This is a genomic window from Chryseosolibacter histidinae, from assembly GCF_018598225.1.
In the GTDB taxonomy this organism is placed as follows: domain Bacteria; phylum Bacteroidota; class Bacteroidia; order Cytophagales; family Cyclobacteriaceae; genus Chryseosolibacter; species Chryseosolibacter histidini.
Genome location: NZ_JAHESF010000017.1, coordinates 1 through 57671, shown reverse-complemented (window position 1 = coordinate 57671; position 57671 = coordinate 1). Strand labels below are relative to the sequence as shown.

Annotated in this window: 43 protein-coding genes and 2 pseudogenes (1 of these 45 running past the window's edge); 21 read left to right on the top strand and 24 right to left on the bottom strand. The window is 52.3% G+C overall.

Annotated elements, in window-relative coordinates:
* Positions 1-291, bottom strand: partial view of a hypothetical protein gene (locus KK083_RS17745; RefSeq protein WP_254165463.1) — the 5' end (the start) only. The gene continues 1077 nt to the left of window position 1, outside the view; only the first 291 of its 1368 coding nucleotides appear in the window; the start codon lies at positions 289-291; its stop codon lies off the left edge, out of view.
* Positions 292-394: 103 nt separating this feature from the next.
* The gene (locus tag KK083_RS17740; protein WP_254165461.1) at positions 395-1132 is read right to left on the bottom strand and encodes an outer membrane beta-barrel protein; all 738 of its coding nucleotides are present in this window, start codon (positions 1130-1132) and stop codon (positions 395-397) included.
* 368 nt (positions 1133-1500) lie between these two features.
* Between KK083_RS17740 and KK083_RS17735 the strand changes: the two genes are divergently transcribed.
* The 4 genes from KK083_RS17735 (at position 1501) to KK083_RS17720 (ending at position 8242) form a co-directional block, all read left to right on the top strand.
* Positions 1501-3918, top strand: coding sequence for an ABC transporter permease (locus KK083_RS17735; protein ID WP_254165459.1), 2418 nt, complete (start codon positions 1501-1503; stop codon positions 3916-3918).
* A 146-nt stretch (positions 3919-4064) separates the two neighbouring features.
* The gene (locus KK083_RS17730; protein WP_254165451.1) at positions 4065-5219 is read left to right on the top strand and encodes an alpha/beta hydrolase; all 1155 of its coding nucleotides are present in this window, start codon (positions 4065-4067) and stop codon (positions 5217-5219) included.
* Positions 5220-5607: 388 nt separating this feature from the next.
* Entirely contained in the window at positions 5608-6987 is a 1380-nt protein-coding gene (locus tag KK083_RS17725) for a TlpA family protein disulfide reductase (protein ID WP_254165442.1), read from the top strand.
* Positions 6988-7159: 172 nt separating this feature from the next.
* Positions 7160-8242, top strand: coding sequence for a 3-oxoacyl-[acyl-carrier-protein] synthase III C-terminal domain-containing protein (locus KK083_RS17720; protein WP_254165440.1), 1083 nt, complete (start codon positions 7160-7162; stop codon positions 8240-8242).
* A gap of 180 nt (positions 8243-8422) precedes the next feature.
* On the opposite strand, the gene KK083_RS17715 is transcribed toward KK083_RS17720, so the two are convergent.
* The 4 genes and pseudogenes from KK083_RS17715 to KK083_RS17700 form a co-directional block, all read right to left on the bottom strand.
* Positions 8423-9061, bottom strand: a complete 639-nt coding sequence (locus tag KK083_RS17715) for a M13-type metalloendopeptidase (protein ID WP_254165591.1) — start codon at positions 9059-9061, stop codon at positions 8423-8425.
* A 207-nt stretch (positions 9062-9268) separates the two neighbouring features.
* A pseudogene (locus KK083_RS17710) lies at positions 9269-10362 on the bottom strand (M13 family metallopeptidase); the annotation flags it as partial.
* A gap of 289 nt (positions 10363-10651) precedes the next feature.
* Positions 10652-11038 carry a DUF3037 domain-containing protein gene (locus KK083_RS17705; RefSeq protein WP_254165439.1) on the bottom strand — a complete coding sequence of 129 codons (387 nt, stop codon included), beginning with the start codon at positions 11036-11038 and terminating at the stop codon, positions 10652-10654.
* Positions 11016-11813: a HipA family kinase gene (locus tag KK083_RS17700; RefSeq protein WP_254165437.1), complete on the bottom strand. Its 798-nt coding sequence runs from the start codon at positions 11811-11813 to the stop codon at positions 11016-11018. The genes KK083_RS17705 and KK083_RS17700 overlap by 23 nt, the downstream gene beginning before the upstream one ends.
* 294 nt (positions 11814-12107) lie before the next feature.
* Between KK083_RS17700 and KK083_RS17695 the strand changes: the two genes are divergently transcribed.
* The 3 genes from KK083_RS17695 to KK083_RS17685 all read left to right on the top strand — a co-directional run bounded on the left by KK083_RS17695 (position 12108) and on the right by KK083_RS17685 (position 18397).
* Positions 12108-15512, top strand: a complete 3405-nt coding sequence (locus tag KK083_RS17695; protein WP_254165435.1) for a VCBS repeat-containing protein — start codon at positions 12108-12110, stop codon at positions 15510-15512.
* Between the two features lie 45 nt (positions 15513-15557).
* Complete coding sequence (locus KK083_RS17690; RefSeq protein WP_254165433.1) at positions 15558-17006, top strand: alpha-L-fucosidase; 1449 nt, start codon at positions 15558-15560, stop codon at positions 17004-17006.
* Between the two features lie 122 nt (positions 17007-17128).
* Complete coding sequence (locus KK083_RS17685) at positions 17129-18397, top strand: 7TM-DISM domain-containing protein (RefSeq protein WP_254165431.1); 1269 nt, start codon at positions 17129-17131, stop codon at positions 18395-18397.
* 21 nt (positions 18398-18418) lie between these two features.
* Here KK083_RS17685 and KK083_RS17680 read toward each other — a convergent pair whose 3' ends face one another.
* Both KK083_RS17680 and KK083_RS17675 read right to left on the bottom strand, forming a co-directional pair.
* The gene (locus KK083_RS17680) at positions 18419-19540 is read right to left on the bottom strand and encodes a T9SS type B sorting domain-containing protein (protein WP_254165429.1); all 1122 of its coding nucleotides are present in this window, start codon (positions 19538-19540) and stop codon (positions 18419-18421) included.
* A 185-nt stretch (positions 19541-19725) separates the two neighbouring features.
* On the bottom strand, positions 19726-20103 hold the full coding sequence (locus tag KK083_RS17675) for an SRPBCC domain-containing protein (protein WP_254165427.1): 378 nt from the start codon (positions 20101-20103) through the stop codon (positions 19726-19728).
* An 86-nt stretch (positions 20104-20189) separates the two neighbouring features.
* Between KK083_RS17675 and KK083_RS17670 the strand changes: the two genes are divergently transcribed.
* Positions 20190-20516 (top strand): hypothetical protein, encoded by a 327-nt coding sequence (locus tag KK083_RS17670; protein ID WP_254165426.1) that lies wholly within the window; start codon positions 20190-20192, stop codon positions 20514-20516.
* A gap of 15 nt (positions 20517-20531) precedes the next feature.
* On the opposite strand, the gene KK083_RS17665 is transcribed toward KK083_RS17670, so the two are convergent.
* Together KK083_RS17665 and KK083_RS17660 are read right to left on the bottom strand one after the other, a co-directional pair.
* On the bottom strand, positions 20532-21116 hold the full coding sequence (locus KK083_RS17665; protein WP_262899563.1) for an O-methyltransferase: 585 nt from the start codon (positions 21114-21116) through the stop codon (positions 20532-20534).
* 168 nt (positions 21117-21284) lie between these two features.
* Positions 21285-22160 (bottom strand): arginase family protein, encoded by an 876-nt coding sequence (locus tag KK083_RS17660; protein WP_254165422.1) that lies wholly within the window; start codon positions 22158-22160, stop codon positions 21285-21287.
* Between the two features lie 137 nt (positions 22161-22297).
* Here KK083_RS17660 and KK083_RS17655 point away from each other — a divergent pair, with 137 nt between their 5' ends.
* Both KK083_RS17655 and KK083_RS17650 read left to right on the top strand, forming a co-directional pair.
* A complete protein-coding gene (locus KK083_RS17655) occupies positions 22298-23737 on the top strand; it encodes a T9SS type A sorting domain-containing protein (protein ID WP_254165420.1) in 1440 nt (479 codons plus the stop codon).
* A 196-nt stretch (positions 23738-23933) separates the two neighbouring features.
* Positions 23934-25799, top strand: coding sequence for an outer membrane protein assembly factor BamB family protein (locus tag KK083_RS17650; RefSeq protein ID WP_254165418.1), 1866 nt, complete (start codon positions 23934-23936; stop codon positions 25797-25799).
* Between the two features lie 55 nt (positions 25800-25854).
* On the opposite strand, the gene KK083_RS17645 is transcribed toward KK083_RS17650, so the two are convergent.
* The 3 genes from KK083_RS17645 to KK083_RS17635 form a co-directional block, all read right to left on the bottom strand.
* Complete coding sequence (locus tag KK083_RS17645; RefSeq protein WP_254165416.1) at positions 25855-26469, bottom strand: hypothetical protein; 615 nt, start codon at positions 26467-26469, stop codon at positions 25855-25857.
* A gap of 211 nt (positions 26470-26680) precedes the next feature.
* The gene (locus tag KK083_RS17640; protein ID WP_254165414.1) at positions 26681-27205 is read right to left on the bottom strand and encodes a DinB family protein; all 525 of its coding nucleotides are present in this window, start codon (positions 27203-27205) and stop codon (positions 26681-26683) included.
* A gap of 238 nt (positions 27206-27443) precedes the next feature.
* Entirely contained in the window at positions 27444-28781 is a 1338-nt protein-coding gene (locus tag KK083_RS17635) for a vanadium-dependent haloperoxidase (protein WP_254165406.1), read from the bottom strand.
* A gap of 266 nt (positions 28782-29047) precedes the next feature.
* On the opposite strand from KK083_RS17635, the gene KK083_RS17630 reads away from it, so the two are divergent.
* From KK083_RS17630 to KK083_RS17610, 5 genes are all read left to right on the top strand, one after another.
* Complete coding sequence (locus KK083_RS17630) at positions 29048-30088, top strand: sensor histidine kinase (protein ID WP_254165404.1); 1041 nt, start codon at positions 29048-29050, stop codon at positions 30086-30088.
* Positions 30081-30854, top strand: coding sequence for a LytR/AlgR family response regulator transcription factor (locus KK083_RS17625; protein ID WP_254165396.1), 774 nt, complete (start codon positions 30081-30083; stop codon positions 30852-30854). The genes KK083_RS17630 and KK083_RS17625 overlap by 8 nt, the downstream gene beginning before the upstream one ends.
* A gap of 124 nt (positions 30855-30978) precedes the next feature.
* Entirely contained in the window at positions 30979-32961 is a 1983-nt protein-coding gene (locus tag KK083_RS17620) for a tetratricopeptide repeat protein (RefSeq protein WP_254165394.1), read from the top strand.
* Positions 32958-33590: a response regulator gene (locus KK083_RS17615; protein WP_254165392.1), complete on the top strand. Its 633-nt coding sequence runs from the start codon at positions 32958-32960 to the stop codon at positions 33588-33590. The genes KK083_RS17620 and KK083_RS17615 overlap by 4 nt, the downstream gene beginning before the upstream one ends.
* Positions 33591-33668: 78 nt before the next feature.
* Positions 33669-36944 (top strand): PKD domain-containing protein, encoded by a 3276-nt coding sequence (locus tag KK083_RS17610; RefSeq protein ID WP_254165390.1) that lies wholly within the window; start codon positions 33669-33671, stop codon positions 36942-36944.
* Positions 36945-37046: 102 nt separating this feature from the next.
* Here the strand turns inward: KK083_RS17610 and KK083_RS17605 are convergent, their stop codons facing one another.
* Positions 37047-37550 carry a YbhB/YbcL family Raf kinase inhibitor-like protein gene (locus tag KK083_RS17605; protein WP_254165388.1) on the bottom strand — a complete coding sequence of 168 codons (504 nt, stop codon included), beginning with the start codon at positions 37548-37550 and terminating at the stop codon, positions 37047-37049.
* A gap of 345 nt (positions 37551-37895) precedes the next feature.
* Between KK083_RS17605 and KK083_RS17600 the strand changes: the two genes are divergently transcribed.
* The gene (locus KK083_RS17600; RefSeq protein WP_254165386.1) at positions 37896-38222 is read left to right on the top strand and encodes a PadR family transcriptional regulator; all 327 of its coding nucleotides are present in this window, start codon (positions 37896-37898) and stop codon (positions 38220-38222) included.
* Positions 38222-40855: an ABC transporter permease gene (locus KK083_RS17595; RefSeq protein ID WP_254165384.1), complete on the top strand. Its 2634-nt coding sequence runs from the start codon at positions 38222-38224 to the stop codon at positions 40853-40855. Before KK083_RS17600 ends, KK083_RS17595 begins: the two co-directional genes overlap by 1 nt.
* A 184-nt stretch (positions 40856-41039) precedes the next feature.
* Here the strand turns inward: KK083_RS17595 and KK083_RS17590 are convergent, their stop codons facing one another.
* The 5 genes from KK083_RS17590 to KK083_RS17570 form a co-directional block, all read right to left on the bottom strand.
* Positions 41040-41438, bottom strand: coding sequence for a hypothetical protein (locus KK083_RS17590; protein WP_254165382.1), 399 nt, complete (start codon positions 41436-41438; stop codon positions 41040-41042).
* A 99-nt stretch (positions 41439-41537) separates the two neighbouring features.
* The gene (locus tag KK083_RS17585) at positions 41538-42974 is read right to left on the bottom strand and encodes a RagB/SusD family nutrient uptake outer membrane protein (protein ID WP_254165380.1); all 1437 of its coding nucleotides are present in this window, start codon (positions 42972-42974) and stop codon (positions 41538-41540) included.
* Positions 42975-42999: 25 nt separating this feature from the next.
* Complete coding sequence (locus KK083_RS17580) at positions 43000-46497, bottom strand: TonB-dependent receptor (RefSeq protein WP_254165378.1); 3498 nt, start codon at positions 46495-46497, stop codon at positions 43000-43002.
* 22 nt (positions 46498-46519) lie between these two features.
* The gene (locus KK083_RS17575; RefSeq protein WP_254165376.1) at positions 46520-47518 is read right to left on the bottom strand and encodes a FecR family protein; all 999 of its coding nucleotides are present in this window, start codon (positions 47516-47518) and stop codon (positions 46520-46522) included.
* 63 nt (positions 47519-47581) lie between these two features.
* Positions 47582-48157, bottom strand: a complete 576-nt coding sequence (locus KK083_RS17570; RefSeq protein WP_254165374.1) for an RNA polymerase sigma-70 factor — start codon at positions 48155-48157, stop codon at positions 47582-47584.
* Positions 48158-48472: 315 nt separating this feature from the next.
* Here KK083_RS17570 and KK083_RS17565 point away from each other — a divergent pair, with 315 nt between their 5' ends.
* From KK083_RS17565 to KK083_RS17555, 3 genes are all read left to right on the top strand, one after another.
* Complete coding sequence (locus KK083_RS17565; protein ID WP_254165372.1) at positions 48473-49894, top strand: alpha-L-fucosidase; 1422 nt, start codon at positions 48473-48475, stop codon at positions 49892-49894.
* A 229-nt stretch (positions 49895-50123) separates the two neighbouring features.
* Positions 50124-50474, top strand: a complete 351-nt coding sequence (locus KK083_RS17560; RefSeq protein WP_254165370.1) for a hypothetical protein — start codon at positions 50124-50126, stop codon at positions 50472-50474.
* Positions 50475-50532: 58 nt separating this feature from the next.
* A complete protein-coding gene (locus tag KK083_RS17555) occupies positions 50533-50967 on the top strand; it encodes an RDD family protein (RefSeq protein ID WP_254165368.1) in 435 nt (144 codons plus the stop codon).
* A gap of 188 nt (positions 50968-51155) precedes the next feature.
* Here KK083_RS17555 and KK083_RS17550 read toward each other — a convergent pair whose 3' ends face one another.
* From KK083_RS17550 to KK083_RS17530, 5 genes are read right to left on the bottom strand one after another with little or no spacing between them, the layout of a single operon-like run.
* Positions 51156-52478: a DUF58 domain-containing protein gene (locus KK083_RS17550; RefSeq protein ID WP_254165366.1), complete on the bottom strand. Its 1323-nt coding sequence runs from the start codon at positions 52476-52478 to the stop codon at positions 51156-51158.
* A 2-nt stretch (positions 52479-52480) separates the two neighbouring features.
* The gene (locus tag KK083_RS17545; RefSeq protein WP_254165364.1) at positions 52481-53470 is read right to left on the bottom strand and encodes an AAA family ATPase; all 990 of its coding nucleotides are present in this window, start codon (positions 53468-53470) and stop codon (positions 52481-52483) included.
* Positions 53471-53488: 18 nt separating this feature from the next.
* Positions 53489-54742, bottom strand: coding sequence for a DUF4350 family protein (locus KK083_RS17540; protein ID WP_254165362.1), 1254 nt, complete (start codon positions 54740-54742; stop codon positions 53489-53491).
* On the bottom strand, positions 54739-55626 hold the full coding sequence (locus tag KK083_RS17535; protein WP_254165360.1) for a DUF4129 domain-containing protein: 888 nt from the start codon (positions 55624-55626) through the stop codon (positions 54739-54741). Before KK083_RS17535 ends, KK083_RS17540 begins: the two co-directional genes overlap by 4 nt.
* Positions 55623-57455, bottom strand: a complete 1833-nt coding sequence (locus KK083_RS17530) for a stage II sporulation protein M (protein ID WP_254165358.1) — start codon at positions 57453-57455, stop codon at positions 55623-55625. Before KK083_RS17530 ends, KK083_RS17535 begins: the two co-directional genes overlap by 4 nt.
* A gap of 34 nt (positions 57456-57489) precedes the next feature.
* Between KK083_RS17530 and KK083_RS17525 the strand changes: the two are divergent.
* A pseudogene (locus KK083_RS17525) lies at positions 57490-57671 on the top strand (hypothetical protein); the annotation flags it as partial.

The window sequence follows — 57671 nt, the reverse complement described above, 5'->3', positions numbered from 1 at the left end:
CGTATAGAATTCTACGGAGAAGATCTCGTATTCGCCGGGTGCCAGCTCCAGGGCCGTGGTCTCGCTTTTGGTAACATACACGTGCATGGGCGCGCCGCGTAAATTCAGCTTTGAGATCTTCCTGTAGTTGAAAGCGATGCGGTGGTCGCTGTCATAAGAATCAGGGTCCCAGGAGAACTGAATGATGAAAAGCCCCTTGTCACCCTTCACGGTTCCGGCATTTTCCGGCCGAATAGGGGAGAATGCAAAAAGTGAGATAGCCACTAATAACGTGATGATTCTGAGGATCATAAGGTTAAAGTTTGAAGTTCAAAATTTAAGTTGGATTCAGCAACTGGCATACGCACGATTACTGAATACTGATCACCGTTTACCAGATCACTGATTACGATACCTAGCGGAGAATGATACCCATCCCGATGCTGATGGTATGCATGTTCACATTGAAATTTTCATAACCTGGCTCGGTGGTGTCATAGACGTTGCCGATGTTTTGGGTATAGCGCACGTATAGCATCAGCGGCCCGTTGCTCCATTCAGCACCCGTTACCGAGCTGAGCAGCAGGTCTTCGGCGCCCTTGAGCTTGTTTGCTTTCCACTTCTCTTCTTCGCCAGACTCGAACACATTGTAACGGAGCTTGGAGCCGATGTTGAGCCCTCCAGTCACGCCGCCGTAAAGATTCAGGTCAGCCGTTTCACTGCCGATGTTCAACGCCCTGAACAGGTTGAACTTCACCACCACGGGCAGCTCCAGGTACACGAGGCGGTACTTCAGGTAATTATAGGCGTCATCTGTTTTGCTGCCCGAGACCGAGTTCACGTAGATGAAGTCCGGGTTCTTGGTTTTGTAGCCACCACCTTTTTCGGCGTAGCGCAGCCCTGACGAGAGCGTAAAGACATTCGACAGCAGGTAATTGATGTTGCCACCCAGCTCCAGGCTTGCGCGGCTTGCCTTATCGAATGCTGCCACGGCCGACGGATCCGGATAAGGCGCTGTTTTTTTGTCGAAGAATGAAACGGTTACGCCCAGGTCTACGGTGTAATAAACCTTGCCCTGGGCGTTGACTTCAGAAGCCGTGCCACACCCGATGATCAGGCAGAGCATCAACCATAATTTAGTATTGATTTGCATGTGAGATTTTTTTTGCGAATTTTTGAAATTCCACGGTGCCCCTAACAGCCGGACAGCAATATTTCTTACACCAGTACCTTCCCCGTTGAGAAGCACTCAAACATCTCGTAAATAAAACAGGAGTAACCTTTTTGGCACCACAGCATGGTTGAAGAATTCCGGGTTAACAAAAGGTTAACAGCGCTTATTGACCCCGAAAGGTTATTGCTCGAAGCCCTTCTCCTCCTGGCTTCTGACTCCTGGCTCCTGACTTCTCGCCCCTTGCCGCCAAGGCTTCCGAAAGAAGTTGTTCTATTAACTTCCCCAAGTGTTTGCCTTAATGAAGCAGATGTGATAAATTTATTCACACCCACCTTATCCACATCCTTATGCTGCAAAATAACTTCAGGATTACACGGCGGAGCCTGTTCAGGAACAGGAGCCACGCTCTTATCAATTTATTCGGGTTGACTTTAGGACTGACGGTAAGCATGCTCATCTTCCTTTTTGTGCGGGATGAGCTGAGTTACGATAAGTACCTGTCCGGCTACGAACAGATCTTTCGTATTCAGCCCACAATTTTGGACGATGGTGCCGACCAGACATGGGCTACCTCCGAAGGTTTTCTCGTGCCTGCCCTCAGTACCCGCTATCCCGAGATCGAAGCGGGTACCCGTATTCTCCGCCACGATGGCGAAATATCGTTCAAAACAGATTCCGAGCATTTCGCCGAGTACGGTGCCATCATCGCCGACTCCACATTCTTCAAAGTGTTCCCGTTTCCGTTCGTTTACGGCGACCGGAATACGGCCCTGAACCACCCGGGAGGTATGGTGATCTCCAGAGACCTGGCAATAAAATACTTCGGTAACACAGATCCCGTCGGCAAGCTCTTGACCAACGGTGACGCCACCAGAACCATCACGGGTGTTTTTGAGAACGTGCCGGCAAACAGCCACCTCCATTTCAAGATCGTGTTTCCCATGAGGTCGTGGTGGCCAGACGCAGACGAGTCACGCAACATGTATGCGTTCTATTCATATGTACGCCTGAGGTCAGCGGAACAGGCAGCGCCTTTCTCGGAGAAACTGCGCGCCGACTGGTACCGGATCTATGGATACGTGGATGACCACGGCAACCCTGCACCGCCCAAGGATATCAAAAGGAGCTTCAGCGCCATGCCGGTTTCTGATATCTATCTGACCAGCCATGCCGAAAAGGAATTCGGCACCAACAGCAGCATGCAGCTCATCTACATTTTCATTGCTGTGGCCATCCTTGTGCTCGTCATCGCCGTCATCAACTACGTGAACCTCTCCAACGCCCTGGCGCTGAAGCGCGCCCGTGAGGTCGCCATCCGCAAAACCATCGGGGCCACCCGCAAAAAGCTGTTCCTGGGTTTCATCCTCGAAGCCTATGCCTTTAGCTTTATCGCCTTTGTGATCAGCGTGGTGCTGGTGGCATTGGTGTTGCCGTACTTCAATACCTTTACGGGCAAACAATTCTCTCCCGGATTGTTGCTCGACCTTCGTTTCATCGCCCCGGTGCTCGCCGTGTGGGCCGTGCTCGGTTTTCTCTCGGGATTGTACCCGGCAATGATCCTCTCATCCTTCAATCCCATCCAGACCCTGAAGTCGGGCATCAGCGCCGGCAAGTCGGGGCCGCTGGCGGTGTACCTCAGGCGTACGCTGCTGGTCTCCCAGTTTGCTATCGCGGCACTGATGATCGTAAGCGCCTTTACCATTCGCGATCAGCTGAATTTTATCGAACGCATGAACATCGGCTTCAACAAGCACAATATAGTGGTGGTGCCGGTTAAAGGAGATTTGTACAACAAACGCGAAGCTTTCAAGAACGAAGTGAACAGGTTGCCCGGTGTGGAGTCTTCCACCTTTTCTTCTGCAGTGCCTGGCAAACGTGTGGTGTTCCTCACCGTGCGGGTTCCGGACCTTGCCGGTAGCCGCGGTGGCGACGACAAGGGCATGCGCGACATGCGGGTAATGGCAGTAGACCATGACTTCATCAAAACGCTGAAGTTGGAGCTGATAGCGGGGCGCGACTTCTCTGTTGAGAATGCTTCCGATGCACAGTCAGCCTTTATCCTGAATGAAGCTGCCGTCAGGGAATTCGATCTGAAAGATCCCATAGGCCGGCCGTTCGAATACCAGTTCGGCGAACCTAAAACAGGACACATCATTGGTGTTGTCAGGGATTTCAATTTCGCCTCCGTTCATTCGCCGGTAGAGCCGCTGATGATGCACATTCTGCCCTGGCACGATGCGCTCAGCATCCGCCTCAAACCTGGAAGGGTACAGGAAACACTGGCGGGCATCGAGGCAGCCTGGAAACAAGTCTCCTCGTCACCGTTCGATTACAACTTTCTCGACTCAAGCTACGATGCCATGTACAAAGCTGAAAAGACGACGGGCAGGCTGATCACCCTGTTTACCGTTCTGGCGCTGGTCATCGCCTGCCTCGGCCTGTTCGGCGTGGTGTCGTTCTTCATCGCGCAACGCACCCGTGAGGTCAGCATCCGCAAAACACTCGGCGCTTCCCATGTCTCCCTGATGAAGGAGCTTTCAAAGGAATATGTGGTGATCGTGATCGTGGCCAACCTCGTGGCCCTTTACCCGGCGTGGCTCCTGATCGATCAATGGCTCCAGAAATTCCAGTACCGTGTCGAGCTCTCTTTGCTGCCTTTCATCATCGCCTTCGTGGCCAGCAGTGTATTGGCGTATTGTTCCATTATCTACGTAGTACTAAAAACGGCCGGCACCAATCCCGCTGTAGTTTTGAGAAATGAGTAAAAAGAAGTAAGGAGTAAGAATTAAGAATTAAGAATTAAGGAGTCAGGACACCTATGATCGAAGGATATATTTTCATAAGAAGGTTGCGCATTGAAGCGATAGGAGGCCGATCGTACCTCGTAGATCGTACCTCGTACCTTCACACTATGATTGTTTTGGTGCTGGCGATTGTGATAACAGCCTGCCGGGAAAAAAGCAGCGACAAGCCCGATATCGTTCTCGGAAAAAAAGAAAAGATCCACTCGGAGATCTTGCAGGAGGACCGGGAGATCTGGGTGCATGTGCCGGATGAGTACGATGAACAGGGAGATGGTTCAGGTAAGCAGTACCCGGTGTTGTATTTGCTGGATGGCGATGCACATTTTTATTCCGTGGTGGGACTGATGCATCAGATGAGCAGCGTGAATGGAAACGATGTGTGTCCGAAGATGATCGTGGTGGCCATTCCCAACACAAACCGCACCCGTGACCTGACGCCAACGCATGTTGAATCAAAGGGAGCCGACAGCACATTTTTTAAACCCAGTGGTGGTGGCGAGAAGTTTACAAGCTTCCTTGCAGAAGAGTTGATTCCCTACATTGAAAAACATTACCCGGCAACAGACAACCGCGTGCTGATCGGGCATTCATTGGGCGGCCTTATGGCGATCAACACGATGATGCACCACAGCGACCTGTTTAAAAAATACATTGCCATCGACCCCAGTCTTTGGTGGGATGATCACAAGTCGCTGGAAGGATACGAGCAGGCGTTGCGGCAGAAAGACCTCCATGGCAGATCGCTCTTCATCGGCGTTGCCAATACCATCTCGATGGACACAGTACAGGCGCTGAAAGACACCACTGAACGAACGGATCACTTCAGGTCCATCATCCGTTTCGCCAATGACTTACAGCAGGTTAAGAACCACGGGCTGGACTGGAGCTATAAATATTATGGTCAGGAGGGGCACGGTTCGGTTCCGCTGATCACAGAATACGATGCCTTCTATTTCATCTTCCGCAAGGTGCCCATCAAGATGGACCTCGCCCAGCTTAAGCGCTTTGAAGGCAAATACCGGTTTCAATTCACTGCGGGCCAGGACAGCTTTATCGAGATCAGGGCCGCCGCCGATGATCAATTGCTGATCAAGGAGTTATGGACGGGCCGTGAAAGAGAATTCAAACCACTGTCAGCAACCGAATTCTATTCTTTCGAAGATCGTTTCCCCCTGAAATTCATCATCGACGATGCCGGGGTACCGATGCAGGCGCTTGCTTTTAACAGCGATGTATGGAACAGGGTGGATGAGAAGGAGTAAGGAGTAAGGAGTAAGGAGTAAGAGAAGCCAGAAGTCAGAAGAGGAGGAGTGAAGTTTCGGAGTTGTGTTACAATTCATAAAGGGAAGTCATAGGAGAAGGGAACAACGGGGTCCTCTTAATGAAAGGCCTTTCAAGGACCACAGGTAAATTTAGATCGTGAGATGCAATTATTGGCACGTCACGCAAGCTCATATATCGGGGCTTTCATCGGACCCATGGTGATGAAGTCCGACCCCTTAAAACTTTTTCTGTGCGGAAGGCATCTTATCCCTGTACCAAACCTTTTATCGGATGAAAGACCTTCTAAAAAACGCATGGAAAATCTCGTTTCTATTAATAACTGTTTCAGCCTGTGCTCCAAAAGACCATCCTGACTCGGTTCGCATTATGATAACGAACACTGGCAGCGATGCTTCCGTTGTACGGATAATGATCACCAACAGTTTCAGCTTTGAGACGAGTACACTGGCCGAAGGGAAACCAGATTCAGCAGGACGCGTAACGTTTGAATTCCCGCTTTCAGAAGCGACGCTGGCAACGATCGAAACAGGAGTGAGCGTCGCCGAGGATAAGAGAATCCCAATATACCTGGCACCTGGTTATGATCTGGAGATCACCTTGAACGCATCCGGCCTGATAGCACACTGCGAAGGCAAAGGATCGGAACCCAACAACTACCTGGCAAAAGTTAACGACCTCATCCGCACCATTGTATGGGCTGGCGGAAAACATATCAACAAACGCGACTCCGCTTCTTTTTTCCATCAGCTCGACTCGCTGGACCTTCAATTAAGAGATTTCCATCACCATTACATCGACACCGTTGACCTGGCCATTGAGATCGCCGATCTGCTCTCCAAAAGAAATACGGTTTCAGTGCTGTACTTGAAACAGAATTATGAATGGAACGCAGGAGCGAGAAATGGTTTTAAAAACCGGAAACGGATTGAAGCGATCATGGATGAGATCCCATTCGATTCGACACTGCTGAGCTATCGCGTATTGGAATATGCCACGATGCTACACATGAATATGGTTCTAAAGTTTCACGTTTCGCCCCGAAAAGCATCGCAGGAAGAGCCATTCTCTGAAGCGCCGGCTCCCGAATTTGCTATTGACACTAAAATTGAAAACGGCGAATTTTCTCCGGAGCTCAAAACATTTCTGAAAGCGAAGAACATCGCTTTCTGGCTGACGGCCAAAGGCATTACACCGCCGGTAGACTCGTTATACAGGGAATTCAAGAAACGATACCCGAATTCGTCATACCTGCCATCGTTGAACAAACGATTCGACATGTGGTTTGCCATTGCACCGGGCCAGCCCGCACCCGACTTTTCAGGGAATACGCCGGATGGCAAAAAGATTTCCCTGAGTGACCTGAAAGGCAAGATCGTTTATGTAGACGTGTGGGCAACGTGGTGTGGTCCGTGTGTGGCAGAGATGCCGCACATGCGAAAGCTCCAGGACCGCTTTAGCAAGAACGAGGACGTCGCCTTTGTGCTGATCTCTGTTGACGAAAAGGAAGAGGCCTGGAAAAAAAAGATCGCTGGCGATATGAAAGGACTTGGAACTTACAGCATACGGGAGCAGAAACAGGATGGTGGCTCACCCTTTCAGAAGGTTTACCAGATCTCAGGCATACCCCGGTATATATTGATAGACCAGGCTGGAAAAATTGTCGCTGCCGAAGCAGAACGCCCTTCGTCCGGTGATGTTATTGCCGCCGAGATCAACAAGTTGTTGAATAAGAAGCAAGAAGGATAACGGAGAGCGCATGGCAGCATCCCCAATGTCGCGGGAGGTTCATTCCTTCAGCAATCGTTCGCGTAAAAAATTGTATTGAGAATTTGTCACACCTGTACAAAACCCGATCTAACGGCTTGAGCAGGGGAGAAGAGCCCGGCGTTTAGACAAATTTAACAACTACTAATTTTTTATGAACGAAATCAATTTAGCGATCACGGGCGTGTCGTCTTTTGTGGCAGAGCCCATCACCATCGATGACTGGGCAAATCTTTATCAGGTTCCTGATCGCCAGAAAACCGGGAAGTATCTTGACGGTGGCATGATCGAAAAAATTCTTGGTATCAAATCAAAGAGCTGGGCACCGGAAGTGTTCAAGGATCCTGCCGTGGTGGTGAATACGGCGAAGGCAGCGATGGCAAAAGCGCAGGTGACGGCCGATGAGATCGACGCTGCTATTATCGTTACCTGCTCACCTTTCCAGGTTCAGCTCGACCAGGATGCCTTCCACCTATACAAGAACCTCGGACTGCCCGATCATGTGGTGCCCGTATTACTGGGTGCCGGATGTGCAGGCATGGCGCGGGCCATTGCGCTCGCATCACAGATGGCTGGAAAAACTTTCCTCATCATCTCGTACAGCCTCAGCAGCCTCTATACACAAACACCTGTTTACAAGAACAACGCGGTGCATCCGCTGGGAAAATCGCTGTGGATGTCGGCAGCGCTCTTTTCCGATGGCGCCTCCGCAGTAGTGCTGCGCAGAACCGAGCAACCTACAGGCTATTCTTTCTACTCACGTGATTCGCTTGCCTTCGGGCAGGAAGATGGCTTCGAAGATCCGTTGATCCACTACTATGGCAGCGGCGCGTGGGCACCTCCCGGCACACAGGAATGCGAAGCGCTTTCTTGTTTTGCCATGTCGGGCAACTCCATCAAAGAATATTATATCAAGGGTATGACGCTGAATCACCAGCAGCTGGAACGCCACCAGCCAGGCTACCTGGATCAGGTAAGAAAACTATACACACACCAGGCAAGTCCCATGCTCACCAACGCGTTTCTCGACACGTTGATCAAGGAACATACCATCGATCGTTCGAAGATCGGTATCAACGTTGTGAAATACGGGAACCTGGTAACCACCAGCACCATCAAGCTGCTCGACGACGATCTCAAAGCGGGTGTGATTGAAGCCGGTGATAAGATATGCATCTCCGTGGTAGGCGCCGGCCCCGAACGGGGAGCGTTTATTATTCCGGTGTACCAATTATAATAGTAGGCAGTAGGCAAGGAACAATAAACAATTGACAATGGGCAGTAGACAACAGTACGTCTGACATACACTGGTCTGTGTGCTTCTCTCGAATCCAATAATTCAGAGCAAAGCACGAATCGTGAATCTCAACGCCCACCCATTGTCTACTGCCATCTTGCCTACTGTCAACCATCTTCCCTACCAGATCTTCACCCGCTCAGACTCAGGTCTGAACATCTTATCGCCTTCCTTCACGTTGAACGCCTCGTAAAACGCCGCGAAGTTGGTGAGCGGTCCGTTGCTTCGGTACATGCCGGGCGAGTGCGGGTCGGTCTGCACCTGTGTGCGCAGGGTCTCGTCTTTATACTTCGAACGCCAGATGGTGCCCCATGAAATAAAGAAACGTTGCTCTGGTGTGTATCCTTCGATGAGGCCCGGGTTTCCGTTCGCTTTCAGGTGGCGTTGCAGGCCATCGTACGCTACAGTGACGCCACCGAGGTCGCCGATGTTCTCGCCCAGGGTGAACTGACCCTGAACAAAGACGCCGGGAAGGGGCTCATACTTGTTGAACTGTTCAGCGTACGCTTTTCCTTTTTCCTGGAAGCGCCGGAGGTCTTCGGCCGACCACCAGTTCTTCAGGTTGCCTTCTGCATCGAACTTGCTGCCCTGGTCGTCGAAGCCATGCGATATCTCGTGCCCGATCACTGCGCCGATGCCGCCATAGTTCACGGCTTCGTCAGCACGGTAATCATAGAAAGGTGGCTGAAGGATGGCAGCGGGGAAAACGATCTCATTGAAAGTAGGATTGTAATACGCGTTGACTGTCTGCGGGGTCATGCGCCACTCCTTGCGGTCTACCGGCTTGCCTAGTTTGGAAACCTGGCGGTTGAAATTGAATTGCTGCGCATTCATGACGTTCTGTGCATAAGAACCTTTCTCGGGATTTTTCTCCACCACGAGCTTTGAATAATCGCGCCACTCATCAGGGTAGGCGATCTTCACCGAGAAGGTAGACAACTTCTTCAGCGCTTTCTCTTTTGTAGAGTCAGACATCCAGTCCAGGTTTTTGATGCGGTCAGCGAAAGCGAGCCTGATGTTCTCCACCATCTGCATTGCTTTGGCCTTGGCTTCGGGCGGAAAGTTTTTCTCCACGTACAGCTTGCCGATGGCTTCACCCACAGCGCCGTTGGTGGCGTCCAGCACCCGTTTCCAGCGTGGACGAAGGGCGTCGATGCCACGCAGGTATTGGGTGTTGAACTCGAAGTCGGCCCGAACGAGGTCGTAGTTTAGGTAAGGAGCGGTGCGGTCCAGCAGTCTCCAGCGCAGGTATGCCTTGATATCAGTCAGCGAACTTTTGCTCAGCACATTTTCAAGCGCGCTCATGTAACCCACGTCACTCACGATCACCGAGTCGATGCCGCTGATGCCGAGGTACGAGAGGTACTGCTTCCAGTCGATAGAAGGTACCATCTTGCTCATGTCGGCAACGGCGCGTTTGTTATAACGTTTATCAGGATTTCTCCGCTCTTCCTTGGTCATGGTTCCGTTGGCGAGGGTGGTCTCTATTGCCATGATATTTTTTGCGGCAGCGCCTTTGGCAGGATCTTCGCCCAGCGTCAGCATCCTGGTGATGTGCGCTACATATTTCTCACGCGTTTCCTTCGATTTATCATCTGTCTTGGTATAGTAGTCGCGTTCCGGAAGTCCAAGTCCCCGGCGTTGAGGTAGAGTGCCACCTCGTTGCTTTTCTTCAGGTCCGTATTCACACCCAGGCCGAAGAAAGCGCCTCCGTCCACACGCTGCTGTTCGGCGAGGTATTGCTGCAGATCTTTTTTACTGGCGATGGCGTTGATCTTTTCCAGGTAGGGCTCGATGGGTTTCAGCCTCATGTTCTCAGCTTGCGTGGAATCCATTCCGATGACAAAGAAATCGGCGGCCTTCCGCTGATCGGAGCCATCTTTGTAGAGATTGCCGGAGCCGGCGTCTTTCAATACTGACAGCACGGCGTTGCGGGTGTTCTCCCCCAGCTCATTGAAAGAGCCCCAGCGTCCCTGGTCGGAAGGGATTTGGGTCTGTGATACCCAGTTGCCATTCACGAAGGTAAAGAAGTCGTCCGCGGGGTTCACGGTAGTATCCATGTAGGCGGTGTTGATGCCCACACCTTTTTCGAGTTTTACTTCCTTATTGTTGGCACACGAGGCCAGCAATAGAATGCCCGGAAGCAGGGCAGGTAGTCGTCTGAACATAGGTTAATGGTTATAGGCGGAAGATAAGGGAAAATTGGTTACCGGTTGCCAGTTACCGGATAGCCGGTTTAGGCGTTGTGTGAACTCGAAGTTTCGTTTATTGATCAGGAGATTGGATCAGAACACGCTGGAAAAATTTACACGGAACTGAACTGGCCGCCCGGCAACTGGTAACTGGCAACTATCTCTGAACCAGTTGCTCAAACAGTCTCCCCAGCATCTCCTCCGCATCCGTGCAGAGTCCGGGATGTACTTTCGACGTTTGCAGCATGGTGCTGCGGGTGGCGGTGAGCCAGCGGAAGCGTTCGGGCATGGAGAGTTTCCCGATAGGGCCGGCGTCTTTGCCTCCCGCACAGATGCGCTCGAAGGAAGTGATGTGTTGCCTGAGCTCCTGCAGGTCGAGCTTTTCGCACAACGCCAGCAATCTTTTTTCGTCCAGCGCGAAGCGGGTCTTTAAAAAATTCTGTGGCTTGCAGTACAGCACGATGCCTACGTTGAGAAACTCTTCACGCTCAACATGCGGTACCACACGGATAACAGCGTACTCAAACAAGTGATTCCCTTGCATGTTGTGCTTCTTTTATAAAAAGGTCCGAATTTACGATTCTGGTTTCAAGGAATGAAACGTAGGCTTGCCGGTGCGCGTCCGGCGACTCAAAGGGCGCGTCTGCCGTGAGCCACGCGTCAGGCACCAACGATACGATAGCACGAATGCGCTCCGGGGTGAGCTTTGCGCGGAAGTCCTGGTCTACGTCATTCAACACCGTGGCATGCTGCAGCAGCACATGGTCTTTTACCATGGGAAAAGCCTTGGTGGCGGCCTTCTGCCAATCCTGCCACGAATGGTGAAAGTACAACGCGGCGCCATGGTCGATGAGCCAGAGCTCCTTGTGCCACCACAACATGTTTGTGTTGCGGGTGGTGCGGTCGACATTCATCAGCAAACAATCCAGCCACACGATCTGCGACGCTAGCTTCGGGGAGACCGGTATGGCGAGGGGATCAAAGGTGATGGACCCTGAAAGATAATGCAGTCCGAGGTTGAGGCCCGTGCTGGCTTTCAGCAGGTCCTGAATCTCTTCATCGCCTTCCATCCGCCCGAAGGCGCTGTCGAGCTCCGCGAAAACGATCTCCGGGATCTTCAGGCCCAGGGTGCGGGCGATCTCTCCACCGATGAGCTCGGCAATGAGGGCTTTGCTGCCCTGGCCGGCGCCGCGGAATTTCAGCACGTATAAAAACTGATCATCCGCTTCCACAATAGCGGGCATCGATCCGCCTTCGCGCAGCGGCGTAACATAACGTGTCACATTCACGGTCCTGAGTTCTGGTGGCCTGTGCTCCATAAAGTTCCTCGCGTAATGGCGTTAAAGAAAGCAGCTAGCGCAAACTATTCCAAATGGCGATCTCATTACGTGTGTGAAAAAATTTGAAACACTTACCGGTTGCCGGTTTGGGGTGGTGTCAGCAAGTATACCGACGAAGGGTGAGGTGTTGGGGGGCGAAGAGTTTAGGGGTACATATTGTCAACTGATTCTTTGTCGATTGCCAATTGAAAAAAATTGGGTAAAGTTGGTTAATTTAAGTGCGATAACGGAGGCTAAATCCCTCCGTTATTTTTTAAACAAACCCATCACAAGATGAGCACAAGCAGACGATGGCTATGGCTGCTTCTATTTACTGGTATGCTTTTGCAGCAATGCCGGCAGGAGACGCAATTCACGCTGATGCCAGCGGAGGATACGGGTCTGACGTTCAGGAACGAGATCACGGAAACTGCGCACAACAACATCATGACGTACGAGTACACCTACAACGGCGGCGGTGTTGCGGCGGCTGACATCAACAATGACGGGCTCACGGACCTCTATTTCTCCGGCAACGCTGTTCCCAACAAGCTCTTCATCAACAAAGGAGGCTGGAAGTTCGAAGACATCACGCGGCAATCGAACACGGCAGGGCGCCCCGACTGGAAAACGGGTGTGACGTTTGCCGATGTGAACGGAGACGGATGGCAGGATCTTTACCTCTGCTATTCAGGTAACGCGCAAGGAGAAGGTTTTAACAAACCTGTGATCATGGATCACCCCAAACGTGCCAACCAGCTCTTCATCAACCAGGGATGCAAACCCGGCGGAGTTCCCACATTCGTGGAGCAGGCCGCGCAATATGGACTCGATGCACCCGGCACCTTCTCCACACAATCGTACTTCCTGGACATGGACCTCGATGGCGACCTGGATATGTTCCTGCTCAATCACGCCAACATGTTCTACTCCGTGTTCTTCAACGTGAAACGGCTCCGCAACCTCAGGCATCCTTACTTTGGCAACAAGCTCTACCGCAATGACCATGGCAGGTTTGTAGAAGTAAGTGCGCAGGCCGGCATCCACGGCAGTGGCCTGAACTTCGGACTCAGCGCCGCCATCAGCGACCTCAACTTCGATGGCTGGCCCGACATCTATGTTACCAACGATTATGACGAGCAGGACTTCTGCTACATCAACAAAGGCGATGGCACCTTCAAGGAAGTGTCACACACACTCTTCGGTCACCTCTCCAAATATGGCATGGGCTCCGACATCGCCGACATCAACAACGATGGCCTGCCCGACATCTTTGTGGTAGACATGCTGCCGGAGGACAATCATCGCCAGAAGCTGCTGAAAGGTCCCGATGAATACGACAAATATTCCCTGGCCGTAGACAGTGGCTACCACCATCAGCATATGCGCAATACACTGCAGGTCAACCGGGGCTTTGCACCCGACAGCCTGCCGCGGTTCAGCGAGCTCGGGCAGCTTGCGGGCATCTCCAATACCGACTGGAGCTGGGCGCCACTCTTCGCAGACTTCGACAACGATGGCCTCAAAGATCTTTTTATCACCAATGGCTACCTGCGCGATTTCACCAACCTCGACTTTCTGAAGTACACCGTGGGCGATGCTGTGAAAGAAGCCAATACCAACAACCATCCGCTTGACATGCTCAAGGTGATCCAGCAAATGCCCTCCACCAAGCTCACCAAATACGCTTTCAGCAATACAGACGGCCTGCATTTTGTCGACAGGACAGAAGCCTGGGGCCTCACACAAAAAGCCATCTCGAATGCCGCCGTATATGCAGACCTTGATAATGACGGCGACCTCGATCTTGTGGCCAGCAACCTCAACGACGAGATCTCCGTGCTTCAGAACCATCAGGAGAAAATACAGCAGAACAATTACATCAAGATCAGGCTGGCAGGCAAAGAAGGCAATACGGCGGGTATAGGTGCGAAGGTTCAGGTAAAACTCGCGGATCGAACCATCAGCCATGAAGCACATTTCAGTCGCGGCTATCAATCCAGCGTGGAGCCTGTCTTCACCATTGGCATCGGTAAAGCAACTTTCATTGAGGAGATCGATGTGCAGTGGCCAGACCAATCCGTGTCAGTCTTGAAGAACATTGAGCCCAACCAGACCCTTTTGATCCCGCAGGAAAACGCGATGGCTGTGCCGGCACCGAAGGCACCCGTGCAGCCACCCCTGTTGAAAGAGGTGACTGCAACGGCCGGCCTGGACTTCAGACACCAAGAGAACCGCTACATCGACTTCAAGGCGCAGCGCCTCGTGCCATACCAGCTCTCGCGCCTGGGTGGTAAGCTCGCGGTGGCCGATGTTAACAGCGATGGCAATGACGACGTATTTTTCGGTGGCCCAACAGGCCAGGCGGGAGCATTATACTTTGGCACCGACGATGGAAGACTTGAGAAAGCACCTTCACAGCCGTGGCAAGAAGACGCAGCGTATGAAGACACAGGTATGACGTTCTTCGATGCAGACGGCGACGGCGATGCAGACCTTTATGTTGTGAGTGGCGGAAATGAATTCCCGCCGGGTGACCCGTACTACCAGGACCGTCTATACCTGAACACCGGTGCAGGCACTTTCGGCCGGGCTCACGGTGTGCTGCCAGCGGAAGAGACCAGCGGAAGTTGTGCGGCTGCAGCCGATTATGATAAAGATGGAGACCTCGACCTCTTTGTAGGTGGAAGGCTTGCAGCGCAGAACTATCCACTGTTCCCCAAAAGTTCTCTGCTGCGCAATGACAGCAGAGATGGTCAGGTGAAATTCACAGACGTTGCCAGTGAAACAGGGGAGGCGCTGCAGCTTGCAGGCATGGTCACCGATGCATTATGGTCAGACATCAACAACGATTCATGGCCAGATCTGATCCTGGTGGGAGAGTGGATGCCCGTGCGCGTGTTCCGCAATGACAAAGGAAAGCTGAAGGAAATCACCGACGACCTCCGGCTCTCCAAAACGCAGGGATGGTGGAGCAGTATTTCACAGACGGATGCCGATGGTGATGGTGACATGGACTTTCTGCTGGGCAACGCAGGCCTCAACCTTCAGCTCCGCGCCTCTGAAGCTGAACCACTCACGTGTTACATGCAGGATATCAATGCCGATGGCGCCGTCGATCCGTTGCTCTGTTATTACATCCAGGGTAACAGCTATCCCATGGCGTCACGTGACGAGCTGCTCGACCAGGTTACGCCACTGCGCAAGAAATTTATCAAATACGCCGACTATGCAGACGCAACTGTTGATAACATCCTCACAAAAGAACAGCTTGCTTCCGCGGCGGTCCTGAAAGTGGTCACACTGCAATCGTCGTGGCTGGAGAACACCGGTGGAAGGTTTAGCCTGAAAGCACTGCCTGACCTCGCACAGGTATCCGCTGCCAACGCCTTTGTGCAGCACGACGTTGACCATGACGGCAAGCCGGAGATCATCGTTGCCGGAAACTTTTATCCTTACCGTGTACAGCTTGGCAAAAGTGATGCTTCCATGGGACTTCTGTTGAAATTCAGCGAAGGTAAAGCCAGCACTTACCTGCCAAACGCACCGTTATGGCTGGGAGGAGATATCCGTGACATGGCCATCCTGAAATTTAAAAATGCGGCAGACAAGATCATTGTATCGCGTAATAACGACGCCGCTGCTATATTTGAGTGCACGGTGGCGGCGGAGAAAACCGTTGCCAGTACGAAACGATAAGTTTGATCATCCGATAAAAATTACATTTTAAACCCGTTCTGAAAAATGAAATACAGCTCGCTGTTCCTGTTCACTGTTCTGTTGTTGATCGCGTCGTGTCGCCAGGCTGACGTTACGGTGCCGGCCCCCGTGTTGCCCGTGCCCAGCCCTGAGCAGCTGGCCTACCACGAAATGGAGATGAACGCCTTTATCCATTTCACCATCAACACCTTCACCGATAAGGAGTGGGGCTACGGCGACGAAGATCCGAAGCTGTTCAACCCCACGGCCATCAACGTAGACCAGTGGGTCTCAACGCTCAAGGACGCTGGTTTCAAAGGTGTGATCCTCACCACCAAACATCACGACGGCTTTTGTCTCTGGCCTTCGCAATACACGGAGCGCTCGGTGAAGAACAGTCCTTACAAGAACGGCAAAGGTGATATCGTACGCGAGGTGGCTGACGCCTGCAAAAAGCACGGACTGAAGTTTGGTATCTATGTTTCTCCGTGGGACCGCAACCACGCCGAATATGGTAAGCCGGCCTACGTGGAATATTATCGCAACCAGCTTAAAGAATTGTTCACAGCCTATGGCCCGATCTTCGAAATGTGGTTCGATGGTGCCAATGGTGGTGACGGCTACTATGGCGGCACGAATGAGAAACGCCGCATCGATGGCAGCAAATATTACGACTGGCCCACAACACTCGACATGGTGCGTAAGTTTGAGCCCGGTGTGATCTTCTTCAGCGATGCCGGTCCTGGTGTGCGCTGGGTTGGCAACGAACGTGGCATTGCCGGCAAAACGAACTGGAACAACATCACACCCGATACGCTCTATGCCGGAAAAGGTGGCATCGAAGAGCTGTTGGGCTCCGGCTCGGAAATGGGCACCGCGTGGATCCCTGCCGAAGTGGATGTGTCTATCCGTCCGGGGTGGTTCTATCACGCAAAAGAAGATACGCTGGTGAAGTCGCCTGAAAAGCTTTTCGACATCTACCTCACGTCAGTGGGCCGTGGCTCCACGCTGCTGCTCAACGTACCGCCTGACCGTCGCGGCCTCATCCATGAAAATGATGTGAATGCGCTGCAGGGATGGCGCAAGATGCTCGACGAAGCTTTTGGTACCAACCTTGCCACCGGCGCCATGACCTCGGCGAGCAACTACCGCGGAAAGGCGGAAGTTTACGCTCCGTCAAAAGCCACCGATGGCGACAAAGAAACCTACTGGGCCACAGACGATGACGTAACTTCAGCAAGCCTTGAGATCAACCTCGGCAAAGCAGTACAGGTGAAGTATATCACGCTGCAGGAATATATCAAGCTGGGACAGCGTGTGAAAGGTTTTACCATTGAGGTATGGAAGAACAACGCATGGCAGCAGGTGGCCGAAGGCACTACCATCGGTTACAAACGCATCCTCAAGCTCGATCCCGTGGAAACGGACAGAGTGAAGGTCACCATCACCGCATCGAAAGCATGCCCGTTGATCTCTAATGTTGCTGTTTTTTAAAAAGTAGTAAGGAGTAAGTAGGGGAAACAATTGGCTTCTTTTCGACTGTCTTTCTTACATCACATTGGAGATGCGGCCAAAAGAGCGTTATCTTAGCCCACCCAATTAGCTGAATTTGTCCGATGATCACCCGTGTTCTTGGTGTTTTGCTGTTTACAGCAATGGCCTGCCTGCATGCCTGGAGCCAGGATTTTGGTCCCGTAAAGGGGGGCCAGCTTGACCTGCGCAAGTGGGATCCCAAGGCACAGCCCGTGATCTGGCTCGATGGCGAATGGGAATTCTATTGGAAAAAGCTCCTGATTTCTAAAGACCTGCAAGAGAATAAGGATAAGACCTTTGCCCAGCTCTCCGTACCCTGGAACGAACAGGAGATCGGCGGCGAGCGGTTGCCCAAGAACGGTTATGCCACGTACGCTTTGAAGATCCTGATGCCTGCAAACATGCGCAGCGTATCGTTTGCCGTGCCTGCCGTGTTCAACTGTTATGCTTTCTGGGTGAACAACAAGCTGATCTGCAGCAGTGGCAAAGTGGGAACAAAGGCCGAGGAAGTGGTCCCCCGCTGGAATCCACAAACCGTGACCGTGCGTAATCCCGGTGATACCTTGCGGGTGATTTTCCAGATCTCCAACTTTCAGCATACGCGGGGAGGTTGCGCGGAGATCCTGCGCATCGGAGACACAGACTATCTGACCAGCATCGCTTCCGCTTTCCATAACAGTGGCATTGCCCTGATCATCTTTTTCGGTGTGGTGAGCGTGGGTGGCCTCATCATCTTTTTCATCGTTCGCCCCCTCAGCTTCCTGTACCTCGCCTTGCTTTCAACGGCGTATACGGTAAGGTTCATTTTCTCCGACCTCTATTTTTATAACGATTTCGGCATTGATGCCAGCTGGGAAGTAGCGGCCAAGATCGAATACCTCACCATTCCGCTGATCGTGCTGTTCGGTGCGCTGTTCATTGCCAGCATCTATCCGCAGGAGTTCAAACGTGTGCTGCTGTACTTTTTTGTCTCGCTCAATGCATTGCTGACCGGTGTGGTAATTTTTGCATCGTCGTCTATGTTCTCACCGTTGCTGCTGGTGCTTCAGATCATCGCGCTCACCTTCATCGCCTATGTAATGTATGCCATCATCAGGGCGCTGATCTTTCAGCGGGCCGGGGCATGGGTCTCCGTGCTCGGCCTGATAGTCTTTACGCTGGTGGGATTTTATAATGTCTACGCATTCATCACCGTCACAGACCTCAACCGCATCGTGATCCACATCGGCTACGCCCTCGCGCTGTTGTTGAACGTGGCTTCATTGCTCTACAGAACCCCCATGCGCCTCCGCTCGGAAGAGCACGACATTCTGCGCTTCAATGATCTGTATAAGGATCAGGTGAATGTTTGATTCGAAAGGGACAGGACTGGATCACCTCGTTATCAAATGGATCACACCCCGCAAGGGCGCATTGGCATTTCTCCTGTTGTGTAAAATGTAATAATAAACCGCGGGCGCAACGTTGTTGACGGGCCAGTTATTCTGGTAAGAGGAGGAGCTGAAGATCAGGTCGCCCCAGCGGTTGTATATGGAGATCCCATACGTACCGGGCTCGACACCATCTATTTGGAATTTGTCGTTCTTCCCGTCATCGTTGTCCGTGACTATATTAGGCACTAACAGATCGAGAAAATCGACGTTTATAGTATCCGTAACGATGCCGCATTCGTTGCTCAGGGATGCCCAGTATTGACCGGCTTTGTGTGCCACGATGCCCTGCGTTTTTTCGCCCGTATTCCACACCAGGCTGGCTTCTGCCGGTGAGCCGGTGGCCATCATCTGGTAGTGATCGTTGCCAAAATACAGCACGGTATCCTTTCCCACGCTAAGCTGAGGTTTCTTTTTCAACGTAACGGCGAAGGAGGAGGTAAAGGCGCACATACCAAAATCAACCGTTGCTGTATACGAGCCGGCAGCGGAGACAGTGATCGCGGAAGTTGTCTCTCCTGTATTCCACGCATAGGCTTGTGCGTTGTCGCGATAAATATCGAGCTGCAGCGTTTCTCCCTCGCAGATGGAGTGCGCTGCTACCGAAGGAGACCACCCTGTATTCAGGATCTTTTCCCCGACAATATCATCGATGAGCACATTTCCGTTGTAACCGGTAGCAAGGAAAATAATGTTACTATGATTGGCCGATGGCGTGAATTTTACCTCGTAAGGCTGCCACGTTGTGTTGTCGATAACAGGTGAGCGCCACAGAAGCTCGGTTCTTTGGCAGTCGTCGCTGCCACCCCAGATCTCCAGCCGGAGAGGGTTGATATAGACAAAGCCATCATAGTAGTCAGATCTTGCAAGGTGTATCGTGAACGCGTAACAGCTTCCAACCCGCAGGGGCGAATCGAGGACCTGGAAAACCGCCTCGGCAGTGTTATCAGCCCTCGCTACCAATCCGGTGTATGTGCTTCCGTGATGCGGCGGAAAGGAAACACCATATTCACCGGGCTGCAGATCAGGAGTGCTCCGGCCTCCGCAATTCAGTAAGTTGGTCAACCATTGGGGAGGAACCCTGTCGTACCTGGGAGGTTCATTACTCTCAAATGAAGGATTCCGGAAAATCGGCTGTGAAAAAGTGAGAATGCTGATAAAAGAACAAACAATTGCGAACGCAACACGCATACAATACACCTTCAGGTAAATTCAACTGCGAAAATAGTCAAATTCGAGCAAACAGAACTCTACTCATAAAACTCCTGCAGCGCACCAAAGTACATCGTGTTCCATCCTTCAACTATATCTTCGTAATCTTCATCGGGGATATTCGTATGCCTGAGCTCGGCAGACGTTCCGTGCGGGCCGGGGTGAAGCTTGATGGTAACGATCGATGCCGCTTCCTGCTCTCCGAAATACCACTGCTGCACGATCTTCTTCCCGGGTTCAAAGCTGATATTCTTTCCCACGATGCTGCCATCCCACAAAGAAAACTCCGTATCAGGCACGGCTTCCATTTCTGCTTTATCACCCGTCCACAGTTGCAGGGTGAGCGGGTTGGTCAGGGCCAGGTAGACGTCTTCCGGCGGCGCTGGGATGATGTAGTACTTCTTAAAATCTTTCATGGAGACAAAGGTAGGGAAGGAGCCGGTATCTCCATAGCTTGCTTGGTAACAGTCACAGTGTTATTTTTATCCATCCGACCCAAGGCATGAAGATCCGTTGTACACTGGCCGCGCTATTCCTCCTTACGGGATACTTCCTGCACGCCCAGGCGCCAGAGCACACCTCCGCTACGGATGGCGATGTCAGAGTCCAAAGCCCACGCAAGTCACCGTTCTTCCGTTACGAGAGCCGCGGCAAAAAAGCAGGAAGCCACGCGCGCAGCACTGAACGTCCGGGGCAGGCCGTAAAGAAGCACAAACCCCGTCGCAATGCCGGCCTCAACGAAGCCCAGGTGTTCAGGCGTCACAAGCATGCAGCGAGGAAAGGAACGCATGCCCGAAGGACAAGGATGACGAAGAAGCATTCAATGTAAGCCCCAGCCCTTACATTACCGTTTCACGGCAACGATGATACCGGTGGCCCAGACTTGTTTGGTTAACACAAGGTCGGTTCGTGTATCAAGGTATTTGATGAGATTAGCCACCTTTTCATGATGACCTTCGGGCCAGTTGGGTTGTGGCAGCATATCGTCGATGATATACAGGCCACCTTTGTTCAGCATCTGCAGCGCTTCCTCCAGCATCAGGTATTTTCCATGCCAGGTATCGGCGAAGATGTAATCGAATTTTTGTTCGCGGTTGTCGGTGATCCAGTCTCCGCCATCGGTCGTGATCAGGTTGAGGCGTTGGTCGTCGCCAAGGAATTTTTTAGCGATACCGATGATCTTGTCGTCGTTGTCAATGGATATCAAGGATGAATGTCGGTCCATGCCATCCAATATCCATGCCGTTGATAGTCCTGTTCCGGTACCAAGCTCGAGAAATTTACCTGACGGTTTTGTCGCTGCCAGTGTTCTCAGCAGGCAGCATGTCATCATATCTGACGCCATTGTAAATCCCGCCGCTTTTGTTGCATCTTGAATATGGCGATAAGCGCTGGGCAACGCTTGATTGATTGTTTCTTCCACGAGCATTACAGGATTAAAAGATTACCATGATTGCGCAGGCAACATAGATAAATCTTCTGGCAGATCGCACGGCGTATCCGACTTTTTTCTTCGATGAAGAGAAGCTAACGTTCGTTACTTAGAAGATTCAACATCCATTTGCACCTAATCCTGTTAATCCTATAATCATCTTAATCAGAGTTCTGACAATGTACTGACAAGCCGCTTCGCAATGTTTCCCGTCGTATCAAGCTGAGGATTGAATATCGTCACACTCATACCGACAATGGCCAGCGATCGTAAAAAGCTTCGCAGCAGGTATTCACATTGCTCAAAGCTAAGCCCTCCCGGCAACTGGTAATCAACGGCGGGATTCACATCGTCAGACAACACATCCGCATCAAAGTGGATCCAGTACCCGTCAACGCCATGGCTGCTGGCTTTTGAGATGATCCTGCCTGTGATATCGTCGAGATTGTCGCGTTTGAAAAGCTCATAGTCAAAACAGTTGATCTCCGTATCCTGGGTACTTTGTGCGCCGTAGTGGCGGGCTTCTGATGCATCACGCTGGCCTACCTGAAAAACATGGGCATCTTTCACGTACGGTCTCAGGTTGTGCAGGTTGGTCAGCTTGTCTGTTCCTCTGCCAGTGACAATGGCAAGGTCCATATCGGCCGCTTCACCTGTTGTGGATTGATGCGGAAGATAAAAGTCGGCATGTGCATCCATGAAGATCAGGCCATGCGTACCTTTCGATTTTAAGGCAGCCATGATACCAATGATGATGCTGCAATCTCCGCCCAGCACCAATGGAAACCGGCGCGCATCGAATAGCTTCCCGATCTCCCCGTACATCGTATCAGAAAATGCTGCAAGCTGATCTTCATTCAGCATCAGATTGGCATTCCGCTCACGACTGTAAGTATGATTGAGCGTAGCAATTTCCAGTACCGGATTCGTGGCGCCCATTTTCTCCTTTAGCCCGTTCGAAAGCAGACTTTCCGCCAGCCTCTCCACACCCGAAGGACGCAAGCCAAGAATAGACGGAGCTGAAACGATCTGGCGATCCATGCCAACATGTATAAAAATCTCATTCCTGATTTTATACTGCCCATCCTGTTAATCCATTAATCTTGGTCACAAATCTTGTTCCTGGTGACGTGACGTTCGGTGAGCGACAGTCCCGCATAATAAGGGATGACATCCTTTTGAAGGATCTCATCCCTACGGTGATCCCCGTATTTGTGATATCGTGCAGTAACCTGACCGGCCCCTGCTTCGTAACGGTGGTGATAGACTTCAACGATATTAATAAAAGATCAACGACCCTTTACATGGAAATCTTTACCATACAAAAAACACGAACGCTGCTGATGTCTCTCGCTGGCATCATGCTGCCTCTTTTTATTCATGCGCAGGAATGGACAACATACACCGCCGCCAACTCGCCTGTAGCCAATGCAGAGAGTATCCGCGACATCACCGCTGACCCCGTGACCGGCGATGTATGGATCGCTGCCGGAGCACTGCTGCACAAAAGAACAAAAGACGGCCACTGGACAACCTATGAAGCCGGAACTACGCCCGGACTATTGTACGCAGGCAAGCTCGCAGCCCGTAACGGAAAGGTGTGGTCAGCACCCGCGCTCCACAGCACTGAGTTCAGCTATTTCAATGGAACCGCATGGCAATCCGTTACCATACCCAACGCTTCATTCTTTGATATCATGGATATTGAGATCGCCGATGCCTTCGTGTGGGTTGCTACTGATAGAGGCCTTTATCAATACGACGGACAGTCATGGAAAAAACTCGACTACGAAGGCAAGATCACCCAGCCCACTTCAGTTTCATGGGATGCTACAACGTCACGGCTGTGGGTGGCTAATAACTGTGTGGCCGTGGGCAGAAATGTATTCAGGCACAATCCTGCTGACGGAAGCTGGACAGAGTATGACACCGGTTGGAGCGGTTGCGGCCATGCCGTGCAGGCACTTCCTGATGGGAGCGCCTTTTATGGAAGCTGCAATTACAGCAGCATATTGTCGGTGAAGAGCGGCACGGTGTCACCGGCCATCCAGTCGGCATGCGTTTACCTCGATGGCGTTGTGCTCAACCCGCTCACCCCGGGTGAAGTATGGTTTGCCACCGAGTTCAACTTCGGTACCCAGGAAGTGCCGTCGGGCCTCGTACGGTATGACGGCAACGCGGTGGTCAGCACCTTCAACTTCAAAAACTCCCCGATGAAGGGTGGCGGCATTGAAGCGATCGCCCTCCAGCAAACAGATCATGCCACCGCTGTGATTTGGATGAAGACCTATAAATACGATGCAGGCACCACCAGCACCACACGTTATCTTGAAACTTACACGTACAACACCGTTACCGGGATTGATGAGCCCGAGAACCACGACGTGCAGGTATTTCCCATTCCTGCCAAAGATCATTTCACGGTAAAGGTTAAGGAGCATGCGCCACGGCAAACGCCCCTGAAACTTTCGCTCTATTCTGTCATGGGTCAGCTCATCGCCGAACGTGTGCTGCACGAAGGAGAGCACGAGACTGATTTCAGTACTGCAGGCCTGAGCAAGGGCCTGGGCTTGTTGAGGATAGGGAATGAAGTAGTGAAAATTAGCTTCGAGCCTTGAGCTCCGGGCTTCTGGAAGTGCAGTGTTTGATGACAGTGTGGATCTCATAAGCCAAAACAGTTGTAAGCCGTGAGTCCTCGCAACTCACGGCTCACAGCTCGTGGCTCAAAAAACGCCGCTCTTCAAAATCCCGGTATTCAGGGATACCGCTTCATGCATGGCCGGGTATCTTTAGGCCTGTTTTGAAAGCCTGTGCATGAAAAAATTATTCCTGTTCGTATTGGTTTTGGCGGTTTTTGGAGAAGCGTATCCGCAGATCAAACCTTTCCGGTTCGCGTTTATCTCCGACACGCATATCAGCGCTCCCGGCGGCCCTCCTGATGCAGACCTCCGCAGAACGGTGAGGGATATCAACGCCATGAATGACATCGCCTTTGCCGTGCTGACGGGCGACATTACCGAGCTGGGTACCGACCAGGAGCTGAAGCTTGCCCACCTGATCCTCGACAGCCTTGACGTGCCCTATTATATCATTCCCGGCAACCACGATACAGGCTGGAGCGAAAGCGGTGGCCTCAGCTTCACCAGGTTCTTCGGTAACGACAAATTTGTTTTCGATCACAACGGCATCCGCTTCTTCGGCTGTGCTTCAGGCCCGTATGTAAGAATGAGTGACGGCCATGTTCCCCGCAGCGCCATACTGTGGATGGACAGCGTGCTGAATGTCACACCTAAAAACATGCCCCTCGTTTTTCTCAATCATTATCCCATCGACGAAGGACTCGACAACTGGTATGAAGTAACGGATCGCCTACGCGGATACAATGTCATTGCTATTTTGTGTGGTCATGGTCACCGGAACAAAGCGATGGATTTCGAGGGCTGCCCCGCCACCATGGGCCGTTCTAACCTGAGGGCGAAAGCTGCGATCGGTGGCTACAACCTGGTGGATGTAACGGCCGACTCGCTCATCTTCGCCGAAAGAAAGCCCGGACAGGAGACCTTGCCTTCCTGGAGATCGATCGCGGTAAGCAAAACACCGTATCAGCCTGATGAAATTTTTCCAAGACCAAAATACGACATCAACAAACAGTACCCGCAGGTGAAAGCCAAATGGGTCTTTGCGTCTGACGCCAACGTGATCTCCACACCCGATGTCACCAACGGACTGGTGATCTTCGGAAACCAGAATGGAACCGTACAGGCGTTGTCCATCACCGACGGCAGCAAAAAATGGGCTGTTGAAACCGGAAGCCCGATCTTTTCATCACCCGCATCGGACGGTAAAAACCTGGTGCTGGGATCTACGGATGGAAATGTTTATTGCCTCGATCCGTTGAACGGAACCATTCGCTGGAAATATAAGACCGGTGCGGCTGTGCTGGGATCGCCGCTGATCAGCAAAGGTGTTGTTTACATTGGCGGCAGCGACGGCCACTTCAGAAGCATCGACCTCAAAACAGGGAAGGAGCGGTGGAACTTTACCGGGCTCGAAGGACCTGTTGTGAGCACACCGCTGTTGTACAAAGACATGATCATCTTCGGTGCCTGGGATCGTCACCTGTACGCCCTCAACAGGAAAGACGGCCAGCTCCGGTGGAAGTGGAACAACGGCTCGTCCGTACGCAATTATTCACCCGCCTCCTGCATCCCGGTGGCGGACAAGGGGATCGTTTATGTAGTAGCGCCCGATCGTTACGTCACGGCCATCGAAGCCACTGACGGAAAAACACTCTGGCGAAGCAAAGAAGGGGGCGTGCGTGAGTCGCTGGGCATGTCTGCCGATGGAAAGCTCATTTATGGTAAGAGCATGCAGGACACCATCGTGGCGTATGTTGCGGGCCGCGAGAAACAACGCGCCGCCTGGAAAATGCACTGTGGCTTCGGATATGAGCACGTTCCTTCCATGCTGGTCGAACGTGATCACCAGGTTTTCTTCGGTACCAGAAGCGGCGTAGTATATGCCATCGACCCCCGGCAGCAGAAGACACTCTGGGCTTACAAACTGGACAATTCCATGGTGAATACCGTAAAAGTGCTCAGCACAAAGCAGGTAGTTGCATCAACAATGGATGGGAAGGTTGTTTTATTGGAAGTTGAAGAAGTAAGCAGTAAGGAGTAAGGAGCCGCCACGTACTTCGTTCCCGATAGCTATCGGGATCGTATCTCGTACTTTATCAAGGCCTGGCGCTGAGCGTCTGCAGGTTCCATTCCCAGGTGAGCCCGTTGTCAGGGGAGTAGGCCTGACTCCATTGCGGATGATCAGGATCGTTTTTATCCCATTTGTACATCACCAGCACGGGAATGCCGTTGCAGGTGTTCTTGCCATAGAAGATCCCGATGTTTCCTTCGAATGATCCCGTCACGGGCGGATCCATCGTTCCAGTCCTGCCATCCACCCAATATAAGTTCCACAAACGTGTGCGCACATCAAAGATCCTGAGCGACATGTTCTCCGACACCACGCCTGCGTTGGATGCCCGGCTGATATCCATGTTCGCGATCCCGTTGAGCATGGCACGGTTCTCTATGGTAGCAGTAGTTTCTATCCATTCAGCGCAACGATCAAGACGTGTTTTCAGCCGCCGGTTATTGGCACGCCATGTTCCCGCCAGGAAATCGAAATCATGAGCTGACGATGTTTTCGAAGCCGTGATCACCAGTTCCCCATCCCGCGTAAGCGTTGCATTAACCATCTTCAGACCGCGTTGAACCTGCCCATACCCGGAAATAGCAGTGACCAAGAAACAAGTGAAAGCAAAGATTGCTATTTTGGAAATGAAGATATTCATGCTGCGATGATTCAATGACAGTCGTCATAGTGTCATCACACAAAGATCGCTTGCTGTTGCCCGATAACCCGGATGCAGATCTTCATTTTCTCAGGGGCGCAGTAATTAAGAAACCAGCTCTTCTGGCTCCTGACTTCTGACTCCTGACTTCTGACTCCTCCTCCTTACTCCTTAATTCTTACTCCTTACTCCCTCTCCAGATTCTTACTCCTTACTCCTTCTCCAACGCAATTTTAATGTGCTCCAAATGATGATTCACATGCCATGCCGACATAGAAATAGCCTGCTTCTGGTTCAGCATGATCTTGCGGGCAGGATGATAATAGGCTATCTCCTGTTGGTTTTCATCAAGGGAGCGCATCAGGTGCACAAACCTTTTGGTGATGGCTTCGAACATATGCAATGAGTCAGCAACAGAAGAGGAGAGGCCGTCGGCGGTATTGGCCCAGCCATCGATGTTCACCTGGGTGATCTCTTTGTAGTCGGTTTCCGTCAGCGCCTTTTTCATCCGGAAGAAATGAAGCAGCTGCATGTCTGCCACATGGTTCATGAGCTGTTGCACATTCCAGCTTCCTTCGCGATATGTCTTCTTCAGGTCACCCGCCGAAAGATTCTCCACCAGCGCCTTATACCGCCCCGGCGCCGTAGCAACCGTCTCGATAAATGCATCAAGCTCGCTCTTATTAATGTTCTGCAGCGGCGTAAAAGGTCCGATAGGGAATTTGAGTTGCGTCATAGGTGTAAAATTTGCTTCGCAATATAGGAGAAGAAGTTTAAAACTAGAAGTCAGGAGCCAGAAGCCAGAATGGCTTCGATTGAAAGTGCTGGCACGGGAATCATGTACAATTGCTGAACCAATGATGGTTTCCTGCGCTACCCGTCGAGATTTACCCCCACGCTTCTGACTCCTGGCTCCTGACTTCTGACTTCTAGCTTTCCTCCTTACTCCTTAATTCTTACTCCTTACTCCTTTTCTACTTCTTCACCACCACCCTAACATCCCCATCCGCTCCATCCCCCCGCACCCGCTCCACTATCTTCGCCGCCACTTTCCTCCCCAGCACAAGCCCCGCATCATTATCTGTACGGAAATGGATGCCGGCGTGAAAGCGTGATTCCGCTCCCTCGGTGGCGATCTTGTTGAACAGCTCTTTTTCGAGCGGGAAGAAGTATGGGTAGAGCTCGCCGACCACACCACTCATCACGGCATGGCCCGACGGATAGCCCGGGAACGGAGGACTTGCGAACAAAGGTTTGTAGTTGGGATCATACTGATCGGGACGCGTGCCCCAGTAAGCATACTTGGCGTCGAAGCAGGCAGTGAAGGCGTCGTAGTAGGCCACGGTCATCGCCGCGTATACCCTGGCAGCCCGCGGCGGATTGAGGTGAAGGTTGTATTCGAAGACCTTTTTGCTGATCAGGTCGTCTCCGGTGGGCTGGCTTGCATAGTAAAACGCATTGGCCTTCGAACGAAAGGTCTGCTTGAAGCTCTTCAGCTCCTCCATGTCTTTTGAAAAGTCGGGCGGCGGGCCGGGCCTGAACTGGCTGGCGCTGTCGAGCACCATTGTTTTATTGAGTCCTGTCAAAGGCAGCATCGGATTTTTACCCTTCCAGAGACCGGGATCCTGCGGCATCTTTCCGTCCCATTGCTTCTTTGAAATAAAATCCTTCGTGAGCTCGATGTGCTTCTCCGCTATACGTTTGCCCAGCTCGAAGCCGGCTTTGGTATCGCTCGGAAATGCGCAGCCGGCAGCGATGCGGGAGGCCATCACCTGTTGTGCCATGCGGTTGGCAGAATCAGCCATGGCAGGGTAGAAGTGGGAGATGAGCGCCACCGCGGCGCCTGCCGCCACCGAGTGCTCACAGGGATAGGAGGGGCTTTCTGGCCGGGGACCGTAAAGCTTTACCTTGTTATCTGTGGCGAAGGGCCGGGCGCGGTTGTACGCATACTTGCTGTCCCAGGCGGCGATGGTAGCATCGTAGATAGCAGTGCCGATGAGCATGTTCGCCAGCGCACCATTGCCCGTGATGTCCGTCATCCACAGCTTCGAGACCATGCTATACCACCGGTACCCGGGCGCGCCGGCATTCCAGTACACGATCTTCTGCTGGGCAGTAGCGTCCAGGTTGTTCTGCGCGGCCAGCACCTGCGCGATCTCGCCTTTGTACGACGGGGGTGGCGGTAACCGGTACGTTTTGCCTGACGGGATGAGCCACGGTTTCCAGTTGCCGGCCCCGGGCTCTGTCTGTGCCATTCCATAGACTGCGATGGAGAGCACGAACACATGCATGAGTAAAATCTTTTTGATCATAATCCTTGATGTTTTTGTACAAGGATACGCAGGGAAGAAAAGCGCGCATCGTGCGATCAACAAACACCTGTCTGCTGTAGATAAACGACGTTTTGAAGTCAACGCGCAAGGGCGAAGACAAAGCGCAATGCCTCTGTTTGCAGCGTATGGCAGCATTCACTTCGCCGGTTGACAGATGTGTGCCGTTGGTAGACCTTCATGCCGATTCCATGGGCTGCCAGGTCAAAATCGGGAATAATTGACGACCTTTATCCGACCAAAGGAACATGAAGTTAACCATCGACCGTGCGCGGTTCAGACTTTACTTGTACATAGGGGCGGCGTTCCTGGCATTGTGGACGTTCAGCGAGCTGGTCAATCACCCGGAGACATTCCTGAAAAGAGCCTGGAACAACATCTGGCTGGTCAGCTACCTGGTTGTGCTCAACTATATACTTTTTGAGCACGTGCGTCGCTACCTGGCATTCACCTGGAGGAAAATATTGATTGCCCCCGTGCTTCTATGGGCGATGGCGATGCTTTACTCGTTCGGTTTTTTTGCATGGCGGGCTATCGGCATAGGGCTGCACCTGTATTTTCCGCTGCAGTTTTACGATTCTGTGCTGAAGGGCGTCTCCTATCACTTTCCTTCGGCCGTGGCCTCCATTATTTTTTTCGGTCTTGCCAGGCATATCTACGATTACCGGAAGTTAAAAGAAACAGCGCAGCGGCTCCGCATCGAGAAGCAGGAAGCGGAGCTGAACTATCTCAAGTCGCAGACCAACCCGCATTTTCTTTTCAACACACTGAACAACATTTATTCACTGGCCAGGGATAAGTCTGACCTTGCTCCGGAATCCATTTTGCGCCTCTCGAAGATCCTGCGTTTCATGTTGTATGAGACTGACGGTGCCTATATCGCCATAGAGCAGGAAGTGAAGATCATTGACGATTATATTGCCCTCGAGAAGCTTCGGTACGATGAATCGCTGCGGGTGAACTTCAACCATGACGTAGAAGATATGAAACAGTCCATACCGCCACTCTTGCTGATCCCCCTCGTGGAGAATGCTTTCAAACACGGCGTCTCGGAAACGAGGAATCAACCGTTCGTGGAGATTCACCTGTCTGTGAACAGGCGGTTGCTGACGTTCGTCGTGAAGAACTCCAGCGAAATATTCGGCAACGGGAAGGTGAAGGAGAACATCGGGCTTTCCAACCTGCGGCGCCAGCTGGAATTGCTCTATACCGATCACCAGTTGTCCGTTCAGCAAAATGGATCGGTATTTACTGCGTCGTTAAAAATCAACCTTGCGAGCCATGTCTGACATCACCTGCATCATTGTTGAAGACGAGCCCCTGGCAACAAAAGTGCTCACCGACTACATTTCACAGGTACCCTTCCTGCAGCTGAAAGGAGCCTTCAAAGATGCCATTGCTGCCACGGAGTTCCTGCGCGACCACACCATTGACCTGATCTTCCTTGACATCCACCTTCCCAAGCTCAAGGGCATGGCCTTCTTAAAAACACTGACACATCCGCCCGCCGTCATCATCACCACAGCCTATCATCAATACGCCGTGGAAGGCTTCAACCTCAACGTTACCGATTACCTGCTCAAGCCCTTCGAGTTCGAACGGTTCCTGGTGGCGGTGAACAAGGTTAAGACAGGAAAGCCGGGTAGTGACGCCGTTGCTGGCCTTCCCGCCGCCAGTGTCGGAGCCGCCGTTGTTGGTGTTCTTCACCAACAACACCAACAACACCAACAACACCCTCAACACTCCCAACACCCGGAACACATCTTCCTCACAGTACAAAAAAAGAAAGTGAAGATCCTGTTCGACGAGATCCTTTATGTCGAAAGCCAGCGCGAGTACGTGAAAGTAGTCACCACCCGGAAAGAGTTCCTCTCCAAAATCAGCACCCATGAGATCGAGAGCCTGCTGCCGCGCCAGCGTTTCAAGCGCATTCACCGGTCTTTTATCGTGTCACTCGACAAGATCGAATCCTACACCGCCGAAGAGATCGAGGTTAACGGAATATCTATCCCGGTAGGCAGAGAGTACAGGGATGTGTTAAAAGAATTGGGATAGATCGCGCACGTACCTCGTAAATCGTATCTCTTTAACGGCCATCTGCTGTGGTCCGTCCGTGGATTAAACGTAACCCTTGCACACCATCTCCCGTTCATTTCCTGTTGATCACATTTACCCCGCAATGCGATATCTTTTTTTCTCCCTTCTCCTGGTGTATACAAAGCCTTTATTATCCCAATCCACGGAGGCTGATCCGAAGCAGTTGAACGATTCGGCTGTCTATCATTATGATCGCAGTCATTTCGACAAGGCGTGGGAATTCGCTTCGCAGGCCAACGCCAGGGCAGAAGCGCTCCACCTGCAGGACGAGCTTTTCCGGAGCCATGCCATGCTGGGAAACGTGGCCTCCAGGCGGGGACACCTGCGGGAAGCACAGCGCCATCACCGCAGAAGCCTGGCCATTGCCCGCGACGATGGTGACGCCAACCGGAGGGCCAAAGCGCTCTCGAGCCTGGCATCGGTGCTTTCGACCCTCGGTGAATATGATTCGGCTACGATGCTGCTGAACGAAATACTCACCCTCGGTCAAATTGACCGTGAGGTGCTGATGACCACGTACGGAAGGTTGGGGGTGAACCAGAAACGGCAGCAACAATACGATAAGGCTATTGGTCATTATCTTCAGTCATTGACCATTGCAAAAGCGCTTCACGACAGTCTCGCTTCCGCCAGAACACTGGCCAACATCGGCAATATTTACTTTGAGCAGAAAGACCCTGCCAGGGCGCTGCAATATTACCTGGATGCGTTATCACTGCTGGATTCAGCGAAGCACAACCTGAGCATTTCGGGGATCTCCGTCTTTGCCAGCGATGCCTATCAGGCCCTGAAGCAGTATGATGAAGCGGAGCGTTACCTGCAGCGGTCGCTGGCGATCACGCGAAAGCTCAACCTGCCCAACTCCGAAGCCTACGCGCTTGAGTCGCTGGGCATCCTTCACTTCAACCGCAGGCAGGTACACGAGGCCATTGATGCCTTTCAGAAGGCCCTTGCGCTACACCGTAACCTCGACGCCTGGAGCAGCCAGGAATCGGTGCTGCTGCAGCTCTCGGAATGTTATCTCCACACCGGGCAGCTCCGCGAGGCACGTGCCATGCTGGACGAAGGCAGGCTGATCGCGGAAAAACACAAACATACCTTCGGCCTGCGAAACGCCTACCGGATGATGGCGCGGCTTGATTCAGCGCAGGGCAATTTCCGGTCTGCGCTGGCCCACTACCAGCGTTCGGTACATTACAAAGACTCGCTGTTCACCGTGGAAAAAGCGAAAGCGGTGGAGGAGATCAACAAAAAATTCGAGGCGCAGGAGAAGGGCAGGGTCATTGCAGAGCAGGAGCGCATCATCGAGCAGCAACGAACCAAAGAGCTCTTCTTCCTGATGCTCATTGGTGTACTGTTGTTGTCAGCGTGTGTGATCTACTTCTTCATCCGCCGCCGGCAACGCCTGAAGCACGAGATGTTGCAGGAGCAGCAGCGGAAAGAAAAGCTGCTGGCCATTGTTATTGCGCAGGAGCAGATGCAGCAAAAGATCGCGCGCGACCTGCACGACGGTTTTGTGCAGATCTTCGCCGCTGCCAAGATCAACCTGGAGAGCGTGAAGGCCATGAGCACTTCTCCCGCACTTTCAGGCAAGCTGCAGGAGACTGCCAGCATCATCGACCAGGCTGCCCGGGATGCGCGCACCATCTCACATCAGCTTCTGCCATATTCATTGGAGAAGCACGGGCTCATCGCGGCCATCCAGGAGTTGCTGGACAAGAACCCGAAAAAAGGAAGTGAGGAATATATTTTTAAACACGGCGCCATCACGGAACGGTACAAGAACACACTCGAGATCAACGTTTACCGCATCGTGCAGGAGCTGATCAACAACATCATCAAACATGCAGCGGCACGCCGTATCCAGGTATTTCTTTCGCAGCAACATCAGCACCTGGTATTGAGCGTGAGTGACGACGGAAAGGGTTTTGATGTGAAGCACACAGCCTCCGGCGCGGGCCTCCTGAACATCGAAAGCCGTTTGCAGTCGCTGCGTGGCGTCATGCGCATCGAGTCGCAGCCGGGCATGGGAACCACCACCGTTGTTGAAATTCCATTGACATGAGACCTCTGAAGATATTCATCGCTGATGATCACCAGCTGGTGCAGGAAGGACTGAGCTCCCTGATCCGCGGCATCGAACACTTTACGCTGGTGGGTGCAGCTTCCACCGGAGAAGAGCTGATCAGCACCCTGAGCCGTGCCGAAGTGCTTCCGGACATCTGCATTCTCGACATCGAGATGCCCGGGCAGGGCGGGGTAGCAACGCTGCGCATTCTGAAAGAACGGTTCCCAGCTTTGAAAGTATTGATCCTTACCATGCACGAAGAGTCCTTTTACGTGAACCGTGTGATCAAGGAAGGCGCCGATGGTTATCTCCATAAAAACCTCAACCGCGATTCGTTCATCGAGAGCATCGGCAAGATCATGAAGGGCGAGTCGTTCTTTGTGCAGGGCCTCGACGCAACCACGCCTTCACCAGCACAGGACACTGCTAACCCCGACGTGCTTACACCCCGGGAAAAGCACATTCTGCGGCTCATCGCCCTGGGCAAGTCCAACAAAGAGATCGCGAAAGAATTGCACATCAGCCACCGTACCGTGGATACACACCGTAATAACCTCATGCACAAGCTGAACATTTCCTCATCGGTGCTGCTGGTGCACTACGCCTATTCCAACAACCTGCTCTAGTGCGGATACGCTAAATCGCGTATTTCCTTTCAGCGCATAACCGCGTAGCCTTGCAAGTAAATTATTTGAAAAGCGGTTATGAAACACGTTCGTTCTCTTTCATCTGTCCTGTTTGTATTTTTTTGTCTTGCTCAATCGGCCGGGTTACCCGTGCTGGCCTCTTCATCGCTGACAGATGAAGCCTGTGCACAAGCCTCCCTCCAGATACGGGAGACAGGGGAGCCGGGCAAGCTCATCTTTGACGTTGCGTCCGATAAAGCCATCGTCAGCCTCCGCTGGTACGTGATGTCGCAGAACTCGCCGTGGACCTACAGCTCGGGACCGCGGTGGGAGTATACCGGAACCCAGGCTGAGATCCCCTTCGCCGTTCCCTTCAACGGCAAGTTCAAGGTAAGGGTGGATATCTATCATAAAACGGCGCCGGACCAGCTCTGCCAGGTGATGGTTGACAAGGTCGTGGAAGTGTCGGGGCTCTCATCCTGCGCAACGGCCATCAATGCAAAGCTCTATGGCAAGGCCGCATATGAGTTCTCATATTCCAGCGCGCCAGGCAGCCCTTCCACTACCGGGGTGCTGTGGGAGTTTGGTGACGGAAGCACCTCTGTGCTTTCGTGGCCCACACATACCTATGCGGAGGCTGGCACCTATACGGTAAAGCTCACCCGCACCGGCAATGGATGCACATCGGAAAGTTATCACACGCTGGAAGTCGGCTGCGACAAGGTGAAAGCAAAGATCCTTTCTGAAAAATATGATGGACCAGGCCAATACAGTTTTTCTGCTGAGGTGACTGAAGACGTGAAACAATGGCAGTGGGACTTCGGCGATGGCGGCTCGTGGGTGAACCGCTGGAGCGTGGCCTACAAATATGACTACGACGGCACCTACCCGGTGCGTTATAAAGCAACGACTACGGGAGGCTGTGTGGTCACGGCAGAAGACGTTGTCACCATCACCGACGCCCATCTCTGCGGCCAGGCTACGCTCGACATCCAAATGACTGATGAGCCCGGCAAGATCTATTACATTATCGATTCCAATAAACCCATCCTGAGTACCAGCATCGGCATTGCTGGCATCGACCAGTCATGGGCCTACAGCTCAGGCACACGCTGGGACTACACCGGCACACACCTCGAGCTTTATCCCTACAAGATCCCGTACAACGGCCCGGCCAGGGTCGGTGTTATGCTGTCTTATGAATATGCAACCGGAAAATACTGTTATACCGATCTCGACGACACCGTAGTAGTTACAGGCCATCCCTGTTCGGCCAAGATCACCGCAGAGGCCCAGGGCGAAACAGGCTTCAAATTCACACTCAGCGGCAAGAATCTCGGCAATGCAACCACCGGCACAACCTTGTGGGAATTCGGCGACGGAAGCACTTCCGCCGATTTCCAGAGTTTCCATTCGTATGCTGCCGCAGGGCAGTACATTGTGAAGGCCACCCGGTCGTACTACGGATGCACGGCCGTGGCATACGATACGGTGAACGTATGCATCAGCGGTGAAGCACCAATGCACATCGAACCGGGAGCCTCCGCCGGCGAATACCAGTTCTCTGTTAACGCAAGCGATATTATAACAGAAGCCTATTGGAGCATCGACACGGATAAGACCAACATCTGGTTCGGTGAGTTCTACGATCTGAATACCACTACCCACAAGGTCAGTCATAAGTTCGCTGCCAATGGAACCTATTACCTCTGGGGCTTCTTCTTCACACGCCAGGGCTGCTGGCTCGAATCCTATGAAGTGCTGGAGGTCAATGATGCAACCCCTGGTAATTGCGAGCACATAAACGCTGCCATCAATGCTTCAAAAACAGGACCGGGCAGGTATGATCTTTCTGTAACACCTGCTGACAACCTCCGCACAGGTTTTGTGTGGGATCTCGGAGATGGCAAGACCTCTAACGTGCTCCACCCCAGCTACCAGTACGGTGAGAACGGAACCTACACGGTAACATTCAATGGCACCACCACAGCAGGGTGCCCCGTTGCTGCGGGCACAACGGTGACGGTAACAGATGCTATCAGCTGCGGCAAGGCCTCGCTGCAGGTACACGAAACCGGAGAGTCCGGCAAGTTCTTATTCAGGGTCATCTCCGACAAGCCCGTAGTGGGAATGAAGCTGGATCTTTCAGGCATCGACCGCACATGGTCGCTGAGCTCCAGCGGGCAGTGGAGTGAGAGTGACAATCGCACGCAGCCGGAGTTTGTTCATAGCATACCGTTCAACGGTCCTTTCAGGATCGACGTTTCCCTGCAGTACCCGGCATCGCATTGCTCCGTAAGCCTGGCCGATACGATCATGGTTCGCGATCACGCGTGCGCTGCCAGCATCACCTCGTCACAGTTGGGCGAGGGGCGTTACCGGTTCAGCCTTACCGGTAGCAATACAGGCATACCGGGAACAGGTTTTACTTTTTGGGAGTTCGGCGATGGCACCACATCAACAGAGTTTCAGCCACTCCATACCTATATTACAACAGGCACCTTTCTGGTGAAGGTAACACGCTGGTATTACGGATGCATGGCTACAGCCCATCACACTGTAAAAGTTTGCTTCAGTGGCACTGGATCCGTGAGCATGACGACTATCAGCTCGTGGAAGGAATATACTTTCCAGGTTACATCTCCTGACAGCATTACCGAAGTCAAATGGAGCATCAGCGATACGAAAACCGAGCTCTGGTCCGGAGAATACCATAATTTGCGCACAACCGCGCAAAGCATCCCTTATGAGTTTCCAGGCAAAGGAGCTTATACCGTCTCCGCTTCTTACCACACATCCCTCGGCTGTTCCTATGAAGCGCGCCTGCCCCTGAAGCTCAGTGAACCAAATCCCGACACGCTGAGCTGCGAAGATGTAAAAGCCACCATCGACGCACAGGAGACCGCCCCCGGCACCTACAGCTTCATGGCAGATCTTACGGAACCCTTTCAAAGCGACTTCATATGGGATTTTGGCAATGGCGAAACGTCAACAGCAAAAAATCCGCAGCACCAATACCATGAAAACGGCGTCTACAAGGTAACCTTCTCATGCAACACCGGCCGTGACTGCGCGATCAAAGCACAGCATACCCTGGTGGTCACGGGTGTACCCGAGAATATTACCACCGGTATTCCCGAACAGGAAGGTGATGGTCTTGTTACATATCCCAATCCATCACAAGGGCTGATCTACTTTACAAAACCTGTCAGGGCGGTGATCTATGATGCCACCGGTAAACAGGTACTGAGCCTGCACGATGAAGACAGCGCAGACCTTACCACTCAGGGAGCAGGATTGTATTACCTGAGGCCGGAACAGGGGAGGGCTGTGAAGATTGTTGTGAGAAGGTAGAGTCGACAGTCCACGGTCCACAGTCCACGGACAAGCAGTGTTGCATCTACTTGCGCGCTTCGAATGTTCGAAGGTCCATAGTCGGTAATGCTTCGTTGATCATTAACGGCTCCTGGAATCTGATACTGCCCGGCTGTGGATCGTGGTCTGTCGACTGTGGACTATTCCCATCAACTCTCCATAACCGATCACATGCCGCTGCAGAGCATAATTGAGCTTCGTCTTGTCAGCGCCCTTCGCCAGCTCCAATAACGTGTCTACGGCAAACACCTTGAAGAAGTAGCGGTGGGTTCCGGAAGGCGGGCAGGGGCCTGTGTAGCCGATCTGTCCGCGGCTGTTGGTTCCTTCCAGGCCCGGAACGCTGTTCTCGGGGATGGACTCTGTGGGCGGAATATTCCACACCAGCCAATGATCAAAAACTTTACCTGGCGCATCCGGATCTTCCATGATGAGGGCCAGTGTCTTCGCATCATCAGGAATACCTCCAATGCTGAGCGGCGGGTTGATGCCAGCGCCTTCACACGTGTATTGAGCAGGAATAAGCCCCTCATGCTCAAAAGCCGGGCTGCTGATCATCAGTGTTGTTCTCTTGGCGACTGTTTCCATAATGTTGTTTTTTAAGTTTAACACGGATGCGGGTGGTGTGTTGGTGAAGAACAACACAGGCACAGGCACTGAAGATGCATGTTGGTGAAGAACACCAACATGGGCATACCAATTGGCATACCAACATAACCGGGCAAAAAAATCGGACCTGTTCCGCGACGGCAGCGTCCCGGAAAACCGGAGAGGCTGCTGAGAGAGTGTCGTTGACCGCCTTGCCATGGACTATGGACCATCGACCATCGACGTACCAGCCGTGGACCGTGGTCTGTGGGCCGTGGACTATTGTATTTATGTAGCAAATGTGAAACATATTAATTATTTTCACGTTTGTTAAGTAAATAATCTATGAAAGGACAGACTCTTGGCGAATTTGAAGAACTGGTGCTACTGATGGTGGCAGCGTTACATCCGGAGGCGTACGGGGTGGCGATCCTTGAAAACCTGGAGCTGCGGATGGAGAAGAAGTTCAATATCAGCGCGGTGCATGTGGCTTTAAAACGACTGGAAGACAAAGGCCTGTTGCGCTCCAACTTCGGCGGCATCACGGAAGAAAGGGGAGGAAGGAGAAAAAAGTTCTATGTGATCACCGCGCTGGGCAAAAAGACACTGGACACACAATACGAATTGCGGGCAAGCCTGTACCACGAGATCCCTAAAATTTCATTCAGCTGATGCAACCACCACGAAAAGCCGTTTCATTCCTTCGCTGGTTCTGCCGCGAGGATTATATCGATGAGATCGAGGGCGACCTGAGCGAGCTCTTTGCCCGCAACAGCAAACAGTCTCCCCGCAAGGCAAAATGGATCTTCGCCTGGCAGGTGCTCCGGTATTTCAGACCTGAATTCATCAAATCGTTCAAAGGTTATCAAAGACCAAATTCCTACGATATGTATAAAAACTACTTCAAGGTTGGCATGCGCAACCTGTTCCGCCATTTCGGCTATTCCGCCATCAACATCACAGGCCTGGCTTCAGGAATGGCGGTAGCCATGATCATCGGCCTCTGGGTGTTTGACGAGCTCTCTTACAACACCTACTTCAAGAACTATGACCGCATCGCCCAGGTGACCAAAGCGGGAACATTCGAAGGCAAGTATTACCAGGGACAAAGGTATCTTCCTTATCCGCTCATCGAAGAATTACAAACCACCTACGCGCAGAATTTTAAGCACGTTGTACCCATCTCCGGCCCTGGCGGGTTTGATGCCGTATTATCGGCAGGCGAAAAAATGCTTACCCGTACAGGGATGTACATTGGCGAGGGTGCGCCCGAGATGTTCACCTGGGAAATGGTGTACGGTACCTGGAAAGGCCTGAGCGATCTCCACAGTGTCATGATCTCGCAGTCTACGGCAAAAGCGCTCTTCGGAGATGCTGACCCGCTCGGCAAACCCCTTAAGGTGAACAACGTAACCGACGTAACCGTGACCGGCGTGTTCAAGGACTTTCCCCGCAACACAGAATTCTACGGCCTCCACTTCTTCGAACCCTGGAGCTTCTACCTGCAGGACGCCTCCTATATCAAACGGCAGGGATGGGACAATCACTTCCTCTTCGCCTATGTGGAGATGGCGCCCAACAAAACCATGGAAGAAGTGGCCGCCACCATCCGCAAGGCTGAGATGAAAGCGATCGAGCACCTCGATTACATGAAGAACGAGCTGCAATACGATTACGACGTACTGCTTCACCCCATGCGCGACTGGCACCTGTATTCCAATTTTAAGGAAGGACAGCTTCAGACCGGCCCCGTGCAGTTCGTGTGGTTCATCGGCACCCTCGGGGTGTTTGTGCTCCTGCTGGCCTGCATCAATTTTATGAACCTCAGCACGGCGCGTTCCGAGAAACGGGCCAAGGAGGTGGGCATCCGCAAAACGGTGGGGTCCGTACGCGGGCAGCTCATCGCCCAGTTCTTCAGCGAGTCGTTCCTGGTGGTGATGCTTTCGTTCATAGTGGCCACGCTCGTTGTATATATTACTTTACCGTGGTTCAATATCCTGTCTGCGAAGGCCATGACGCTGCCCTTCAGTGAAAAATGGTTCTGGATCAGCAGCCTGGCGTTTATCCTCTTCACAGGCTTTATAGCGGGCAGCTACCCGGCATTGTACCTGTCTTCATTCAAGCCCGTGCAGGTTCTCAAAGGAGTATTGCGTGCCGGCAGACTGGCCTCCATGCCCCGCAAGGTGCTGGTCATCGTACAGTTCTCGGTGTCGGTGATGCTGATCATTTGCACGGCCGCGATCTACAGGCAATTGCTGTTCGTCAAAGACAGGCCTGTGGGTTACGACCGTGAAGGATTGATCACGGTCCGGAAAAAATCGGACGAATTTAACACGAAGGCCGAGGTGCTGCGCGCAGAGCTGAAGAAGACCGGCATGGTCTCGGAAGTGGGCGAATCGGGAGGAGAGCTCACCGGTACCTGGTCGCACAACGGCGGATTCAACTGGGAGGGAAAGGACCCTTCGTTCGAAGCGAACTTCGCCACCCTGAACGTCTCGCCGGAGTTTGGCAGAACCATTGGATGGAAGGTGGTGGATGGCCGCGATTTTTCAGAGAACATTGCGGGTGATTCCGCCGGCATCATTCTCAACAAGGCTGCGGTCGAATATATGAAGATGGAAAACCCCGTAGGAAAAACCATGCGATGGACAAACCGCGCCTGGGGAGTGGACCAGGATTTCCACATCGTGGGTGTGGTCGAGGACATGATCATGAACTCACCGTTCGAGCCCGTGAAGCCCGCCGTATACTTTACTTTTGGATATGAACGGGTGATGCTTATCCGGATCACACCGGGTGTGCGTGTCAGCGAAGCGTTGCCGAAGATCGAAAGTGTTTTCGCCCAGGTGATGCCCGACATCCCTTTCGATTACAAATTTGCCGACCAGGAATATGCCGCCAAATTCTCAAATGAAGAGCGTGTGGGCAAGCTTGCAACAGTCTTCGCATCGCTGGCCATCATCATCAGCTGTCTCGGACTGTTTGGCCTGGCATCCTTTGTCGCCGAGCAACGCACGAAAGAGATCGGCATCCGCAAAGTGCTGGGCGCATCGGTAACCACTTTATGGCGTATGCTTTCGCAGGAATTTGTGCTGCTGGTGATCGTTGCATGCGTCATCGCCATACCACTGTCTTATTATATCCTCGATAAGGCCATCAGCCAGTACGAATACCATACCGATCTCAGCTGGTGGATCTTTGCCGGTGCCTGTGCCAGCGCCCTCGCCATTGCCCTGCTGACAGTAAGCTTCCAGGCAGTAAAGGCCGCGGTGATGAGCCCGGTGAGAAGTATAAGAACCGAGTGAGCGAAGTTGTGAGGGTAGAGTCCACGGTCCACGGTCGACGGTCCACGGACGATCAGTGTTGCATCTACTTTTATTAGCTTCGAATAGTCCATGGTCCATAGTCGATAGTCACGGCATCGTTGATCATTAACCACTCTCGGAAGCCGACACTACCCGGCTGTGGTCTGTGGACTGTGGACTAATCCTACTTAATGCGAGAAAGATACCGCACATGGTACCGCCGTTGTTTTTCGCCAGGCAAAATGGGTTTCAGCTCCTTCTGCAACACCATCTGATCACCCTCCAGCTTTACGATCAAAAATTTCTCAAGCAATCCCTGATCTTGTGTACGGTGCACAAGGCTGTCGCCGTGCTGTACCTGGTAGAGGAACGTACGCAGCTCGTCGCCCCTTACCATCATCAGCTGGCCATCGGGCTGGTAATGGCGAACAGGTTCTTCTTCAAAGTCGCGCCGGGTAAAACCAAATCCGTTGTAATAGGAGTAAACAGAGTCGGTTCTCCAGGTGCCTACGAGCAATGCGTTTTTGTCGGGCTCCGTGCATGCGCACACCATAATGGTCAATGCTGCGATCAAACGTTTCATACCATCTCTGCAGAAAAACGGGGAAGAAGCCTGGTAGACGGCCAGACTTCTACACACCCGTGAACTTGAATTAAAACCAATTTTCCTTTATGTAGAAGATCAATAGTTCGGATTCTGGATCAGGACCCCGTTGCTCAGGTCTATCTCTCGCTGCGGCAGCGGATAGAAGTAATGCCTGGGTTTTACAAAGGTCCTGGCCGGTTTATAGGGACCGCGATCTTTGGCATAATGTGCTGTGATATCGATGAGGCCTGCTTTGTCCCACCGCATCAGATCCTGGTGGCGGTCATTTTCGCCGGCAAGCTCAACCCTGCGCTCATGCATGATGTCGGTCATGGTGGCGTTGCTCTTGGGATTCAATCCTGCTCTTGCACGCACGGCATTCAGCTCGGCGTCGCCATTTTGCCCGGAGCGGATCTTTGCCTCGGCCACCAGCAGGTAAACATCGGCTGAACGCAACCAGGGCGCGTTGAGGCTCTGGCTCATGTCACCGGCATCGGTAAAGTTTGTATATTTTTTGAAGGCATAGCCCGTGAGACGTGTGTCTTCCACGGCGAAGGTATGGGTGTTGGGTCCCATCTCCACCTCGTCACCCGGTTGAAAGATCGAGTAGCCCAGCCGTGGATCTCCAGGTTCGAATTCATCAACAAGATCCTGGATAGGCTCATGAAAGCCCCATCCGCCAAGTCCGCCTGGCGTGTGATAAAACGCAGGTGAGTCGTCAGTGGTCCATCCGCCTTCATATTGCAGGCTGTAGAGGATCTCCGGGTTGTTCTCGGTGGCCAGTTGAAAGTTCTGCTCGAAGCTGGGTGCCAGCCTGTAGTTCAGGTTCTCGGTGATCTTTCTGCCCGCTTCGATGGCGTTGCTCCATTTTCCCTGGTATACATACAATTTTGTCAGGAAGCCGTAAGCCGAACCTTTGGTGACCCTGCCCAGGTTGGTATCGTCGTGTTTCTCGGGCAGCAACGCGGCGGCCTGCAGGAAGTCGGCTTCTGCCTGCGCCTGCACTTCCGCCTGTGACGATTTCGCTTTGTTGAAGTTATTGGCAATGGCATCGGCTTCCACCAGCACGGGCACGTCTCCCCAGATCACTGCCAGTCGCCAGTAAGCAAATCCCCTGAGGAAATAAGCTTCGCCCATACAGCGGTTGCGAAGCGCGTCGTCCATCTTCACTTTCGGCGCGTTGATAAGCACGGCATTGGCGCGTGAAATGACCTCGTACTTGGTGGCCCACGTGTTGGCGATGTGTGAGTTGGAAGCGTTGAAGGTGAACAGCTCCAGCTGTGCTTCAGAGTCGCCGTGGTCGCCAGCCCTCACCATATCGTCAGAGCTGTTGTCGAACGTGTACTCCGTATGTGCAAATCCATCTTCATCCAGCAGCGGAGAATAGACCGCGTTGGTCGCCGCCACCACATCGTCTCCATTGCGCCAGAACTGATTGGAAGTGATCTGCCCGTAAGGTGTCGAATCCAGAATGTTGTCCTGACAGCCACCTATGATCACAAGTACAGCGATGATTCCGTTTATTTTTTTCATGGGTGAAATCAATTTGTTCATACGATTAAAAAGAAAGGGTTGCGCCAACAGTGAAGGTTCGTGCCAGGGGATACTGGGCATAGTCCACGTTTACCTGCGTGTACTGTCCTGACGACCGGTTTCCATCGGCATAACCGAGCTCGGGGTTCATGCCTGAGTAGTTGGTGATCGTGAAAACGTTTTGCCCTGTTACGTACAGCCGTGCCTGTGTAAGGCGAAGCCCGTTCAGCAGGCTGGCAGGCAGTGTGTAGCCGATCGTGATGTTCTTGAGACGGAAGAAGGCCCCGCTCTCTACAAACAGGTTCGACGTGCGGAAGTTCAGGTTCGGATCCGTGGCGCTCAACCTTGGAATGTTGTTGCTGGTGCCGTCTCCATGCCAGCGCCCGTTCACCTCATTGTACAGGTTAAACGGATAAGCAGCGTTCATGCCCTGCATGCGGTCTGCGTTATAGATGTCTACACCACCCACGCCAAGGAAGAAGAGATTAACATCAAAACCTTTGTACGCTACACTGGCGTTCAGGCCATACGTGATGTTGGGCTGGGGACTTCCCAGGATGGTGCGGTCTTTGTCATCGATGATGCCGTCGCCGGTCAGGTCCCTGAAACGTACATCTCCCGGGTGGATCTGGTCTGCTTTGCGCGGATCGTTGGCGATGCCCGGGTCGGAATCGATCTGTGCCTGGTTCTGGTACAACCCGTCGGCCACCCATCCATAGAACGTTCCATACGGATGGCCTTCATAGCTGCGTGTGATCTCCTGGTCTGTGCGGCCGTAGGTCTGCGACGCGAGGAAACTTCCCGGCGTGAGCAGGCGTGTCACTGTGTTGCGTATAAACGTAGCGTTGCCGCTGAGCGAATACGTGAAGTCACCCGTCATTTTCCGGTAAGCTACCTCGAGCTCCAGCCCTTTGTTCCGCAGCTCGCCAACATTCTGATCGGGGATGGAAGCCTTGCCCAGCGTTCCGAGTGAAGGAGGGGAGAGCAGCATCTTTTTGGTGTCTTTGATAAAGTAGGCTGCGGTTAACAGGATACGGTTCTCCAGCAGGCCTGCATCCAATCCCACGTTGGTCATCTCGGCGGTTTCCCATCCGATGTTCACGTTGGGGATCCTTCCCTGCGCAGAGCCCTTCACCTGGTTTTGCGGCTGACTGCTGCCGAACGCGTAGTTATTGTAAGTGCCACCGTTCCTGATCAAGGCGAGGTACTGCAGGGAGTTTACATTCTGATTTCCCAATTGTCCCCATCCACCCGTAAGCTTCAGGCTGCTGATGAAGGTAATGTTGTCTTTGAAGAACGATTCCTCCGAAACACGCCATCCCAGAGAGAAGGCCGGAAAATATCCCCACTGCTTGCCCGGGCTGAACCGTGATGAGCCATCGGCGCGATAGGTACCGGTGACGAGGTAACGGTCTTTGAAGGCATAGTTTACACGCCCGAACACCGACTGCAGGGCATCATAGCTCCGTCCACCATTGTCTGCCCCGAGGTTCACGATCGTTCCTGCCTGCGACATGTAACGCAATGACGGATCCTCGCTGGGAAAATCACGTCCCACCTGTTGTGAGAAGATGTCGTTGAAAGTTTGCGATGTGTAACCTGCCACGATGCCGATCGAATGATTTGTGAACTCCTTGTTGTAGGAAAGGAAATACTCCTGCAGGAAAGCCCAATACTTATCATCCTTCAGCGTGAGTTGGTTGTAGTTGGTTTGCCTGTATTGACTGTCCACCTTCACATAGAAATAACGCTCTGACTTGAGGGTTCCGTCCAACGCCAGGTTGGCCTTCGCCTTTAACCCTTTGATGATCTCATATTCGCCGGTGACACTTCCCAGCAGGCGGTTGCGGCTGGTGTTCTGGTCCTGTGTATCGATGGAGTACAGGGGATTGTTGATATCACCAAAACCGGGCAGGCTCGAGCTGAAAGATCCGTACTGGTTCCTGATGGGCAGGCCCGGATGAAAACGGATGGCGCTCCAGAGCAAACCATCCTGCGCCGAGAGTGTATTCGGGGCATTGTCGTTGGTGTTCGTGAACTGAAGGTTCTGGCCAATTTTCAGTTTGTTGCCGATCCTGTGGTCGCTGTTCAGGCGAAATGTATATCGCTTGTAATACGATTTTCCGATGATACCCCGCTCACTGTAGCGGCCACCGGAGATGGCGAAGGAAGAGTACTGACCACCGCCACGAACAGAGACATCGATATTGTCTGTGGTGCCCTGCTCGAGCACTTCATCCTGCCAGTTCGTTTTCTGTGTGCTGTACTGCGGATCCTGCCAGATGGGCGGGATAGTTGAGCCATCAGGCACATCGTTGGTAAAGGATTCTTTTTTCAAAGTTGTCAGGGTAGGAGCGTCCAGCATCCCGAGCGTCTTGATGCGGTTCGAGATCCCCGTGTAGGCGTTGACGGTGAACTTCAGCTTGTCATCGAACTTACCTCGTTTCGTAGTGATCAGCACAACACCGTTGGCAGCCCGCGTTCCATAAATGGCAGAGGCGGAAGCGTCTTTCAGCACGTCGATCGACTGTATGTCGTTTGGATTCACATCGTTCATGGTGCCGGCCGGAACACCATCGATCACGATCAGCGGATCGGCGTTGTTCACCGTACCAAGGCCCCGGATCCGGATCGAGCCAGCATTGCCCGGTGCACCTCCGTTCCTTACCACGTTCACACCCGCAGCCCTTCCCTGCAGCGCCTGCTGCGCGCCACCGGAAGGCAGGTTCTCGATGTCGGCTCCAGACACTGCCGAAACAGCACCGGTCACATCCTTCTTCTCCTGTGTTCCATAACCCACTACCACCACTTCAGAAAGGGTCTTCGCATCCTGCACCAGTTGCACGCTGATAGACGTTTGATTGCCCACCAGCACTTCCTGCGATACATACCCGATGAAGGAAAAGACCAGCACCGATTCTGTGCCCGGCACGTTGATCGAAAAATCACCATTGGCATCTGTGGCCGTTCCGATGGTGCTTCCTTTCACCAGCACGTTCACCCCGGCAATGGGCTCTCCATTTTCATCCTTCACGTTTCCTTTCACCAGGATCTCGGGAATAAAAACAGGCGGGATCAGTGTACGCACATCATACTGCGCCACCAGGCTGGAAGTGCCTCCACCTGTTGACAGCGGACTGACTTCCGTGGTACTGTCGGCAGGAGGTATCAGCGTGATCTGTTTTTTCCGGATCTTGTAGAGGATGCCGGTGCCCCGCAGCAGCTGGCTTAACACATCTTCAATGTTACCGGACCTGATGTCGAGCACGACAGGTTTCTTCACCTTGTCGATCTGGCTTTCGTTCACCACAAAACGATAGTCGGTTTGCCTTTCAATTTCTTTCAGGGCTGTTCTCAGCGGAACGTCTCTGAGGCTCAGTTCAATGACAGATGGTGCCTGGTGCACGCTTGCCTTTGCGGGAAGAAAAAGCATCAGCAGGCAGGCGTGCAGTACAAAGGCCGTCACAAGATCCCGGCGATTCCCGAGCGATCTTGCCAGGCCATGTTTGTAGGTGTTGATCATATGGGCATTGTTTTAGATTGGATCAATACAGCACAATGAGATCTTTTTCTTTCTTCATATTCAGGTGAGACGACAACCGGATCAGCTCCAGCACTTCATCGAGGGTCTCGTCTTCGATGGTCATGGTCATCAGCTCCTTCCGGGAAGCGAAAGCATCCAGCACAATACGCGCGCGGTAGCGGTTGCCGATCCTGGCGAGGACATTTTCCAGGGGCGTGTTGTCAAACACCAGGCGTGATTCTTTCCACGCTGAAAAATCCGAAGGGTCAACTTTTTTCCGGATCACTTCACCGCCTGAAGCAGCGAGGGTGATCTGGTCGCCTGGCTCCATGCTGTACACCGGCATTTTTCCTTTGATGTGGAGATCGATGGCACCTTCTTCAAGGGTCGTTTGTGTTGCCGCGTCATCCTGGTAAGCCTGCACATTGAATTTTGTTCCTTTCACGTGTACCTCGAGCGCGCCGGTCTTCACGATAAAGGGCCTGCCGTTTTTCCGCACGTCAAAAAAAGCCTCACCCTTCAGGTTCACGATCCGGTTTGAGGTTGCGAATGAGGGCGCATAGTCGAGTGCGCTGTTGGCATTGAGCCACACGTAAGAGCCGTCGGGCAACTGGATCCCCATTTTGGTGGGCTGCGTGTTGACTACTACCGTGTTGTTGCCAGTGTTAAAAAGATCGCTTCGCAAAAAGCGTTTTGTTGCAAAACCTGCTAACACGATCAGGCTGACGGAAGCTGCTATTTTTACCCAGGTGAGATACCGCTGGCGGGGGGCCGTGGACCGTGCTTCGTGCGTGACCTGGATCCTTTCTGATATTTTATTCCATGCATCATCTGTTTTCTGCTGATGAAAGCGGTTCATGGTGACCGACGCATGGTAAGTGGTGACAAACTCATCGAAGTAAATGCGGTTCGATCTGTCTTTCCGGAACCATTCTTCCAGCGCAGCGAGCTCCTGCTCCGAAGCGCTTCCTTCTATGAAACGGGTAATGATACTTTTGATCTCAGGATCTGTATTATCCATAAACGGGGCTTATGAATGGATATACAAATGAGGAGGGGGCTTACCCTGACAACGCTTGAAAAATTATTTCAACAGGCTCAGGAGGATCAACACAGTAATATGTTCCTTCAGCTGCAACCGCAACCTGGAAAGGGCTCTCGACATCTGGGTTTCAACGGTTTTTATGGAGATGTTGAGCCTGAGCGCGATCTCCTCGTAGCGAAGGCCGTCTGTGCGGCTGAGCTCGAAGATCCTTCTGCATTCCGTGGGCAGGCGCTGCAAGGCCTCGTTGAAATCCTGCTCCAGGTCTTTCGCCAGCAGCGCGTGATAGGAATCGATGTGGTCGTGGACGTCCTGGCCATACAGGTACAGGATGATCTCGGCAGACCGGCTCCTGATCTTTTTGGCGTGAAGAAAATTCAGGCAGCCATTGCGGGCAGCGGTGAACAGATATTTATGAAGCGATTTATGTTCATCTATTCGTTCCCGCTGCTTCCACAGGTTCACGAACAGATCCTGAACGATCTCTTCAGCATCCTGCTCATCGTGCAAAAACTTCCGTGCATAGGCACACAACCGGGGATAGAGTCTTCGGAACAGCAGCTCCAAACTCTTCGCATCTCCATTTTTCAGATTGCGGATCAGGTCGGTATGTTCCATAACCAGGATTTGACCAGGATTTTTAGGATTCACAAGATTTACAGGATTAGGCATCGAGGTGTTTAATCCTGCCCATCCTGATATAATTCTTTCATCCTAGTTAAAGGTATTAAATCCTGTTCATCAAGCAAATCCTATACATCCTGGTTTAAGGTATTTAACCCTGTCGATCCTGCAAATCCTATAACCCTGTTCAAAGGTATTAATCCTGCTTACCCTGTAAATCCTGTTCAAATCCTGCTCATCCTGTAAATCCTACAAATCCTGGTCACTTTTTACGTAGATTGGCAGCCGCAACACTACCGTACTATTCTCATGTATACTTCGCGAAATAAAAACTTATTCGTTCTCACACTCCTGGTACTGGCGATCACGCTCTCTTTTTCTGAAACTGTCATCGCACAAAAAAACACCGGTTCAAAAACGCTGACGCAGCTTCAGCAGGAATTCGTGGACCTGAAGTTTGGCATGTTCATACACTTCAATATTCCTACGTTTATGGATCATGACTGGGCCGATCCGGATGCTTCACCCTCGCTCTTCAATCCCACGAAGCTCGATTGCAACCAGTGGGCACAGGCAGCCAGATCGGCCAACATGAGCTATGGCTGTCTCACCACCAAACATCACAGCGGCTTTGCGCTCTGGAATACCAAAACCACTTCTTATAATGTGATGAGCAGTCCCCTGAAAAGAGATGTGGTCAAAGAGTACACCGATGCTTTCCGCGCCAGCGGTCTGAAAGTGATGTTGTACTTTTCCATCCTCGATACACACCACAAGCTCAGGAAGGGACACATTACGCCGGCGCACGTCGAGATGGTGAAAGCCCAGATCACGGAGCTGCTCACCAACTACGGAGAGATCACCGCGTTGATCATCGACGGCTGGGATGCACCCTGGTCGCGCATCTCGTATGACGATATTCCGTTCGAAGAGATCTATGGACTGGTCAAGTCGCTGCAGCCGCAATGTCTGCTCATGGACCTGAACGCTGCCAAGTATCCCGCCGAGGGATTGTTCTATACCGATATCAAATCTTATGAGCAGGGTGCGGGCCAGCATATTTCAAAAGACAGCAACACACTGCCCGCGCTTTCGTGCCTGCCTATTAACAGCAGCTGGTTCTGGAAAACATCCTTTCCCTCGCAACCGGTAAAAGATGCCACCAAACTCGTGAACGATAACATCATACCGTTCAATAACGCGTACTGTAATTTTATCCTGAACGTGGCACCCAACCGCGAAGGACGCATCGACGACAATGCGCTGGAAGCCCTGAAGGCGATCGGCAAGCTTTGGAAGAACAACGGTTCTGTGGCCAAGCTGGCGGTGTCACATGCACCCATCGTCTCATCAAACATCGCCAAAGGACGTCCCACCAACTCCAGTTGGAGTGACGACATGTGGATCATGGACTTCGCCAACGACGATAATTTTGAAACCTCCTGGAACTCAAACGGCACCGTTGCCAAACCCTGGCTGGAGGTGGACCTTGGCAAGGATCAGCCGTTCAACATGATCACCGTCTATGAGCGCGAGCCCCGCATCAGGAAATACAGGCTCGAGTATTATGATCGCGGCCAGTGGAAGACGATCTTCTCCGGCGAAAGCAAAGGCAGGATGAACATACAAAGGTTCGATACCGTGTGGGGAGCACGGGTGCGGATCTCCATCGATGATTATTCAGAGGCTCCGTCTATTGCAGAGCTTGGGGTATACAATGAGCGAAGATGAAGGAATTGTGAATTACGTCCGGATAGCTACCGGGAACGATTGACAATTGATCATTAAAAACGTCATTTCCTGTGGAATTCTTACATGATTTCGGCAGGCATTCCTGGTATTTCATCCAGCTGCCCGATGGCTTTTCTGATCTTTGAAGTATCTTTAGAAAAGTAACACTGTAACCCGGTGGATACGGGTACTATGGCACGGTGTACTTGACCTTTACCAAAAAAGACCTATGGTAGGATTAATTCTCCTTTATTTTGTCGGCAAGCCGTTCTATGAGCTTGCTGAAAAAAAACGCAAGAGCAAATGGCTCTTTGCTATCCTGGGCATTGTGTGCTACTATGTCGGCCTGATCATCGGCCAGGTCATATTACTGGCCCTTTATGAGCTTCTGCTGGATGGATCGGTTGACGACGTCAATGATCTGGCGTTGGGTCTGCTCTCAACGCCCTTCGGTGTTCTGATATGCTGGGGGTTGTACACGTTCTTGAAAAACCGCTGGTCGAACAAAGAAACCTTCTCCGCTTCCGAGGAGATCCTCGATGCCGATCTGGTGAATCAGCAGCGTTCGGAGACCCCTTGAGAACCATCGATTTTTTTTAAAAGAAACTTTTATCTAACACTATACATCTTTTTTTACCATGGAAAACACAGATCAAATACTCGATGCCCCCACAGTGGAAAGCACACGACTGCAATACGCAGGTTTTGGGATTCGTTTCGGCGCCTACATTATCGATTTCGTGCTGTTGTTTGTTGTCAACTTTGTGATCGGACTGGCTTTGGCACAGGTGCCGCTGTTAGGATCGCTCATAAGCCTTGTCATCGGCGTCTGTTACTTTGGCTATATGGAAAGCTCTGATGGCCAGGCTACCCTCGGTAAGATGGCAGTAGGCATCAAAGTAGGAGATGAGAACGGCGGTCCCATTACCTTCATGAACGCGCTGGGAAGATACCTCGGCAAGATCGTTTCCGCACTTTTGCTTTGTATCGGATTTTTGATGGTGGCCTGGGACGAGAAGAAACAGGGACTTCATGATAAGATGGCCGGAACATACGTGTTCCACGCTAAGTAGTCCGTCTCTTTAGAATATCAAACAAGGAATATCGAACGCCGGATTTTGAAGGACCATCTCCTTCGGAATTCGGCGTTCCTCATTTTGCTATTCAGAACACGATGTACACTGAACGCTGTACGTAGCTTCCTTCAGTCATATGACGTGAGGACATAAGCCAACCTTTGGCCTGGCAAGGGGATGCGGGCCTAAATCATCCCTCTCGATTTCACTTCCAGATACTTATTGATCGTTGTAACCGTCAGCGCCTCCGGTTTTGTAAGAATGCTCATGATCCCTGCCTGCCGCAATTCCTGTACGAGTTGAATTTTCGTCAGCGCGAAATGTTCGGCCGTAACCTGGGTATACACATCCTCCAGCGTTTCCACGTGTAACGATGTCTGCGTGGTAACCTCGCTATTCTCAAAAAATACCACCACCAGTAAATGTTTATCATTCAGCTTCTGAAGCTGTGGCAACACTCTTTGCAGCGCATAGGTGCTGTCGAAATTCGTGAACAGGAACATCATACACCTGCCGGCGATGAATTTCTGTGTGATCATGTACAGGCTCTCGTAGTTGGCTTCCACCGAACCTTCTTTCTCCTTGTAAAGCGTTTCGATGATCTTTTTCAGCTGACCTTTGCTGCGCTCTGCTTTTACCAGCGCTTTCGGAGCTTCCGCGAAAGTGATCAATCCTGCCTTATCCTGCTTACCCAGCACAATGTTGGAGATCACCAGCGAGGTGTTCACGGCGTAATCGAACAGGCTCAGCCCGTTGAAGGGCATGTGCATGACACGGCTTTTGTCGATGACGCAATAGATCTGCTGTGATTTCTCATCCTCATACTGGTTCACCATCAGTGTGGCACGCCGTCCTGTAGCCTTCCAGTTGATGCTGCGGTAATCGTCGCCGCGGATGTATTGTTTGATGTGCTCGAACTCGTAGCTGTGACCGACCCGCCTCATGCGCTTCACGCCGTACTCGGTGGCGGAACGTGCAAAGTTGCTGATCTCGTATTTTTTCATCTGGATGATAGACGGGTAAACGGGCAGCACGGTCTTGGGGTCGGTGCTGAGGCGGCGCCTGACCAGCCCGAGCGCGGTTGACAGGAACAGGTGAATGTGCCCGAACGTATATTCACCGCGGGCGAGCGGGCGCAGGGAATAACTTTCCCTATGCTGTTTACCAGGCGCAAGCTGAAACTTTCTGCTGAAATCACGCACCTGGAACTGCTCCGGCAGCTCGTCGATCATCTCCGCATGGAAGCTGATGCCGGACCTGTTCTGCAGGGTGATGGTAATGGTATTGTCGTCACCCAGTGAAAGCACCTGCGGCGTATCCCGTTCAACGTTGATGACCACGCTCCGGTTAAAAAGGATGAGCATGTCGATCACCACAACCAGGCCAAGGAGCACCAGCGCCGTCTGCACAAAAGGCAACAGCAGGGGAAATGGATAGGAGAGCATCATGGCAGCGATCAGCGTTACCATGACATAATAGAACCGGGTTGCGAGGAAAAGATCCTTCATGATCACCGGGGTACTTCTACACGTTCCGTAATTTCCCTGATCACATCTTCGCTGTCAACACCTTCCATCTCGCGTTCGGCCGTGAGGATGATGCGGTGATTCAGCACGGGATGTGCCACGTACTTAACGTCGTCGGGTGTTACAAAGTCGCGACCATTCATAGCGGCAATGGCTTTGGCCGCGCGCATGATCGCCAGCGAAGCCCTCGGAGAAGCGCCGAGCAGCAGGTCGCCATTATTCCGGGTGTTGTCCACAAGCTTGGCGATGTATTCGATGATCTCGTCCTTGATGAGGATCTTCTCGATGAGGTCCTGGCACGCTTTCAATTCCTGTTTCGAAATAACGGCGTTCACCGTCTCTGCCACCTTGGAGCCAAAATCGTTTCTGAACTTCTTGAGGATCTCGATCTCCTGCTCCAGCGTAGGATATTTTAACTTCAGGCGGAACAGGAAACGGTCGAGCTGTGCTTCGGGCAACCGGTAAGTGCCTTCGTGCTCGATGGGGTTTTGCGTGGCGATCACCAGGAAGGGGAACTCCATGATATACGTGGTTCCGTCAATGGTGATCTGGCGCTCTTCCATTACCTCAAACAGCGACGACTGTGTTTTGGCGGGCGCACGGTTGATCTCGTCAATGAGCACGAGGTTAGCAAAGATGGGACCCTTGTTAAAATTGAATTCCGAGGTCTTCAGGTTAAAGATGGTGGTGCCCGTCACATCGGTGGGCATGAGGTCAGGCGTGAACTGGATCCTCGAAAAGCTGGCAGATACCGCTTTTGCCACGAGCTTGGCCGTCATGGTTTTGGCGATGCCAGGCACACCCTCGAGCAGGATATGGCCCCCGGTAAAAAAGCCGGCAAGGATCAGGTCAACGATAGCGTCCTGCCCGACGATCACTTTGGCCACTTCACGCTTGATGGTCATAACCCGCTGGTTGAGAAGGTCGATGTCCTGCTGAAGGTCGCTCCTGGTTTCAATGTTTTGCGCTTCCATAGTGGTGTTTCAATAATTCTATTTGCAGTGTTTATAAAAATAATCAATGGCACTGTTCAGCGCCATGAGCTGGTGCGCGCCTTCCGAACCATATCGGTTGTTCTCGATGCGCGTGTAGGTCTCGAAGATCAATTCGATGCTTTTTTTCTCCACCTTCGATCGTTCCGCGAGCCGGTTGAAAAGCTCGTCTGTAAGCTGACCGTGGATGCCGTACCGCGCGCGGATGAAGTAGATGAAATGTTTCATCTTCTTGACGGAGATGTCACGGTTGTTTCCATTTTCAAAATGAAGGGCCGAGACCATCTTGACGTATTCCAGCGATGTGTTCACTTTTTCTTCGCGCACAGGAATGATCCGCTGCCTTCGTTTTGCCGTGAACACCGTGTAGAGGACCGCGGATGCCAGCATCATCCACCAGGCGTACTTCAGGCTGTCGTGCTGCAGGATGTAGGCGAGGGGATTGGTTTGCCTTTCGGAAGGAGTTGTGAATTCCGACCTGCTGAACTCGTCCCAGATGATGGTTCGCCCACTGAGGTGCGACAATGCGCTGGCCGCGTACTCCGCCTTGTCGGCGTTCCGCATGAAATAATTCGTGAAAGCGATCGGATTGGTATGGATGTACAGGTTGCCGTAGCCAAACGGAAGTTTGAAGAAATTGACGTGGTTGTCAAAATGCCCGAGCGGTACCACTGCCCTGGCGGAATCACAGAAGACGGCGGGTTGCAGCGCCATCCAGGAGTAGCTTCTATGCTGGCCGCCATCGCGGTAGGCGTACGTGTAGCCCTTCGGTGTTTGCAAAGACGAATGATAAAAATTGAACGTGGCCGTAGGGAACACATGCTCGTGCAGAAACATGCCCTCGTCGCACTCCGGTGTAAAGATCGAATCGATGAGCGGGAAGGGCAGGTATCGCGTGGCAATGAAGGCATCGTTGCCCGCATAGATGAATGCCAGCAGCGCATTCTTGTCTTCATCCGTCAGGTAGAGCTGATCGCCGATGAAGACGTAGTCGGCAGGGGAACCGGAGTCGGCCGAATCTTTTCCCAGCAGCTGGTGCAGTGGCGTGTTGTTGTTCAGGATGAATTTTTCTCCCGGCCGGTAATTTTCCAGCAATTGCCTGATGAACTGTGTGCCGTAGGGCTGATCGCTGTCGGCTTTATAATTTTCCGTCCAGGAGTATTTCACCCGCTCTTCACGGTTCCAGAAAAAATACGTCAGCAGCAATCCCGCGAGGATTGTAAAGAGGATGATGATGAAAGTGGTCCTTTTCACGGTCTGCTGGTGGCGTTTAATTTCTGATCGATGGCTTTGAACTCGCTGCTCAGCGCCTCGTATGTTTCTGCCGTGGGAATATGCTCCCCGTACCACACCCGTTCATAGGCCAGCGTAAGTTTTCGCACTTCGTCAAAGTAATACTGTTTGGAGAAAAGCTCTGACAGGTAGTCGCGGTTGGTTTTGTCCTTCGTCCACACGATGACGCCGTTCTCGTTCAGCTTTTTCAGCAGGTGGAGGAAATAGAGTCGGATCGCCAGCTTGTAGTTTCCGGCCAGGTGCGCGTTCCGGATCAATCCCTCGGTGTCGAGCTCGGTGATGTCGTGCACTTCGTCAGGACTTTTGGATTTGTCCGCGGCTTTTTTCGGATTAGCGCGATACGATACATTCCTGGCGATCTGGTAAAGGATCAGGACAATGATCGCTGCGATCATGCAATAAAAGACGATCTGCATGATCGGCCCCAGAAAACCGAGACCTACCGATGAATCGCCTCCGTCATAGTCTTCGTCATAATCCGCTGCGTCATCGCTGTTGCTGGGGCGCCTGCGGGGGCCGTATTCCAGGTCGGATGATTCCGATTCCTTTTTAAGCTGCTGCTCCTGCTTTTCGGGTGGCTTTTTCCGTTTACGGGTATCGTTATAGTCGTGGCCGCCCACCACCTCGCGCCATCGTTTGGGGTCAAACTTCCGGACCTCCATCTTCCCGGAGGCGTATTCCCGCGTGGAAGGCAACGTCGAGGGGTCCGTCGAAAGCTGTTCCGCCTGCTCTTTGAAGAATGCTGCGTCTTCAGGCGAGATGGTCACTTCCAAAGAGTCGCCAACCTGCGCATGCAACGTACCCACTGCCAGGAATAACCATACAAAAAATATCGCCTGTTTCATCGCTTCTGATATTTTTGTGACCTCATGCCGATGCGGGCGATAGCTTCTTTCAAATGCGTGGCGTTGTTTATTTCTTCAAGTGTAAAATACAAATACCCTGTGCCCGCGGCGAGGATCGGAATGATGAGGTTAAAAGAGAACGTCTTGATGAAAGTCTCGATGTACGCCATAACAGCCTTCGCCCAGGTGTCAGCTTCACCGAAGTTCCACTGTAAAAAACTGGAGTAGGTGTACGCCAGCGGCGCCGAAAGCACCATCAGGAAAGAGAAACACAGGAGCAGGATGATGGCCTGGAATTCAATGACCTGTTTGAAATGTGCCATGGCCAGCGTCCATCCATCCATCACGCCCATGCCCAGGTTCGATCGTTCTGTGAGTTGAGCGAACGCCATCAACAGCAGGAATCCGAATACACAAACCCAGATCACCACACCCCAGGGGCCCAGGTATAACAAGGCAAACATGCCCAGGATTATGAACAAAAGCTGAAGCGCCGACCTTACGTTCACCGAGAATGGGGTTTTCCTGGCCTCACTGTCGAGCAGCGACATCACCCGGTAGAAAATGATGGTGGCGCCAACCGCATTGATGCCGATGAACAGCGGTGTTTCCGTTTTTGCGGCAAAGAACATGTTCGAGAACAACTGCACCCACCAGTCGCCAAGGATGATATCCGGAGAGCGCTCATTGGGCCGGAGATATTGCGACACGCCGGCCTGCACCAGTGAGAGGACCATGATCCACGACAAAAACTTGTTTGCATTGCGGGTGTAGAAATGGAAGGTGTCTTTCAGGATCTCGCCGTTGTTCTTCAGCTTGGTGTAGCTCACGGGCTCGGTGAGGGCGGGAGAGAGCCTGACTTCTTTCAGCGGTTCGATAAATCCGCTTTTTGCTTTCAGCCAGGGATATACCACAAAGTATCCGATGATAAATGCTGCCGAAAGCACGATGACCGCGATCTTCATGGCATCCGGAACGTCCGTGTAGCGTGTCACAAAACTTTCAATGATCGCGGCCAGCACAAATACAGGTGTGATGCCCAGCATCAGCTTGAGCGAGCGGATGGCAGAAAGCTGAAATGATTGTAAACGTGAGTACGTGCCTGGAAAGATCAATCCCCGGCCTAATGTAAGTCCGGCACCGCCTGCCAGTACAATGGAGGAGATCTCCAGCGTGCCGTGCAGCCAGATGGTGAGCGCAGACTCCAAACCAAGTCCGCGGGCGATGAAGAAATACTGGAAACATCCCACCATGATGCCGTTATACAACAACGATCCCAGGGTGCCGATGGCGAGGAAGACACCGAATACATAGGTGCGGAAGGCCACCATGAGGTTGTTGAAGGTGATGCCGAGAAACATTTCCATCTCGTGGCTCTTTTTGTAAACCGCCATGGGATCGCCTTTCGCGATGTTCTCGTTGGTCATGTTGATATAGCTGTCGCCCAGGATGGTGCCCGCGAACTCGGGGTCATTGATCGACGAAAACACGCCGATCGCCATGGCCATGAGGAAGAAGAGCAGTGAGATCATGAGCTCCTTTTTGCAATGGATCACGATCTGCGGGAGCTCGTCGAGCCAGAACAGCTTGAAACCATTCCTGCGCCTGGAGCGGTGGCTGTAAATGATGGAAAAGTACTGACGGGCAATCTTGTTGAGGTACACCCGCACAGACCGGTTGGGATAGTAGGTGCGTGAATAAGACAGATCGTCAATGATCTGCGTAAACAAGTTGCTCAGCTTGTCAGGATCTTTGGCTTCGCTCTGCAAAAGAGTTTCAGATTCGCGCCACTTTTCCTTATTTTGAGCGATAAAGCGGGTCTCCTTCATTGAGACGCCAAAATATTGTTTTTAGGTCAAAAAAATGAAGAACATTGAAATTATAACTACGCAAAACGTAGTGCTTCAATACGAGCTGGCGGGGGTGAAGGAGCGTGCGCTGGCGTTTCTCATTGATTTTCTTGTCATTATCTTCTCGTTTTCCATCCTGCTGTGTGGTATACACCTCTCCGCGCCCCCGAGACAACAGGCAAGCGGGGGGGTGCG

What these genes read in the sequence shown, in the direction of transcription:
- KK083_RS17670 (WP_254165426.1), top strand. Translation starts at nt 20,190, where the DNA reads ATGAAGATCCGTTGTACACTGGCCGCGCTATTCCTCCTTACGGGATAC.
- KK083_RS17630 (WP_254165404.1), top strand. Translation starts at nt 29,048, where the DNA reads ATGAAGTTAACCATCGACCGTGCGCGGTTCAGACTTTACTTGTACATA.
- KK083_RS17650 (WP_254165418.1), top strand. Translation starts at nt 23,934, where the DNA reads ATGAAAAAATTATTCCTGTTCGTATTGGTTTTGGCGGTTTTTGGAGAA.
- KK083_RS17610 (WP_254165390.1), top strand. Translation starts at nt 33,669, where the DNA reads ATGAAACACGTTCGTTCTCTTTCATCTGTCCTGTTTGTATTTTTTTGT.
- KK083_RS17545 (WP_254165364.1), bottom strand. Translation starts at nt 53,470, where the DNA reads ATGGAAGCGCAAAACATTGAAACCAGGAGCGACCTTCAGCAGGACATC.
- KK083_RS17730 (WP_254165451.1), top strand. Translation starts at nt 4,065, where the DNA reads ATGATTGTTTTGGTGCTGGCGATTGTGATAACAGCCTGCCGGGAAAAA.
- KK083_RS17705 (WP_254165439.1), bottom strand. Translation starts at nt 11,038, where the DNA reads ATGCAAGGGAATCACTTGTTTGAGTACGCTGTTATCCGTGTGGTACCG.
- KK083_RS17590 (WP_254165382.1), bottom strand. Translation starts at nt 41,438, where the DNA reads ATGAAACGTTTGATCGCAGCATTGACCATTATGGTGTGCGCATGCACG.
- KK083_RS17615 (WP_254165392.1), top strand. Translation starts at nt 32,958, where the DNA reads ATGAGACCTCTGAAGATATTCATCGCTGATGATCACCAGCTGGTGCAG.
- KK083_RS17605 (WP_254165388.1), bottom strand. Translation starts at nt 37,550, where the DNA reads ATGGAAACAGTCGCCAAGAGAACAACACTGATGATCAGCAGCCCGGCT.
- KK083_RS17565 (WP_254165372.1), top strand. Translation starts at nt 48,473, where the DNA reads ATGTATACTTCGCGAAATAAAAACTTATTCGTTCTCACACTCCTGGTA.
- KK083_RS17715 (WP_254165591.1), bottom strand. Translation starts at nt 9,061, where the DNA reads ATGACCCCGCAGACAGTCAACGCGTATTACAATCCTACTTTCAATGAG.
- KK083_RS17585 (WP_254165380.1), bottom strand. Translation starts at nt 42,974, where the DNA reads ATGAAAAAAATAAACGGAATCATCGCTGTACTTGTGATCATAGGTGGC.
- KK083_RS17595 (WP_254165384.1), top strand. Translation starts at nt 38,222, where the DNA reads ATGCAACCACCACGAAAAGCCGTTTCATTCCTTCGCTGGTTCTGCCGC.
- KK083_RS17635 (WP_254165406.1), bottom strand. Translation starts at nt 28,781, where the DNA reads ATGATCAAAAAGATTTTACTCATGCATGTGTTCGTGCTCTCCATCGCA.
- KK083_RS17560 (WP_254165370.1), top strand. Translation starts at nt 50,124, where the DNA reads ATGGTAGGATTAATTCTCCTTTATTTTGTCGGCAAGCCGTTCTATGAG.
- KK083_RS17600 (WP_254165386.1), top strand. Translation starts at nt 37,896, where the DNA reads ATGAAAGGACAGACTCTTGGCGAATTTGAAGAACTGGTGCTACTGATG.
- KK083_RS17575 (WP_254165376.1), bottom strand. Translation starts at nt 47,518, where the DNA reads ATGGATAATACAGATCCTGAGATCAAAAGTATCATTACCCGTTTCATA.
- KK083_RS17620 (WP_254165394.1), top strand. Translation starts at nt 30,979, where the DNA reads ATGCGATATCTTTTTTTCTCCCTTCTCCTGGTGTATACAAAGCCTTTA.
- KK083_RS17665 (WP_262899563.1), bottom strand. Translation starts at nt 21,116, where the DNA reads ATGCTCGTGGAAGAAACAATCAATCAAGCGTTGCCCAGCGCTTATCGC.
- KK083_RS17700 (WP_254165437.1), bottom strand. Translation starts at nt 11,813, where the DNA reads ATGGAGCACAGGCCACCAGAACTCAGGACCGTGAATGTGACACGTTAT.
- KK083_RS17625 (WP_254165396.1), top strand. Translation starts at nt 30,081, where the DNA reads ATGTCTGACATCACCTGCATCATTGTTGAAGACGAGCCCCTGGCAACA.
- KK083_RS17685 (WP_254165431.1), top strand. Translation starts at nt 17,129, where the DNA reads ATGATCACCCGTGTTCTTGGTGTTTTGCTGTTTACAGCAATGGCCTGC.
- KK083_RS17580 (WP_254165378.1), bottom strand. Translation starts at nt 46,497, where the DNA reads ATGATCAACACCTACAAACATGGCCTGGCAAGATCGCTCGGGAATCGC.
- KK083_RS17570 (WP_254165374.1), bottom strand. Translation starts at nt 48,157, where the DNA reads ATGGAACATACCGACCTGATCCGCAATCTGAAAAATGGAGATGCGAAG.
- KK083_RS17555 (WP_254165368.1), top strand. Translation starts at nt 50,533, where the DNA reads ATGGAAAACACAGATCAAATACTCGATGCCCCCACAGTGGAAAGCACA.
- KK083_RS17640 (WP_254165414.1), bottom strand. Translation starts at nt 27,205, where the DNA reads ATGACGCAACTCAAATTCCCTATCGGACCTTTTACGCCGCTGCAGAAC.
- KK083_RS17535 (WP_254165360.1), bottom strand. Translation starts at nt 55,626, where the DNA reads ATGAAACAGGCGATATTTTTTGTATGGTTATTCCTGGCAGTGGGTACG.
- KK083_RS17645 (WP_254165416.1), bottom strand. Translation starts at nt 26,469, where the DNA reads ATGAATATCTTCATTTCCAAAATAGCAATCTTTGCTTTCACTTGTTTC.
- KK083_RS17690 (WP_254165433.1), top strand. Translation starts at nt 15,558, where the DNA reads ATGAAATACAGCTCGCTGTTCCTGTTCACTGTTCTGTTGTTGATCGCG.
- KK083_RS17720 (WP_254165440.1), top strand. Translation starts at nt 7,160, where the DNA reads ATGAACGAAATCAATTTAGCGATCACGGGCGTGTCGTCTTTTGTGGCA.
- KK083_RS17735 (WP_254165459.1), top strand. Translation starts at nt 1,501, where the DNA reads ATGCTGCAAAATAACTTCAGGATTACACGGCGGAGCCTGTTCAGGAAC.
- KK083_RS17550 (WP_254165366.1), bottom strand. Translation starts at nt 52,478, where the DNA reads ATGAAGGATCTTTTCCTCGCAACCCGGTTCTATTATGTCATGGTAACG.
- KK083_RS17725 (WP_254165442.1), top strand. Translation starts at nt 5,608, where the DNA reads ATGATAACGAACACTGGCAGCGATGCTTCCGTTGTACGGATAATGATC.
- KK083_RS17530 (WP_254165358.1), bottom strand. Translation starts at nt 57,455, where the DNA reads ATGAAGGAGACCCGCTTTATCGCTCAAAATAAGGAAAAGTGGCGCGAA.
- KK083_RS17740 (WP_254165461.1), bottom strand. Translation starts at nt 1,132, where the DNA reads ATGCAAATCAATACTAAATTATGGTTGATGCTCTGCCTGATCATCGGG.
- KK083_RS17695 (WP_254165435.1), top strand. Translation starts at nt 12,108, where the DNA reads ATGAGCACAAGCAGACGATGGCTATGGCTGCTTCTATTTACTGGTATG.
- KK083_RS17660 (WP_254165422.1), bottom strand. Translation starts at nt 22,160, where the DNA reads ATGGATCGCCAGATCGTTTCAGCTCCGTCTATTCTTGGCTTGCGTCCT.
- KK083_RS17675 (WP_254165427.1), bottom strand. Translation starts at nt 20,103, where the DNA reads ATGAAAGATTTTAAGAAGTACTACATCATCCCAGCGCCGCCGGAAGAC.